The 57,671-nt window shown below is 46.2% G+C and carries 50 protein-coding genes and 3 pseudogenes (1 of these 53 running past the window's edge); 25 read left to right on the top strand and 28 right to left on the bottom strand.

All coding sequences use genetic code 11. The features are described from left to right. Window positions 1–405, top strand: a pseudogene (locus AB4623_RS12720) (sigma-54-dependent Fis family transcriptional regulator) (its annotated part extends 582 nt beyond the left edge of the window); the annotation flags it as partial. Between the two features lie 18 nt (window positions 406–423). On the opposite strand, the gene AB4623_RS12715 reads toward AB4623_RS12720, so the two are convergent. Next, on the bottom strand, window positions 424–1,275 hold the full coding sequence (locus tag AB4623_RS12715; RefSeq protein ID WP_372146551.1) for a LysR family transcriptional regulator: 852 nt from the start codon (window positions 1,273–1,275) through the stop codon (window positions 424–426). A gap of 98 nt (window positions 1,276–1,373) precedes the next feature. Between AB4623_RS12715 and AB4623_RS12710 the strand changes: the two genes are divergently transcribed. Together AB4623_RS12710 and AB4623_RS12705 are read left to right on the top strand one after the other, a co-directional pair. Then, entirely contained in the window at window positions 1,374–2,021 is a 648-nt protein-coding gene (locus AB4623_RS12710; protein WP_372073864.1) for a glutathione S-transferase family protein, read from the top strand. A 143-nt stretch (window positions 2,022–2,164) separates the two neighbouring features. Next, complete coding sequence (locus AB4623_RS12705) at window positions 2,165–3,607, top strand: N-acylglucosamine 2-epimerase (protein WP_372146549.1); 1,443 nt, start codon at window positions 2,165–2,167, stop codon at window positions 3,605–3,607. Between the two features lie 142 nt (window positions 3,608–3,749). Here the strand turns inward: AB4623_RS12705 and AB4623_RS12700 are convergent, their stop codons facing one another. The 3 genes from AB4623_RS12700 to AB4623_RS12690 all read right to left on the bottom strand — a co-directional run bounded on the left by AB4623_RS12700 (window position 3,750) and on the right by AB4623_RS12690 (window position 7,786). Beyond that, on the bottom strand, window positions 3,750–5,195 hold the full coding sequence (locus AB4623_RS12700) for a sucrose-6-phosphate hydrolase (protein WP_372146547.1): 1,446 nt from the start codon (window positions 5,193–5,195) through the stop codon (window positions 3,750–3,752). Further along, window positions 5,192–6,151, bottom strand: coding sequence for an aminoimidazole riboside kinase (locus AB4623_RS12695; protein ID WP_017061624.1), 960 nt, complete (start codon window positions 6,149–6,151; stop codon window positions 5,192–5,194). Before AB4623_RS12695 ends, AB4623_RS12700 begins: the two co-directional genes overlap by 4 nt. 195 nt (window positions 6,152–6,346) lie before the next feature. After that, entirely contained in the window at window positions 6,347–7,786 is a 1,440-nt protein-coding gene (locus AB4623_RS12690; RefSeq protein WP_017061623.1) for a sucrose-specific PTS transporter subunit IIBC, read from the bottom strand. A 234-nt stretch (window positions 7,787–8,020) separates the two neighbouring features. Between AB4623_RS12690 and AB4623_RS12685 the strand changes: the two genes are divergently transcribed. Beyond that, the gene (locus AB4623_RS12685) at window positions 8,021–9,007 is read left to right on the top strand and encodes a LacI family DNA-binding transcriptional regulator (RefSeq protein ID WP_372146545.1); all 987 of its coding nucleotides are present in this window, start codon (window positions 8,021–8,023) and stop codon (window positions 9,005–9,007) included. A 134-nt stretch (window positions 9,008–9,141) separates the two neighbouring features. Here AB4623_RS12685 and AB4623_RS12680 read toward each other — a convergent pair whose 3' ends face one another. From AB4623_RS12680 to AB4623_RS12655, 6 genes and pseudogenes are all read right to left on the bottom strand, one after another. Next, window positions 9,142–10,515, bottom strand: coding sequence for a carbohydrate porin (locus AB4623_RS12680; RefSeq protein WP_372146543.1), 1,374 nt, complete (start codon window positions 10,513–10,515; stop codon window positions 9,142–9,144). 551 nt (window positions 10,516–11,066) lie between these two features. Beyond that, entirely contained in the window at window positions 11,067–11,963 is an 897-nt protein-coding gene (locus AB4623_RS12675) for an alpha/beta hydrolase fold domain-containing protein (protein ID WP_372146541.1), read from the bottom strand. Between the two features lie 14 nt (window positions 11,964–11,977). After that, window positions 11,978–13,858 (bottom strand): annotated as a pseudogene (locus AB4623_RS12670) (TonB-dependent receptor domain-containing protein). A gap of 298 nt (window positions 13,859–14,156) precedes the next feature. Beyond that, window positions 14,157–15,095, bottom strand: coding sequence for a LysR family transcriptional regulator (locus AB4623_RS12665; protein WP_017071654.1), 939 nt, complete (start codon window positions 15,093–15,095; stop codon window positions 14,157–14,159). Between the two features lie 168 nt (window positions 15,096–15,263). Beyond that, window positions 15,264–15,671: a hypothetical protein gene (locus AB4623_RS12660; protein WP_017054885.1), complete on the bottom strand. Its 408-nt coding sequence runs from the start codon at window positions 15,669–15,671 to the stop codon at window positions 15,264–15,266. A gap of 139 nt (window positions 15,672–15,810) precedes the next feature. Next, window positions 15,811–17,142: a ferric reductase-like transmembrane domain-containing protein gene (locus tag AB4623_RS12655; protein ID WP_102428692.1), complete on the bottom strand. Its 1,332-nt coding sequence runs from the start codon at window positions 17,140–17,142 to the stop codon at window positions 15,811–15,813. A 233-nt stretch (window positions 17,143–17,375) separates the two neighbouring features. Here AB4623_RS12655 and AB4623_RS12650 point away from each other — a divergent pair, with 233 nt between their 5' ends. The 5 genes from AB4623_RS12650 (at window position 17,376) to AB4623_RS12630 (ending at window position 20,032) form a co-directional block, all read left to right on the top strand. Beyond that, entirely contained in the window at window positions 17,376–18,065 is a 690-nt protein-coding gene (locus AB4623_RS12650) for a flavin reductase family protein (RefSeq protein WP_136982336.1), read from the top strand. Between the two features lie 120 nt (window positions 18,066–18,185). Beyond that, entirely contained in the window at window positions 18,186–18,977 is a 792-nt protein-coding gene (locus AB4623_RS12645; protein WP_017061617.1) for a CLCA_X family protein, read from the top strand. Between the two features lie 186 nt (window positions 18,978–19,163). Continuing rightward, window positions 19,164–19,421: a type II toxin-antitoxin system Phd/YefM family antitoxin gene (locus AB4623_RS12640; RefSeq protein ID WP_017061616.1), complete on the top strand. Its 258-nt coding sequence runs from the start codon at window positions 19,164–19,166 to the stop codon at window positions 19,419–19,421. Beyond that, entirely contained in the window at window positions 19,411–19,677 is a 267-nt protein-coding gene (locus tag AB4623_RS12635; protein WP_017069754.1) for a Txe/YoeB family addiction module toxin, read from the top strand. Before AB4623_RS12640 ends, AB4623_RS12635 begins: the two co-directional genes overlap by 11 nt. Window positions 19,678–19,708: 31 nt before the next feature. Further along, the gene (locus AB4623_RS12630; protein ID WP_372146539.1) at window positions 19,709–20,032 is read left to right on the top strand and encodes a DUF4144 domain-containing protein; all 324 of its coding nucleotides are present in this window, start codon (window positions 19,709–19,711) and stop codon (window positions 20,030–20,032) included. Window positions 20,033–20,147: 115 nt separating this feature from the next. Here the strand turns inward: AB4623_RS12630 and AB4623_RS12625 are convergent, their stop codons facing one another. Continuing rightward, on the bottom strand, window positions 20,148–21,476 hold the full coding sequence (locus tag AB4623_RS12625; RefSeq protein WP_010432780.1) for an anaerobic C4-dicarboxylate transporter: 1,329 nt from the start codon (window positions 21,474–21,476) through the stop codon (window positions 20,148–20,150). Window positions 21,477–21,887: 411 nt separating this feature from the next. Here AB4623_RS12625 and AB4623_RS12620 point away from each other — a divergent pair, with 411 nt between their 5' ends. The 9 genes from AB4623_RS12620 to AB4623_RS12580 all read left to right on the top strand — a co-directional run bounded on the left by AB4623_RS12620 (window position 21,888) and on the right by AB4623_RS12580 (window position 32,885). Further along, complete coding sequence (locus tag AB4623_RS12620) at window positions 21,888–22,547, top strand: HAD family hydrolase (RefSeq protein ID WP_372146537.1); 660 nt, start codon at window positions 21,888–21,890, stop codon at window positions 22,545–22,547. Between the two features lie 186 nt (window positions 22,548–22,733). Continuing rightward, entirely contained in the window at window positions 22,734–23,360 is a 627-nt protein-coding gene (locus AB4623_RS12615) for an HD domain-containing protein (RefSeq protein ID WP_372146535.1), read from the top strand. Between the two features lie 62 nt (window positions 23,361–23,422). After that, on the top strand, window positions 23,423–24,109 hold the full coding sequence (locus AB4623_RS12610; protein ID WP_372146533.1) for a DNA-3-methyladenine glycosylase I: 687 nt from the start codon (window positions 23,423–23,425) through the stop codon (window positions 24,107–24,109). A 274-nt stretch (window positions 24,110–24,383) separates the two neighbouring features. After that, on the top strand, window positions 24,384–25,118 hold the full coding sequence (locus AB4623_RS12605) for a GntR family transcriptional regulator (RefSeq protein ID WP_372146531.1): 735 nt from the start codon (window positions 24,384–24,386) through the stop codon (window positions 25,116–25,118). 424 nt (window positions 25,119–25,542) lie between these two features. Next, complete coding sequence (gene xdhA / locus AB4623_RS12600; protein ID WP_372146529.1) at window positions 25,543–26,988, top strand: xanthine dehydrogenase small subunit; 1,446 nt, start codon at window positions 25,543–25,545, stop codon at window positions 26,986–26,988. Then, window positions 26,981–29,386 (top strand): xanthine dehydrogenase molybdopterin binding subunit, encoded by a 2,406-nt coding sequence (gene xdhB, locus AB4623_RS12595; RefSeq protein WP_372146527.1) that lies wholly within the window; start codon window positions 26,981–26,983, stop codon window positions 29,384–29,386. The genes xdhA and xdhB overlap by 8 nt, the downstream gene beginning before the upstream one ends. Window positions 29,387–29,440: 54 nt before the next feature. After that, a complete protein-coding gene (xdhC, locus tag AB4623_RS12590) occupies window positions 29,441–30,322 on the top strand; it encodes a xanthine dehydrogenase accessory protein XdhC (protein WP_372146525.1) in 882 nt (293 codons plus the stop codon). Window positions 30,323–30,381: 59 nt separating this feature from the next. Next, window positions 30,382–31,716, top strand: coding sequence for a guanine deaminase (gene guaD, locus AB4623_RS12585; protein WP_102320851.1), 1,335 nt, complete (start codon window positions 30,382–30,384; stop codon window positions 31,714–31,716). 287 nt (window positions 31,717–32,003) lie between these two features. Continuing rightward, the gene (locus AB4623_RS12580) at window positions 32,004–32,885 is read left to right on the top strand and encodes an AEC family transporter (protein ID WP_017071667.1); all 882 of its coding nucleotides are present in this window, start codon (window positions 32,004–32,006) and stop codon (window positions 32,883–32,885) included. Here the strand turns inward: AB4623_RS12580 and AB4623_RS12575 are convergent. The 10 genes and pseudogenes from AB4623_RS12575 to puuE all read right to left on the bottom strand — a co-directional run bounded on the left by AB4623_RS12575 (window position 32,882) and on the right by puuE (window position 39,785). Next, window positions 32,882–33,406: a hypothetical protein gene (locus AB4623_RS12575; RefSeq protein ID WP_017067015.1), complete on the bottom strand. Its 525-nt coding sequence runs from the start codon at window positions 33,404–33,406 to the stop codon at window positions 32,882–32,884. The two genes, AB4623_RS12580 and AB4623_RS12575, sit on opposite strands and share 4 nt — an antisense overlap. Window positions 33,407–33,743: 337 nt before the next feature. Beyond that, a complete protein-coding gene (locus AB4623_RS12570; protein WP_017067014.1) occupies window positions 33,744–34,145 on the bottom strand; it encodes a hypothetical protein in 402 nt (133 codons plus the stop codon). Window positions 34,146–34,166: 21 nt separating this feature from the next. Beyond that, entirely contained in the window at window positions 34,167–34,406 is a 240-nt protein-coding gene (locus AB4623_RS12565; protein ID WP_017067013.1) for a hypothetical protein, read from the bottom strand. A gap of 97 nt (window positions 34,407–34,503) precedes the next feature. Further along, window positions 34,504–34,593, bottom strand: a pseudogene (locus AB4623_RS12560) (AraC family transcriptional regulator); the annotation flags it as partial. A gap of 47 nt (window positions 34,594–34,640) precedes the next feature. Further along, window positions 34,641–34,913, bottom strand: a complete 273-nt coding sequence (locus tag AB4623_RS12555) for a DUF4282 domain-containing protein (protein WP_017064999.1) — start codon at window positions 34,911–34,913, stop codon at window positions 34,641–34,643. A 393-nt stretch (window positions 34,914–35,306) separates the two neighbouring features. After that, window positions 35,307–36,626 carry a urate hydroxylase PuuD gene (locus AB4623_RS12550; protein WP_372146523.1) on the bottom strand — a complete coding sequence of 440 codons (1,320 nt, stop codon included), beginning with the start codon at window positions 36,624–36,626 and terminating at the stop codon, window positions 35,307–35,309. 14 nt (window positions 36,627–36,640) lie between these two features. Next, complete coding sequence (locus AB4623_RS12545) at window positions 36,641–37,201, bottom strand: ureidoglycolate lyase (RefSeq protein ID WP_102428165.1); 561 nt, start codon at window positions 37,199–37,201, stop codon at window positions 36,641–36,643. A gap of 14 nt (window positions 37,202–37,215) precedes the next feature. Then, window positions 37,216–38,202, bottom strand: a complete 987-nt coding sequence (gene alc / locus AB4623_RS12540) for an allantoicase (protein WP_017069066.1) — start codon at window positions 38,200–38,202, stop codon at window positions 37,216–37,218. Window positions 38,203–38,325: 123 nt separating this feature from the next. Then, the gene (gene uraD / locus AB4623_RS12535; RefSeq protein WP_372146521.1) at window positions 38,326–38,841 is read right to left on the bottom strand and encodes a 2-oxo-4-hydroxy-4-carboxy-5-ureidoimidazoline decarboxylase; all 516 of its coding nucleotides are present in this window, start codon (window positions 38,839–38,841) and stop codon (window positions 38,326–38,328) included. Between the two features lie 23 nt (window positions 38,842–38,864). Further along, window positions 38,865–39,785 (bottom strand): allantoinase PuuE, encoded by a 921-nt coding sequence (gene puuE, locus AB4623_RS12530; protein ID WP_372146519.1) that lies wholly within the window; start codon window positions 39,783–39,785, stop codon window positions 38,865–38,867. 411 nt (window positions 39,786–40,196) lie between these two features. Here puuE and uraH point away from each other — a divergent pair, with 411 nt between their 5' ends. The 4 genes from uraH to AB4623_RS12510 all read left to right on the top strand — a co-directional run bounded on the left by uraH (window position 40,197) and on the right by AB4623_RS12510 (window position 45,594). Next, window positions 40,197–40,550, top strand: a complete 354-nt coding sequence (gene uraH / locus AB4623_RS12525) for a hydroxyisourate hydrolase (protein ID WP_004732855.1) — start codon at window positions 40,197–40,199, stop codon at window positions 40,548–40,550. 512 nt (window positions 40,551–41,062) lie between these two features. After that, window positions 41,063–42,406 (top strand): NCS2 family permease, encoded by a 1,344-nt coding sequence (locus tag AB4623_RS12520; protein WP_108116940.1) that lies wholly within the window; start codon window positions 41,063–41,065, stop codon window positions 42,404–42,406. Between the two features lie 217 nt (window positions 42,407–42,623). Next, on the top strand, window positions 42,624–44,075 hold the full coding sequence (locus AB4623_RS12515) for a nucleobase:cation symporter-2 family protein (protein WP_017095079.1): 1,452 nt from the start codon (window positions 42,624–42,626) through the stop codon (window positions 44,073–44,075). 157 nt (window positions 44,076–44,232) lie between these two features. Continuing rightward, entirely contained in the window at window positions 44,233–45,594 is a 1,362-nt protein-coding gene (locus AB4623_RS12510; protein ID WP_372146517.1) for an 8-oxoguanine deaminase, read from the top strand. A gap of 86 nt (window positions 45,595–45,680) precedes the next feature. Here the strand turns inward: AB4623_RS12510 and AB4623_RS12505 are convergent, their stop codons facing one another. The 6 genes from AB4623_RS12505 to gcl form a co-directional block, all read right to left on the bottom strand. After that, window positions 45,681–47,117 (bottom strand): amidohydrolase, encoded by a 1,437-nt coding sequence (locus AB4623_RS12505; RefSeq protein WP_136982323.1) that lies wholly within the window; start codon window positions 47,115–47,117, stop codon window positions 45,681–45,683. 239 nt (window positions 47,118–47,356) lie between these two features. Continuing rightward, window positions 47,357–47,965 carry a TetR/AcrR family transcriptional regulator gene (locus AB4623_RS12500; RefSeq protein ID WP_102332259.1) on the bottom strand — a complete coding sequence of 203 codons (609 nt, stop codon included), beginning with the start codon at window positions 47,963–47,965 and terminating at the stop codon, window positions 47,357–47,359. Between the two features lie 163 nt (window positions 47,966–48,128). Then, on the bottom strand, window positions 48,129–49,439 hold the full coding sequence (locus AB4623_RS12495; protein WP_372146515.1) for a glycerate kinase: 1,311 nt from the start codon (window positions 49,437–49,439) through the stop codon (window positions 48,129–48,131). 242 nt (window positions 49,440–49,681) lie between these two features. Next, window positions 49,682–50,578 (bottom strand): 2-hydroxy-3-oxopropionate reductase, encoded by an 897-nt coding sequence (locus tag AB4623_RS12490; RefSeq protein WP_372146513.1) that lies wholly within the window; start codon window positions 50,576–50,578, stop codon window positions 49,682–49,684. A gap of 37 nt (window positions 50,579–50,615) precedes the next feature. Further along, entirely contained in the window at window positions 50,616–51,392 is a 777-nt protein-coding gene (hyi, locus tag AB4623_RS12485) for a hydroxypyruvate isomerase (RefSeq protein ID WP_017075254.1), read from the bottom strand. Window positions 51,393–51,544: 152 nt separating this feature from the next. Beyond that, a complete protein-coding gene (gene gcl / locus AB4623_RS12480; RefSeq protein WP_372146511.1) occupies window positions 51,545–53,317 on the bottom strand; it encodes a glyoxylate carboligase in 1,773 nt (590 codons plus the stop codon). A gap of 314 nt (window positions 53,318–53,631) precedes the next feature. On the opposite strand from gcl, the gene aceB reads away from it, so the two are divergent. After that, on the top strand, window positions 53,632–55,257 hold the full coding sequence (aceB, locus tag AB4623_RS12475; protein ID WP_372146509.1) for a malate synthase A: 1,626 nt from the start codon (window positions 53,632–53,634) through the stop codon (window positions 55,255–55,257). Window positions 55,258–55,361: 104 nt separating this feature from the next. Next, window positions 55,362–55,802 carry a heme-binding protein gene (locus AB4623_RS12470; protein ID WP_008220964.1) on the top strand — a complete coding sequence of 147 codons (441 nt, stop codon included), beginning with the start codon at window positions 55,362–55,364 and terminating at the stop codon, window positions 55,800–55,802. Between the two features lie 99 nt (window positions 55,803–55,901). Here the strand turns inward: AB4623_RS12470 and AB4623_RS12465 are convergent, their stop codons facing one another. After that, entirely contained in the window at window positions 55,902–56,384 is a 483-nt protein-coding gene (locus AB4623_RS12465) for a MarR family winged helix-turn-helix transcriptional regulator (RefSeq protein WP_017061583.1), read from the bottom strand. Between the two features lie 123 nt (window positions 56,385–56,507). Here AB4623_RS12465 and AB4623_RS12460 point away from each other — a divergent pair, with 123 nt between their 5' ends. Then, window positions 56,508–57,401 carry a DMT family transporter gene (locus tag AB4623_RS12460; protein WP_372146507.1) on the top strand — a complete coding sequence of 298 codons (894 nt, stop codon included), beginning with the start codon at window positions 56,508–56,510 and terminating at the stop codon, window positions 57,399–57,401. Window positions 57,402–57,671 lie beyond the last annotated feature (270 nt).

Here is a 57,671-nt window from a genome sequence, read left to right as displayed (position 1 = left end):
TTAATCGAGCACATTCATCGTAAATACGCCGAAGACGAACAGACAATCTGCCCGCACTTGATGAGCTTACTGTGCGCCTATTCTTGGCCGGGTAATATCCGCGAATTAGACAACTTACTTAAGGTTGCTGCTCTATTAGCAAGTGATGAACCCCAACTCACACTCGAGCATGTGCCCAGCCACCTTGCTCAACATCTCACGTCATTAGCACACGATAATCAGCATCAGCTAATGACTTCTAATGCCATAAAAGGTACAGCGAGTAACGATTTAAGAAGCACCGTTGAAGAAACCTTGTTGCAAACTTATCAAGCCAACCAAGGCAACATAAGTAAGACTTCGAGAATACTCGGTATCAGCCGCAATACCATTTACCGAAAGCTAAAGAGCTTGGGGATTCTATAGTAGGAAAAGGAATCTAAGCTACTCAGAATCCAACTCCACAAGTTGATTGAGCACTTCTTTATCCAATACCGGGTGATGCTTGGTCGCTAGGGTCAGCACAATATCGACCGAAGGCAACGGTGGCATATCATCGAGGATTCTCAAATCTGAAGTCACGCTCAGCTTACCCATCGCGCCAATGGCTAATCCAGCTTTAACGATCGCTCGCTGCGCTGAAGCAGTATTGCTACACGCCAATAACTGATAAGGCGTGCCCTGCTTGGTTAAGCCATTCACTGCCGCGGCGTGGTACTTACAATCGGTCTGAAACAAGGCTAATGGCACTGGTTTAGACTCATCGAACACATAATCAGGGCTGCTTATCCATACTCCGATATCATGAGTGAGCCAGTAACCCTCTTCACTATCGGGCGCTCGGGTGACAATCGCCGCATCAAGCCTGCCGTCATCCAACCACTCTCTCAGCGTAATGCTGGGCAGGCTGAATATTTGGATTGAACAGGTGGGTTCTGCTTTCTGCAACAGGCGAATCACTTTCGGCAGAATGGTGTCATTGTAGTCTTCAGGGCAGCCGAGTCGCAGAGGTTGTTTGTCTTCGTAACGCTTTACTTGCTTAAGTGCGGTATTGTGAAGGGCGACCAACTGTTCGGCATGAGATCGCAGCGCTAAGCCAGCTTCAGTCAGTATTAAATTACGTCCTTCTTTCTGGAAAAGAGTGACGTTGAGTTCTTCTTCCAACTTACGCATCTGAGCACTGAATGCCGATTGGGTGCGATTTATCTGTTTCGCTGCACGAGTGAAACTACTGGTTTCCACAAACGCGAGAAAGCCTCGCAAAGCATCAATATCCATATTGAAATCACCACCCATCGTTTTTATTAATGTATTGCATCAAAATTATCCGTTAGTGCTCCGCAATACAATCCCCTAAGCTCAAAAGCATACTCACCAAACGCAAGGAAGCAACGATGCAGCTTTATATTGGAAACCAGAACTACTCAACTTGGTCACTGCGCGCATGGCTAATATTCGACAACTACAACCTGAGTACAGAAGTCATCAAGCTCAAGCTATTCACCTCTGATTTTTACGACACTCTGGCGAAAGTGACGCCAACGGCCAAGGTTCCAACCCTAGTTGATGGTAATGTTGCGGTGTGGGATTCATTGGCGATTCTCGAATACGTTAACGATGCCTATTTGGACGGTGCAGCGTGGCCTAGCTCAGTGAAAGAACGCGCCCATGCCCGAGCAATTTCCGCCGAGATGCACTCTGGGTTCTTTGCCGTCAGAAATGAAATGCCGATGAACTGCCGCGCACAACGAAAGCTCACACTGAGTGAAGACGCACTGAAAGACATCGCTCGTATTGATGCAATATGGTCTGCACAAATGGAACAATACCCAGAGGGATGGTTATTTGGTGAATGGTCGATTGCCGATGCGATGTTTGCACCCGTCGCATTGCGCGTAGAAACCTATGGAATACAACTTTCCGAAAAGGCATCGCAGTATCAACAACGTGTGCTTAACAGTCCATCGATACAAAAATGGCTGGCAGAGGCAAGCTTAGAAACCGATGTGGTTGAAGAAGATGAGGCGGGCAAGCCAGTATAAAATACAAGACACCCTTCCAAAGCTCACTAGTCTGTGAGCTTTTATCTAAACCTTATTAATTTGGTCGATTGTGATCACCGAATCACAATGTGCAGGTGTGATTGTTTATATTCAACGAAATTCAAATAGTTAAGATAAACATCATGTTACGAGCAACGTTCGCATTACTCAGTGTTACTAGCTTCGCCGTATCTGCCAACGCCCATCTTCCTTCTGGAGAAGAGTGGCTCAACCATGCGACTGAAGGGCTTGCACCTTATTGGTTAATGCCTAGCGCTCAAGGAGAACCGGTAGGAAACTTCCCTACTTTCCGCTGTGATGACGGTACCTTGCTCGATGTTTCTGATGTGTGCCATGAACTAAACAAAGGCTGGATCACGCCACACTTTGGCAAAGAGTTTACGCGGATGAAGTCACGTCAAACTTATGCCTATGGCGTGCTCTACCACCTTAGTGGCGATAAGCAGGCTTTAGCGCTTGCCAAGCAAGGAGCCTACTACATCATTGATCAGCTAGAAGATAAGCAAAACGGCGGCTTTATCGGCTACACAAAAGAGGGAAAAGTAGGCCAGAATTGGCAGCAGCGTACTTCTCAAGATCAAGCGTATGCATTAGTTGGCCTTGCCATGTACTACTACCTGACTCAAGACAAAAAGGTAGAAGAAGCACTCATCGCACAACAAGCTTTTATCTTTGATAAATATCGACTTAGCGACAACAGCGGTCTTGCTTGGGTACTTGCGGATGGTGAAGATGGCAAAGCCACACAGCGTGAACTGGTCGCGCAACTTGATCAGATTAACGGTTATATGCTGTTAGTCGCTCCCCTGCTAAAAGAGCCCACCAAGACAAGATGGCTTGATGATCTAAGTTGGCTGACACAAACCATGGTCGAGCACTACCACTCTGAAGATGAACAACGCTTCTACGGGGCCATTCACAGCAAAGCCGCCAAGATGCCGAATGCTAATCACAACGATTTTGGGCACACCATCAAAGCGTATTGGATGACTTACCTTACAGGCCAAACATTGAATAACTCTGAATGGAAAGAGTTTGGCATCAAAGGGATGAAACACACTCTCGTTCATGCGCAATATCAGAAAAATTTCGTGAGTGTATCCCAATATTATGGCGAGGAACTTCAGAAAGCGTGGAAAGGACAAGAGATAACTGGCTGGCAAAGCCGACCAAACACAAATTGGGCTTCATCATGGGAATGGGCGGAGCTTGATCAAGCAGCGATGACGGTTTCGCTGGTCGATGGTTCAATGAAAGACGTACTGCAATACACCCTACCCACCTTTCATGATGTATGGGTCGACCACAAATACGGCGGCGTGGGGCTTGATCCAAAACGCACCAAAGCTTTCCATTGGGGCAACGGTTATCACCAGTTTGAACATGCGCTGATTGGCTATTTGTTCGCTCAGCAAGTTGACGCCAAGCCAGCAGTATTGCATTACGCAAGGCCGACCAACAGCGAGATGCCAATGGAACCTTATTACTATCAAGGGGATGTGGTTAAGTTAGAGAACCTAGATGATGGGACACAAAAGGTCAGTTTCAATAACATTCGACCTTAGCGTTGGTTGTTTGTTCTAAATGGACTTGAGATTCAGGGCTACGGGGAATGGACAAGGTCAAAGAGTTAGCACAATAGTGATGTCGCAGACCAAACAAAAGCCGCTGTTGATCAGCGGCTTTCTTGATGGAGATAAGCGGAGGTTAGTTGTCCAACCCTTTAATTGGGTTCATCGAGTGATAAACGGTGTTCACGTCACCAGTCATCGACAATGAACTCAAGTCATCAATGAAGAAACGGCTGGTCATTGTGTGCTTACCGCCATTGATAAAGATTTCGATCACTGACTTATCAACATAAACCTCGATGGTTTGCTTGGTGCTCAACCTCGGTGCTTTTCTCACTGAGCCAAACTCTTCCGCGTAGAGCTGAGACATCTTACTGCGATCAAGCATGAACTCCTTTTCTGTAGCACTGAACACGATGTTATCACCCGCAACGTTAGCAAGTGTAAACTCAAACTCGTCAGTATCAGTTTCGAGCTCAACCATGAAGCTGGTTGTATCCAATTCAAGAGTATTTTCAACCACCACAGCTTCACCCTGTAGCGCTTTCAATTCAGGTAAAGCAGACTGAACAAGATAGCCATCTTGGATTTGAAGTTCGCGTGGTAACGACAACATGCCCGCCCACTGATACTCATTAGATGGTGTATCAATCTCAGGCAGACCAATCCAAGCAATCAGAATACGGCGGCCTGTATCATCTAAATAAGTCTGTGGTGCATAGAAATCGAAGCCATAATCTGGCTGCGCAATATCTTGGTGGTTTTCCAGTTCTACCGAATCGAGATTTAAGCGGTCACCGACGATATAAGCCACCGAGTAGATATTTTTGAAATCGTATGGATTTTCGCTAGACACACCTTGTGGAGAAAACAGCATCACCGACTGATTCTCTATTTCAAAGAAATCTGGGCATTCCCACATATAGCCAAGGTTGTTGTAACGAGTTTGAATTGGGCCTTTGTGCTGCCAATTCATCAGGTCTCGGCTGCAATATAGCGCCATAGAGCCAGTATTTTGAGGCGTTTGAGCACCCACAACCATCAGATAATCGCCGCCCTGTTTCCACACTTTTGGGTCGCGGAAATGTTCGGTGTAGTGATCGTTTTCGATAACCACGCCGTGCTTTTCTATTTTGCCGTCAGCAGACATCTTGGCAAAACATTGAGTTGGCACTCGCAACCAATTTCCATCGCGCTTGTTACCTGTAAAAAACAACAATGCATTGTCGTTTTCAACCAATGCACCACCAGAGTAAACACCGTGAGAGTCGTAATCTTGGTCTGGGTGCAAGCCAATGCCGTGGTCTTCGAAATGAACGAAGTCTTTGGTAGAAAGGTGGTACCAGTACTTCATACCATGGACGGGGCCAACTGGCGTCCATTGGTAAAATAGGTGGTGTTCACCATTAAAGAAACACAGACCATTCGGATCATTAAGCAGACCAAACTTAGGCGCAATATGGTAGCTTGGATAGCCAGAGTCTTGTTTGCGAAGCTCTACCATCGCATCAATACTCTCTAGAGAAATATCTTCTATACGGCGATATCTTTGCTCTACTGTCCAGTTCGAGTTCAAACTCATACACTCTCCTCTACGGCATTCGTATTTGAAGAGTCTTTTTGAATAAACTGAGTAAGAGCTTCTTGCGTTGGAAGTGCGGTCATTGCGCCTTTTTGCGTGGTCGCCAGTGCACCACACCCATTCGCCCACTGAATTGCAGAATCGACGACTTGTTGATTGTTCCACTCATCATCTTGAGAAAGCTTTGCAAGCAAACCGCCAACAAAAGCATCGCCTGCACCCGTGGTATCCACTGGCGTCACTGAGCGACCTGAAATCAACACACCTTGGTTTTCAAATACTCGCCAAACGCCTTTCGCGCCCTGCGTAACCAGAACAAGCGTGTTGTTAAGATCTGCAATGTTAGCCAAACCTTGTTCCATCGAAGTTGAATCGGTTAAGAAATCCAGTTCTTCTTCTGAGAATTTAACCACATCAGCCAATTCAACCGCTTTCATGACCACAGACTTAATTTCAGATGGGTTTTGCCACACTTCATCACGAAGGTTTGGATCGAAGCTGATGTAACCGCCCGCGGCTTTCATACGTCGGATCGCTTCGAAGGTACTGCTTCGGCTTGGTTCATTAGCCAAAGAGATCGAGCAGACGTGTAGCCACTCGTTTTTCTTAAATTCGGGAATGTCTTCAACAGACATAAACTGGTCGGCACTTGGCTTAACCATAAACGTAAAGCTACGCTCGCCTTGGTCATCAAGATCGACCACCACGGTTGACGTGCGTTGTTCAGGGTCCTTCACCAAACGCTCGGTATTCACACCTTCCTTTTGCAGAGTCACTTCCATAAAAGTGCCAAACGGATCGTTACCCACTCGGCCAAAAAATGCGCTTTTGCCTAAAAGGCGAGAAATCGCTACCGCGACATTAGCAGGCGCACCGCCCGGACATTTCAATAATGTCGCGTCAGTCTCCGGAATGAGGTCGACGACGGCGTCTCCAGTTACCCAAACTTGATTCATCTTTCTTACCTTAAAACTGAAAATCATGACAACCGAAAGCGATGGCAATCGAAAGCAGTAGCAACCAAAAGCAAGGTGACACTTCACGCTGTCATGTAAAAATATAAAAAGGCTAGCTAAGCCAAATCACCTAGCTAGCACCCCAAAGCTTAGGAAATGAAGTGAAAAGGGGGGCTTCACTTCTAGGGAGAAACGTTAAGCTGTTGCTTTAATGTTTTGCTTGCTGCGCTCGCGCAGACCTAAAACAACGGTCAGAGCAAAGGCAGTCACGAACGCGATAATCATACCTACCACGTAGTAGCCAATCTTTTCTGGTGATATTGAGATGATGCCAGGAATACCCGCCGCACCCAGTGCTTGTGCTTTCACATTGAACATCGTGATAAACGCGCTTGAAATCGCAGCGGCACAAACCGCAGCAATGAATGGATAGCGAAGCTTCAAGTTCACACCGAACATTGCAGGTTCAGTAATACCAAGCAAGCCAGTCACACCAGAAGGAATCGCGATACCTTTCATTTTCTTATCTTTACTCATGAAACCAACCGCTAGTGCCGCTGCACCTTGTGACACGTTAGACATCGCCGCGATAGGGAAGATGAACGTACCGCCAGTCGTTGCGATATCCGCAAGCAGCTGAGTTTCAATAGCAATAAAGCTATGGTGCATACCAGTAATAACAAACGGCGCATAAATCAAACCAAACACCGCACCGCCAATGAAGCCAGCACTGTTGTATAACCAATTTAGGCCGTCACCAAGCAGGAAGCCGATATCACGAGTAAATGGACCAACAATCGTGAATGTTAACAAACCAGTTATGAAAATCGCCAATAGCGGCGTTAGCAAGTTATCCAGAACCGAAGGAATAACTTTACGCAGCCCAAGCTCAACTTTCGCTAGAATAAACGCAGAAACAAGAACGGGTAGTACTGAACCTTGATAGCCTACTTTCTCGATTTCGAAACCTAAAATGTTCCAAACCGGAATGCTGCCCGACACTGATGCGCCACCGAAGCCCCAGCCGTTAAGCAAGTCTGGGTGAACCATCAACATACCTAAAGCCGCGCCAAGGTATGGGTTACCACCAAACTTCTTACTCGCTGAAAATGCTAATAAAATAGGTAAGAACACAAAAGGAGCATTAGCAAATGTATTGATCATGTTTGCTAAGTCGGTCAAACCCGGATTAGCGTCGATTAAAGATTTGCCATCAATGAATAAGCCTTGAGCCGTCAATAGGTTGTAGATACCCATCAACAAACCACCAGCAACAATCGCCGGAATGATTGGTACAAAAATATCAGACAGGCCTTTCACCGCGCGTTGCAGGATATTTTGGTTGTCAGCACCTGCAGACGCCACATCGTTGGTCGACATTTCCGTCATTTCAGTCAGCTTAGCCAACTCAGCATAAACTTGGTTTACGATGCCTGAGCCAAAGATGATCTGATATTGACCGGCTACTTTAAACTGGCCCTTAACCCCTTCTAGGTTATCAATCGCCTGTTCATCAATTTTATCTTGGTCTGCAACCGCAAGACGCAGACGAGTCGCGCAGTGTGCGAGTGCGGTGATATTACTTTTACCACCTAATAGAGAAAGCAGCTCTTTTGCTATTTTTGGATAATTCATTACATACCCCATTGGATTATCATTTGAGCTTTTGAATTTTCGGGAACGTTTGCAAAACAAATTTTTGCCTAGAAATAACAAATGATCAAAGATAACTGCTCAATAGTGTGAGAATGATCTTCAAATTATCTCCCTAGGATAAGAAGACAGGGTTAAAATCCCCTAATAACAGGTAAATTTGATGCTCTGTTTGCAAACAATCCCAAAACTAAAATTACAATTGGATAATGAATAATGGCTAGTCTTCATGATGTCGCTCGTCTCGCTGGAGTTTCCAAGTCGACGGTTTCAAGAGTAATCAATGATGAGTATGGCGTAAAAGACGCGACCAAGGTGAAGGTGCGTAAAGCGGTTGAAGAGTGTGGCTATCTCCCAAACCAAGTCGCTAAAGACTTAAAGTCCCAAAAAACCAACCTGGTTGGCGTGATTGTTCCTAGGGTTTCTTCCCATGCCACCTCTCAGGGTGTCGATGGTTTAACCGCCGTCTTAGAGCAAGCGGGCAAGCATGTATTATTAGCGAGCACACACCAAATACACCATAAAGAACTTGAATATATTCAGATATTTAACCAGAAGCGTGTTGAAGGCATCATCCTGTACGCGACCCACCTCGACAACCAATTAGTCAAAGCGATTCAAAGCTCTGCCGTACCCGTGGTATTGGTTGGTCAAGACGGGTCAATGTTTAACATCCCAAGCATTGTGCACGACGACACTCGCGTAGGGTTTGAAGCGGGTAATCGCCTCATAGCGAAAGCTTGTAAGCATATGGGATTCATCGGTGTGCAAGGTGATGATATTGCGGTTGATAAGATGAGATCGGAAGGCTTCGCTCAATCGCTTCAATTTAACGACCTCACACTGCAATTTCACGCCCGTGGCGACTTCACCATAGAATCAGGTTACCAACTGGCGAAGCAGTATCTCAAGGAGCACACCAAGCTCGATGGCCTATTCTGCGCCACTGACCGTATCGCAATCGGTGCGATCAGAGCAATTCAAGAAGCGGGCCTCGTTCCAGGAAAGGATGTCTTGGTACTCGGCGTGGGTGATGATGAACTTGCTTCAGTATGCACACCAACGCTGTCTACGTTTAACTATGCGTTTGATAAAGCGGGAGAAAATGGAGCCAAGCTGCTACTCGACCGTATTGAGAAAAAAGGCTTTGAAATGAGCAAGATGGTGTTGACCTTCACCACTATTGACCGAGAGTCTTGCTAGCGATTTATTTCAGAGATCAGGTTATCCCAAGATAAAAAATGCCAACCTTCGAGTTGAAACGATAAGGTTGGCATTTGGTGATGCGACTATCACATCATGAGTAACACTCTCTATCTAAACGATATATCAAGCAATTAGAACCAAGTTTCCATCTGCAGTGCAAACAGAACCTCGCCGCCCTCTCCCATCGTTGCAGCATCTGCTTCAGTGCTAATCGAGTAACCATTCAGGTCTTCACTCCAATCCACATAGCTCACAGCGAAACGCAGTTCAGGCCTATCAAAGAAACCAGTGCTAGTTGAAAGCTTGAGTGTTGGTGCAACTGTCGCTTTGTAGAAACCGCCGCTCGCTTGCTCTGTCGAGTTGTCTAAATCCATGTATTGCAATGAACCTTCGTAAACCATCTCAAAGTTCTCTGTGAACTCTTGAGCTAATCGAACGTTTAAAGAAGCCCATGTGAACTCGTCATTCTTCTTCAAACGATCTTGGCTATGCTCTGCCATTAATGCAGGTGCTAAGCGCCAGTTGTCGCCAATGCGAGTGACACCGTAGCTAAACAGGCGAACGGCTTTCGCGTCATCCAGTAGATCACCATTTGAACCGATGCCTTTTAGCTCTGCACCTAGGCCACTACCCACTAACATACCCGTTTTAGAGAAGCCTTCGCTCAGACCAAAGAAGTTGTCTCCATGGTACGCAAACATTGCGTGTACACCGCTTTCAGCTGCGCCATTTAGGCGGCTATCGTTGTCTGCTGAGGTCATACCGCTCAACATCACTTGCCATTGGCCAATACGGTTATTCATGGTTGCAATGTAGTTTTCTACATCTGTTGACGAGCTATCAATCTCACCAAAATCTCGGCCATAAATAGAGAAATTCGCTTTCCAGTTGTCGCTCATCTGAACGTCATAAACGCCCGCACCAGTACCTGATAAGAAGACAATATCCGAATCGAAAAAGTGAATATCAAAGTTGTCGCGATCGAATCGTTTACCCGCCCAAAACGTTGCTTCAGAAAACGCTTCAGATTCAGAGAACATGCTCAGACGGTTCAGTTCTGAATACACTTGTCGCACATTCAACTGGCTTTCGCTGGCAGTCCACTCGTTATTTGTCTCAGTACTGTCGGCCAACATGATGCGAAACAAAGCACTAGAGCCATCGTCTGCAAATCGCTTATGAATCAAGTTCGCTTCAACGTAATGATCATCTTCAACACCAAGACGTCCAATTGGAGCTCCAATGGCACCCGCCGCTGTCATGTAAGGACCAGTACCTGTCGCGCCGTTTAGGTCGTCGTTGATCAATAACCCAGAGCGAGCATAGCCGTGAAACTCAAACGAAGAAGCCTTTTCATTGGCCTCGGTAGAGACCTGCTCTGTTTGTACAACCCTTTGTTCTAATTCATTAATACGTTGCTCTAATGCTGCAACGTCTTCACTTGCTAATACCGATGTAGTCATTAGCCCCATTGTTACAGCAACCGCTAAAATGTGTCGTTTCATTCTGATGTTCTCACGTTAATTGTTTTGGATTATCTGCAAACGTTCCCAAAATAATTCGTAAGCACATTTCGGCTTATACTTTTGATGTATAAGCTCTATATCGAAGAAGAAATAGAAATCAGTCGTGTTGATTACTTCACTTTTGTATCTGAGTGGATGATAGATCGATAATTTCGGGAACGTTACCGAAAATGCATAATTCTGATAACTTTGTCACAAGTGAAATTGATTAATGGGCGAAAAATAGTGTATCGCGCACATTGAAGCCTTTATCAAGGTCGTCGATAAGCTAGAGTCAGTTACGAACAAAGCGTGATGAAACACACAATAACCACCAGCTTTAACTGATGAATAACTCGATTATCGAAGGTGAACACGGTTTTGTTCGATCTAATAAATGACGATCGAATCATAAAAGGGAAGTTAGAAATGAATCCAGATACTTATGAAAGCTTCCAATAAAAAAGCCAAGTTGAACCTTAGTGATCAACTTGGCTTTAAATGGCTCAATGAATGCTTTCTAGCGCGTTGTAACGTCACAAAAGTAGAGATTATTTAATTGGATAATGTCGCTTTAAAAACGCAATCACATGCGGTACATACTTATCGGTATCAAAAATTGGAGCACTATGACCAACACCCTCCTCGATAAACAGCTGATTCTCAATGCCGTACTTGTCCAAAGCATGTTTGAGGATCTGGCTTTGCGCTAAAGGCACTCGCTTATCCAGTGTTCCATGGAACTGAATGTAAGGCGGAGCATCACTGTTTATATAACTGGTCGTTGAAGCTTGTGCCGCTAGCTCTGGTACTTCACTCGGGATATCACCTAAAAAGCGTGACACCGACGACTTTTTACTGGTTGGTCTGTTCCCTTTATTACCTAGTTCCAGCAGGTCCGTCGGGCCAAAAAAGCTTACAACTCCAGCCACTCGATACTTAGGTTCTGAGTAAAAGCTAATGTCACCGTGCGTATTACTTGCGCCGACCAATCCCGCTAAATGACCACCAGCTGAACGCCCCATCATAACCACGTTATCGGCGGCAAGATTGTACTTGTTAGCATGGTCATGAAGATAGTTAATAGCATCATTAATATCCGCGACTGGTTTTGGGAAAGTTGCTTCGCCACTTAAACGATAATCGACCGCAGCCAACGCATAACCTTCATCCAAAACAGAATTAAGCAACAACGGGTTTTTAGTCGGAATATCGTCTTTAGTGCCACGCTTCCACGCACCGCCATGTACCCAAACGAGCAACGGATATTTTCCATCAACCTTTGCTTCTGTTTTGGGAAGGTAGAGATCAAGCTTGATCTCTCGTGCTTCTACCGTCTTAAACAAGATGTCCTTTTCTACTGTGTATACCGCATTAGCATTAGCATTAGCATTAGCAGCCGATAATCCAACAAATGAAAGCATCAGTAATTTTGTTATCTTTTTCATTATGAACCTCTTATCTAGAATGACGCTTCTGCTGCTAACCAGTAACGACGACCATCTTCAACGTAGCCAAACTCTTCGTAATCGGTTTGTTCATCAAATAGGTTGTAGATACCAGCCATCACCTTAAGGTTCTTTTGCACATACCAGTTGGCACCTAAGTCAACATAAGTAATTGATGGCGCTTCGTATTGTGTTCTTGAACTACTCGTTGTCGGTTCTGACTCTTTGCCACGGTATGTCACTCGCATCCAAGATTGGACATCATCACGTACTTGCCAATCTGCATTTACGGTAACTAAATGCTCAGGAACTTGTGTTAGTGGCTTACCCTCATCTTCACCAGACTGCTTCTCAGTATGTGTATAGGTATACGTCGAACCGACAGAAATCGCCTCAGTAATGCCTTTGTTTATCGTGTATTCAGCACCGTAAGTAATCGCGTCTTCAATGTTCACGTAGGTAGAATCACAACCACGTCGGCCACAGTTAGTGCTCAGCTCTTTCTTGTCGATCTTGTCTTTAAAGTCACTGTAGAATACGGTGATGTTCGAGCTTAAATCGGCATCGCCAACAAAGTACACGCCCATTTCACTGTTCACTGACGTCTCGGCTTTTAGATCAGGATTACCGTAAACCGAGCAGTCGCCACCACAACTTTCTTGCGCCCAACCCGCTTCCATCTCAGTTAAGCCTGGTGCTCGATAACCCGTTGAAACACCGCCTTTCACTGTCCAATATGAGTCGACACTCCACACACCATAAACGCGAGGGCTCAGATGAGACTCGAACACGTCATTTTGATCAAATCTGAGGCCAGTTGTTAGAGCAAAAGAATTGGTGATGTACCATTCATCTTCCGCAAACAGTGACCATTGGTTATTTTTGAAGACATGATCTTCTGCAGAATCTGTCAGCTCCTGACGTGTCTAGTTGAAGCCGATAGTTAGGTAGTGCGCCTCAAGCACAGGCATAGACCATTGTGAGTTCAGAGTCAGGTTTTCCACTTCCATTTCTCCGCCTTCATTCTCAACCGTTTCATTGTTGATGTATGAAGTGCCCGAGCCCCAGTCGTAGTTGCCTGAGTGAGATAGGCCCAATGATTGACGATTGTTCACACGCTCAGAATCTGTGGTTTTCGATTTTCCATCCGTCGTCACTCGTTCTTGATCGTGATAGGTGTAATCAAACGAGAAAGTATCGTCATCCGTAGGCGTCAAGTGTAGTGCGCCACGGTAACTCTCTAATGTTTTGCCTCCGTATCCGTAAAGAATCTCATCTTCCTTACGCTCTTGATATAAACCAGAGAAAGAAGCACTCAACAAGCCATCAATAAGAGGGCCCGCTAGATGCACTTGGCTTTGATATGAATTGCCCGAGTCTGAGTTCTCTTGCAGTGTTGTTTCACCACGTACGCTGCCATACCACTCTTGATAATCTTTACGAGTGATAATGTTGATCACACCGCCAATCGCGTCTGAACCGTAAAGCGTCGACATTGGGCCACGCACGACTTCAACTCGCTCAATCGCGTTTAGAGGTGGTAGCCAATCTTGCTCAAAGCCACCACTGCTGTTTTGTTGTGTTTCACGGCCAGACTGCTTGCGTCCATCGACCAAAATCGCCGTGTATTCTGCAGGCATACCACGTATTGAAATGTCTTGGCTCGAACCACCACCTGTCACTATCACACCAGGTACATCACGCAGCGCGTCTGTCAGATCTTTATACGATCGGTTTTCCAGCTGCTCACGAGTAATCACGCTGATCGACGCTGGCGCTTCAGTGACAACCTGCTCATAACCAGCTGCTGTCACAACCATGGTTTCCATAGTCGTCGCTTCAATGGTCAAAGCTTCGGTATCAACTTGATTTACTTGTTCGTTAGCAAAGCCCATCACAGGGAATACAAAACACGCAGCAGCTATAGACTTAGAAAGGGGGGAACGAGTAAACGTTTGAATAGTGTTCATCTTGGCTCTACTTAAATTGAGATTGTATTTAATAATCATTCTCAATTAGAGCGGCGTAAATCATTCGCTTCAAGCATAATGCTATCGCCAAAATAGAATATCGCTATCCGCCAGACGGATAGTTACCTTCATCTTATGCTTGATATGAAACTGATGATGTTGCGAATAACGGCTCTCAAATCACTCAGACTTCGGTGCTTACTTAACTAGAAGTCACTCTCTTTTAAGAGTACGTATCTTTGCCTACATAGAGGTCTTTGAATATTTCACGTACCCATTCACACATCGGGTCATCATGAAATCGCTTGTGCCAGTACAAATAAACTTCTTGAAAGCTCAAGTGGAGTTCTTCTGGGACTTCTCTGGTGATCAGGCGGGGATCATGACACGCTGCTTCTGCAAAAGGTGTTGGAAGGTGAAAGATGATGTCGGTTTCAGCAGCAATACTTGGCGCCGAGCTGAAGTTACTCAACTGCACAGGTGCAGACAGGCGCTGCTTTTTATTGGCTAAACCGAGTTCTTGGTATTTGTGTTCGAAAGAGAGCCTTTTCTCACCTTGTAGAGAGACTTGGCCAAAATCATATTCCGCCAGCTTTTGTGGGGTCAGAGTTTCATTCGCCAATGGGTGCTCTCGGCTCATCAACAAACGGAACGTGCGCTTCGCCACTGTCATACGATAGATATTTTGCTCAGCAGAAGGCGGCTGATGCGAAGATAAGGCAAAGTGCACATCACCTGCGACCAAGGATTCGAAATGACGCTTGGGCGCAGAATCTAAACTCACGATCATGTTCGGCGCTTCTTTGCGGATCTTAGCGATCACCTTGGGCATTAAGGTATTAATTTGAGGCAGTAAGCCATAAAATTTCACAGTACTATCAACCTTGCTTGGGTCAAACGACTGCTTATGAACCAACTTTTCCAGGTTAGTAATAACGGTGTTGATATCGTTTTTAATCGACTCTGCTTTTGGGGTCAGCTCATAGCCATACTTCTTACGTACCAGCAGCTCATCATCAAAGAAGGTACGCATTTTTTGTAGCGTACGACTTACCGAAGACTGGCTCATGTTCAGAGACATTGCGGTATTAGAGACGTGTTTTTCTTCGAGTAAATGCTTAAGAACGAAAAGAAGATTCAGGTCAATCTGGGAGAGGTTCATGAGTGCGTCACCAAAATAATGAGGGCATCGTTGAGACAATACGCCGCGCTCAAACCACGGCAATGCATATCAATGATTGGGGTTCAAGATATCGAGTTAACGGCTCTGCGAGCATGATTTAAAGTTCAATAGAAAAACGACTAAATCAAAAAATAGAAATAGAGATCGCTACTTTCTCTTCCCCTGCTCCACCAACTTTTCATTCCATGCCGTATTGCCGTCACGCTTAGAGACATCGTACTCCGCACAGAACTGAGATATGGTCATATTGTTATCGCCAGTGGCAAGCTTGAGAGCCAACTGAACTTGTTGAAGCTTGCTTTGCAGTCGCAAGATTTGACCAGCATTTGGGCTTTTCTCTTTGGCGTATTTTAAAGCCGCATGCTTACGTTCTGCCGCGCCCGCTCGGCGATCTGCTTCTGATAACAGATACTTGAGTTGAGCAACACTCTTGCCTTTCTTGAAGGCAGGATCAAGCAACTCAACGCATTCATCAAACGATGGATCGATAACGTATGGGTCAACTTTATGAGCTTGTTGGCGCATCCATTCGAGTGCGAGTTTTTCATCTGACATAATTACATCTTTACCAAAGAAACAGCCCTATATGGTATCGCTCAATAGCAAACCGCTGCAATAACAAATTGAGTGACTTTACGCCTTTTTACACTGTGCCGATTGACTAATTTAACAATCACAGCTCCAATAGTTGGCTTTAACGCATCACAAACAGCTCTTCGTGGTAGTGCTTTTCAATATCAAATTGATAGGTGTCTAATTCTTTTTTCAGTGATGTAGAGAACAACTCCGGCCCGCAGAAATACATCTCGTACTCGTTGAGGTCGCCACATTGATTGACAATTCTTCCGGCGTTTAGCCGCGGTGAGTGCAAGGTATCTATCACGGTCAACTTCACACCAACCGCGTGTGCTAGGTGCCACAACTCATCGATTAATTGCTTATCAACACCGCGAGTACAATAAAACAGTTGAATACGAGGATGATCTCGTTCTGTTTTGAGCGCTTCAAGTGTTGCAAAAAACGACGCTATCCCGACACCACCAGCAATCCAAATTTGTGGCTTGCTTAGGTCAAAATAAAGTCGACCATAGGGTCCTTCAACCGTAACCGCATCGCCCGCTTTCACTCGTTCATATAGGCCATTAGTAAAATCACCCAGCTCTTTGATCAAAAAGCGCAGCTCTGGATCATCACTGCCAGAAACAATGGTAAACGGATGCGGGTCTTCATTACCGAAACGCAAGTACGCAAACTGCCCAGCTTTGTGACCTTGCCAAGATGCCTCCGGTTTTAACACCAGCTCCATCACTTCAGCTTGTGGAAAATAGCGAGTCGAGATAATCGTCGCTGAGTGACGATTACGACGCCCAACCAAGCCCAACAAACTGTAAATCGCTGCGATAGACCCAGCCAAAGCAAATGCCACAGTTAGATAATAAATAGGTTCTCCCCAATACGCTCGTTTAAGCAGGATTACTGAGTGGAAAGCGATAAACAGGTACGCAACCGACATCAGACGGTGCGACAATTTAAACGGTTTGTACTTCACTGCCGCCCATAGTGACACCACCAGTAAAATGAGCAACAAGTAGAAGCCCCACTCGCCAATACTCTGAGCAATACCGCGTAATTCATTGACCCATAACTCCCATCCAGTCAAAACAGCTTGCGGCCCTGAACCATCGTGTCGAACAGGCTTATCTAACACACCAGACACCACCAATGACTTAGGTATTTGGTACCACAACCAGTGTTTCACACCCAGTGCAACACCACCGATACCGAGCCATTTATGGACTCGATATGCTTTATCCATACCTTTCAGCCAATTCTCAACCATAGGCAAACGCATCGCCAAGATCATTGTGATGGACATTAACACCAGAGACAAAATACCTGAGTACTGAATCATGGCTGAGCGCCATTCAAAGACATCGCTTGAAGCGAATAATTGCGGTTCCATCGCAAACCAAAAGGCTGACATTGTGGCAATCATTGCCCAAATGATATTGCGGACTGTTTTCATTTGTTAACACTCATAAAGACGACATCATTACTTTAGCTCCTGTGATGTAAAGGGACGTCAACGTACGTAAATCTATGCAAAGGATCTCGTTCATTGTGCTGTAGCAGAGATAAAAGAGACAAACTGCCCACGGCCAATAAGCGCTCTTTGATCGATAAAAGCGGATTCTTCGTACATATAAGTCCGTTAGTGAGCATGCTCGAAGATAACAATAAATGAGAAGAAGAGAAGATATGAAGGACATGACCCTTTCTAAACAAGAGATCCAAACAATGGACCCGCGCCACCGCATTCGTTTGGTTAACTCCCTATCTGGATTTAAAAGCGCCAACCTAATTGGTACTTGTGATAAACAGGGGCTTGAAAACCTTGCGATAGTGAGCTCTGTCATTCACCTAGGGTCTGATCCCGCGCTGCTTGGTTTTATTGTTCGCCCAGATAAAAGCCGACGTCATACGCTAGAAAACATCCTAGAAACTAAGTACTTCACCGTTAACAGCATTGGTGCTGACTTTGTTAAAAAGGCCCATCAAACCTCGGCTCGCTACCCTAAACCAGTCTCAGAATTCAACGCGGTCGGCTTAACGGCCTATTATGACGACACATTCCCCGCTCCCTTCGTCTTGGAGAGCAGTTTAAAGATAGGGTTAGCGTTCAAAGAACAGATAACAATCGAAAGCAATCAAACGCAAATGTTGATCGGTGAAGTTATAACGATTCACGCACCCAAACGCGCCGTGATGCCGGATGGCTACCTTGATTTAGAAGCGTTGGATTTGGTCACGGTATCAGGGCTTGATAGCTACCACGTAACTCAAAGACTGCACCGATTAAGCTATGCAAAACCACAACAGCCACTCTTTCCACTCACTCGTGAAGGTAACCCAACTTCATGGGAAGCTTTCGAACTCAATCTAAACTAATTTTGTTCGGCAATTTGCTATCAAAAGTGCTAACGTCCTTTAATTCCAAGAGATGCATCTCACACAGGCGCATCTCACTAAGCACACTATTCGTTCTTACGTCTGTTTCCAAGGACCCTTTTGAAGTTAACTCACTTTAAATACAAAACGCGCGAAGGCCCAGACTACCGACATGGCGATCAGGTGTCATTCATGGACATCAAACAAACCTTCGGTATGGGCAGCATTCGTGTGGGTGCTTGGGTGACGAAAGAAGAAAAAGAGTTGGCCGCAAATCTGATATTCGATTCGCTAGCCGACTTGGCTTACATCTTGGCTTTGCCACCAGAAGCGATTGGCCTTCGCGGCACATTAGGCTTAGCGTTCGGCAGTGGCGGCAGAAAAGGCGTACAAGCACACTATGCCCCGAACCAACGAGAATTAGCCCTCGCGAAGAATGCCGGAGCTGGCGCGCTCGCTCACGAGTTTTGGCATGCATTTGACCACTATATCGCTGAGAAAGCGTTTGAAATCGGCGATACCTCTGGCCCTCGCAAGCAGATCCTGTTCGCCAGCGACTGTTGGTTGCACGATAGAACGGTGCGACCTCATCCATTAAACGAAAGTTTGATGTCTCTGTTTGATGCCACACTGCTTAGCGACAATAACTTGGACAAACACGATTATGTGGCTCGCAGTGTGATTGCCGACAAAGCGATGTCTGCCCGTTACTTCTCACTACCCACAGAGATGATGGCGCGCGCTTTTGAATCCGTGATTGAATCGTGTTCCGATATCAAGAACGCTTATCTAGTGGATGGCACAACCAAGCCTGATATGTACCCCGTGTATCCTGATATGGCGCACCGAGAACAGATATACCAAGCCCTGCAAGGTTACTTCGCACCATTAGGCCGATCTTTGAGTAAATAGCATTTTGAGTCAGTAACTCTCTGCATATTTACAATGAATGACATGTACCATAAGTTGATCATGTGTAACCTCTGATATAACATGTACAACAAGCGGAACATGTAGAATAGTTAATTCATGAATGATTAACTATTCTGTGTATATAGAAAGATTAAACATATCCAAAAACAACAGGGTAAATAAGTGATGAATATTGTTTCTTTTACTGAGGCCAGAAATAGCCTTAAGTCTGTGCTCGATAGAGTGGTAGACGATTCTGATGTTACGGTAATAACCAGACGAGATTCAGAAGATGCAGTGGTCATGTCTCTTGATCATTTTAATTCAATGCAAGAAACCTTGTACCTAATGAGCTCGCCTAAAAACGCTGAAAGATTGGCTGAATCTATTGCTCAACTCGAAGCCGGAAATACAACCGTTCGAGAATTGAATAATGACGAATGATCGAAAGATTGTATTTACAGATAATGCTTGGGAAGATTACCTATACTGGCAAACCCAAGACAAGAAAACGCTCAAGAAACTAAATAAGTTGATTGAAGCCGCTAAAAGAACGCCCTTTGAAGGGATTGGAAAGCCGGAGCCACTAGTCGGCAACCTGTCTGGCTTTTGGTCAAGACGAATCGATGACAAGAATCGATTAGTGTATAAAGCAGATGACGATAACTTTTATATAATTGCTTGTCGTCACCACTATTAAAAGCAGTAAGCAGCACATAGAAAGGGCAGTAATGATCAGTTGGCCATCTTTGGTAAAACTCGACGGTGATGATGAGCTTATTTACGTCGCATCCGAACACGAATTTCAAGCAGAATGCTCAGACATGATCCTGGGTGAAGATGATTACCTCATTGATTCAGAGGGTAACAGCTACGCACTTCAATCGATATCAAATCAACTGTCTCTAGCGAAACGGCCTGAGCAATATTCAGTAGAAAGCGTGACCAAGCTGATTCGAAACCACGAGTTTCAAAAAGCTGAAGTGTGCCTGATGAAGATCCACTTCCTAACGATTGAAGAAGCAATTCAGTCGCTGGCTTTTGAGGCTCGCTAATACTGCTTAAGAGCTCGTATCAAAGCGAATCCCCAAGACAGATTAAACAAAAACAGCGCCAATTCAGGCGCTGTTTTTGTTTGTTGTCTTAGCTATCTCAAAGAAAGCTAATACATTAAGCGATAAAAATCTGTGCCAGTGCGTAGCCTAAGCAACATGCGCCTACTACACCGATTAAACCCACCGACATGAATGAGTGGTTGAAGTACCACTTACCAATCTTGGTGGTGCCAGAAACATCGAAGTTTACTGTTGCGATATCTGATGGGTAGTTCGGGATGAAGAAGTAGCCGTAAACCGCTGGCATCAAGCCGATAAGCAGGGCTGGGTCTAGTCCTAATCCAAGCCCAACAGGCAGCATCATACGTGCAGTAGCGGCTTGCGAGTTCACCACAACCGATACAATGAATAGCGCTAGTGCAAACGTCCATGGGTAGTTGGTCACCATTTCCACGATGCCAGACTTGAACTGAGGCATTGCGTATTGGAAGTAGGTATCCGACATCCAAGCGATACCGAAGATAGCAATCGCCGCCACCATACCCGATTTGAATACCACGCCGTTTGGCACATCACGTGGGTCAGTTTTGGTCGCCAGCAAGATGATACCGCCGAAACAGAGCATCATCATTTGGATGATCACCGACATCTTAATTGGCTTATCGCCGTCTACGATGGTTCTGATCTCAGGCACCATCGCCACGATAACAATCACGACAATCGACAATAAGAAAATCAATACCGCATTACGCGCCGAAGTTGGCAGCACTTCATCCAAAGACGTCGCAGTGGTGCTTTCGATGCGCTTTTTCCACTCAGGATCTTTTAGACGCGCTTGGTATTCAGGATCGTCGTTCAGTTCTTTGCCGCGTTTCAGGCTGTACAAAGAAAGCAAAAACGTACCAAACAGCGTTGCAGGCACCGTCACCATCAAAATGGAAAGCAGTGTAATAGAGTGTTGAATATCAGAAAGCTGCGCGAGGTAGTACACCACAGCGGCTGAAATTGGTGATGCGGTAATAGCTAGTTGAGACGCGACAGACGCAGCTGCCATTGGACGCTCAGGACGAATCCCGTTCTTCAATGCCACATCACCGATGATAGGCATAATTGAATACACCGCGTGACCAGTGCCCAATAGGAAAGTCATCGAGTAAGTCACGAACGGAGCTATCAGGGTGACGCGTTTCGGGTTCTTTCTTAGTACCCTTTCCGCCACTTGGAGCATGTATTTTAAGCCACCGGCCGCTTCGAGGATCGAAGCACAGGTTACCACCGCGAGGATGATCAGCATTACGGTGACAGGTGGAGAGGTTGGTGGCATCTTGAAGACAAACACCTCGATAACCAAACCAATACCAGAAACAACACCTAAGCCAATACCACCATACCGAGACCCGATATAAAGTACGACTAATAAAAATAGAAACTCAAAATACAACATAAGCAACCCTGCTAAAAATATGGACTAATGATATTTTGTCTCTAAGCTCAGCCATTTACTTATTGCTTGGTCACACTATCATTAAAGGCTACCGCAAATTGTTTTTTATAAGATTATGGTCACGCTAACAAGCCTGTAAGTTTATGAAATGTAATAGTAAAACAAACACCCGACCTCGATTTGTTATGTATAACAGTCATAATTGTATCTGTTAGATCTCGATGACCTATAAAAGATTAGGCTCATAACTGAACGATATTATTTCAGCTTGAATTAATGAGATTTCAAGTCATTCAGAAGCATATTGCACACCCAATACTTCCGATTCTAACTCAACGCTGACTCGCCTATCCTTAGACACTATGTCAAAATACTCATTCTCACGACGACAATAGATAAAGAACCACGGATATGAATTTTCAAGCTGCTATTTTTGATATGGATGGACTACTGCTCGACACCGAGCGACTTTGTATGCAGGTTTTTGAAGAAGCATGTCACGCGCAAGGTGTTCCGTTTTTGCAAGATGTCTACCTAGGCATTATTGGCTGTAACGCAAAAACCATCGAACAGATCTTTAGAAATGGTTACGGTGAAGGCTTAGATTATCCTGCGTTAAACAACGAATGGCGAACTCGTTACAGTGCGATTGTTAAGAACCAAGCAATCCCTGTAAAAGACGGCGTGATTGAGCTGCTTGAATGGCTAAAATCGAATGACATTCCAATCGCGGTGGCGACCTCCACTCAGCTTGATATCGCAAAGAAAAAGCTTGAGCTAGCTGGCCTAGATTCGTACTTCACTTCATTAAGCACAGGCTGCGAAGTGACTCACGGCAAACCTCACCCAGAAATCTACTTACTCGCGGCAGAACGCTTAGGTGTTGCACCTGAAACCTGCCTAGCGTTTGAAGACTCAAACAACGGTATTCGTGCATCAATGGCAGCGAACATGATCAGCTTCCAAATTCCAGATTTGGTTGAGCCTTGCGAAGAAGTTAAAGCGCTTGGTCACACGATCAGCCCGTCACTGCATCATGTGTTAGCGCAGCTTCAACAAGCCACTGAATAAGCTCTGATTACCGTTAATAGCGCTTTAATCAACACAGAATAACCTTTCTATTAAGCCGACTCACTGAGTCGGTTTTTTTTGTGGGTATTCCTTTTATAAAAGATAAAAAATCGCGCTAGAAACTGTTACAGTCGATGTGAAACGATGGAAATCGAGAAGCAATATTGATAATGGAGAAAGGGACGCGTGATAGAAAAATTTGAAAGCCAACTGCTTGATTTTGCACAGCAAGAGATGACACAAGATGCAGCGCACGATATCAGCCATATTAAGCGCGTAGTCAAAACCGCCAAGGCTTTGTGTGCTCAAGAACAAGCTAAGCTTGAAGTCGTGCTGCCCGCCGCTTACCTTCATGATTGTTTCACCTTTCCCAAGAATCACCCAGACAGAGCCCAAAGCTCACAAATGGCAGCAGACAAGGCGATCTCTTTCCTCAAATCTATCGAGTATCCCGCGTCTTATCTCGACGAGATCCATCATGCGATTGTCACTCACAGTTACAGCGCCAACATCACTCCAGAAACCTTGGAAGCTCAAATCGTCCAAGATGCTGATCGCCTAGACTCTCTCGGTGCGATTGGCATTGCACGCTGTCTGTACGTGGGGCAGAGCTTTAACGCAGAACTCTATAACCACGAAGACCCGTTCGCCAAGCAACGTGACTTGGATGATAAGCATTACAGCGTCGACCACTTCTACGTGAAGCTGTTTAAGCTCGCTGAAACCATGAATACAGAATCCGCTAAGTTAGAAGCCAACAAGCGCACCGACTACATGCGTGGTTTTCTCGCTCAATTGGCGACAGAAGCTTAAGCTCCTTTTCATATAGAAATTAGTCCCATATCATAAAGAATCGCTTTAGTTTGGAACCTTCAATGACCCAAGAAAAATTCGACACCATTTATCAACGTGCGGCTCACCGTAAAGGTGGCGCAGCAGAACTCGAAAAGATTGTCCGTGCGCCCCTTTCACAAGCCGAGTTATCACAAATCACTGATGACCGTTGGCTGGCCGCTTTTACCGAAAAGGTCTTCCAGTGTGGTATTTCGTGGAATGTGGTGAGAAAGAAGTGGCCACAATTTGAAGAAGTATTCTTTGAGTTCGATATTGAAAAGATGCTGATGCTGCCGAATGAGATGTGGGAACAGAAAGCGCAAGACCCGCGCATTATTCGCCACCTCACCAAGGTAATGACCATCCCTGCCAACGCCATGATGATCCACAATGCCAAGCGTGAAGCGGATTCCTTCTCGCAAATGGTTGCCGACTGGCCATCAGAACGTATCACCGAGCTGTGGGATTACCTGAAAAAACACGGCAAGCGATTAGGTGGTAATACTGGAGCCTACACTCTGCGCCAAATGGGTAAAGATACCTTCATCTTGTCATCAGATGTTGAAGCACACCTATGCAGCACAGACGTGGTTGATAGCGGTCGTAACACCAAGCGAGCACAACTGGCAGCGAGTAAAGCCTTCAACGAATGGCAGCAACAGTCAGGTCGTAGCCTGAGCGAAATCAGTCAGATCGTGGCATACAGTTGCGGCGATAATCGAGTATAGCTTTAAACAGAACGCGCATTTAGCTTTAATTACATACACACTTAGCTTCGACCAGATGCGCACTAAGCTTCAAACCAAAACTCACTTTTTAAAAAGTACATAGTTCAATATTGCACCGATTTGTACGAAGCTGAATGTTACAAGTCGTTAACAAATAAGCGTACATCGCACTTTCAGCCAGTGGCATTGTATAGATAAGTGTATACAATGTAAGGTAACACTCACGAATCATGCTCAACCCACCCTACTCGACTAAACAAGGGCCCTTATCTCTATGACAGCTCTCAAAAACTCTGTCTCCAAAGGTGTAAAAACGAAAGTAACAGGCCAGACTCAAGACGATGTTGTTTACTGCCATATCTTCGACGCGATACTAGAACAAAGGCTGCCACCAGCCACCAAATTAAGCGAAGAAGCACTAGCAGAAATCTTTGGCGTTAGCCGTACTATTATCCGCCGTGCCTTGCTGCGCCTCTCCTTAGAACAAGTTGTGGTGATCCGTCCTAACCGAGGAGCCGTGATTGCTGCGCCAACGGTTGACGAAGCCAAACAAATCTTTAAAGCACGTGAAGTGATGGAAATTGCTATCACTGAGCTGGCGGTGAAAAACGCAACCAAAGCTCAAATAGAAGAATGCAGAAAATTAGTCGCGAAAGAGAACTGTGCTTTCGACCAAGGCGATTACGGCTCTGGCCTACGTTTGTCTGGTGAGTTCCACATCAAATTGGCTGAAATGGCCGAAAACGCTCCACTGCTGGCTTTCCAACGCAGTTTAGTATCGCAAACCTCACTGCTGATCGCTCAATACGAAACGGGCAACCACTCAAACTGTTCTTTAGACGAACACTCCGGCTTACTGGATGCAATAGAGTCAGGCAACGAACAACAAGCCGTCGAGTTGATGCAAGAACATCTAAGCCATATTCGTTCTAAACTCAACCTAGACAGCAGCACAGCTTCTAGTGATCTACATGTGGTATTCTCCGATCTGCTTAAGAAGAAATCATAGTCCTTTAAACAACAATTTTTATAAATCGACAGAAGTGAACCAATTGTGTTCACTTCTCTTCTTTATACCTGAATCCCTCTTTTTACCTTATAAAATCAACGCAGCTTTGCCCGGAAATTTTGCTCTCTATTACCTCAACACTTCAGAAAAGTTGAATAGTAACGATACTTCACATCACAAAAACTCCTCTTAATTTGTATACATAGTCAAAAGTCAACCTTCACCAAAAAACTTCTAAATAACCAGTCAAGTCCATATAAAACAAGTCACTACAATAGAAAATAAATTGTACACAATCTACCAAAGCGCCATATTGTTGCGTTTTTGTAAATAAATAGTTGACCCTTAGGTCAGGATGGATAATTATTGACCTAGAAGTCAAAAAGAATACACATGGAAATATGTCGATTTACAAGGAGGTCTCTTGATTACTTTTTTGCTCAATCAGGAAATAAGACGTGAAGATAATCTGTCGCCAAATATGACAGTGCTCAACTACCTTCGTACCAAAGTTAATAAAACGGGTACAAAAGAAGGTTGTGGGTCGGGTGACTGTGGTGCATGTACGGTAGTTCTGGGTGAAGTGGTTAATGGACAGCTGCAATACCGCTCGGTGAACTCTTGCCTAACTTTCGTTTCAGCGCTGCATGGCAAGCAACTGATCACAGTAGAAGATCTACAAAACCGAGATCGCTCATTGCACCCAGTGCAAAAAGCGGTGGTTGATTTTCACGGTTCACAGTGTGGTTACTGCACGCCGGGCTTCATCATGTCGATGTTTGCGCTAGGCAAAAACAAACCCGATGCGAGCAAAGAAGACGTCATGGAATCACTGGCGGGTAACCTATGTCGTTGTACAGGCTACCGACCAATTGTTGATGCTGCGATGTCACTTTCAACAGACCAACCTTTGATCGACCAATTTGCTGAACTTGAACGCAACACCATCAAGAAGCTAGAAAGCATTCAAGACACTGAGGCCAACTTACGCCTTGGTCACCTCACCGCTTTTTCCCCAAAAAGCACCGATGAGTTGGCCAAGCTTTTTCAAGCCCACCCGAACGCTAAGCTGGTTGCTGGCGGTACGGATTTAGCGCTGGAAGTGACGCAATTCCATCGTGAGATTGAAACACTGATCAGCGTGAACCTTGTTGAAGACATGAAGGTATGTGAAGAGACCGACACCGATCTAATCATTGGTGCCAACCTGCCTATCAGTGATTCTTACTCACTATTGAAAAAACACTACCCAGATTTTGGTGAACTGCTGCATCGCTTTGCTTCACTGCAAGTGCGTAACCAAGGCACCATCGGCGGTAATGTAGCGAATGCTTCGCCTATCGGTGACACCCCTCCTCTGCTGATTGCCCTTAACGCAAAGATCAAACTTCGTTGCGGTGACGAGTCACGCACCATGCCGATTGAAGATTACTTCATCAGCTACAAAGTGACGGCGCAAAAAGAGAGTGAGTTCATTGAACAGATCATCATTCCTAAGCCAACTAACGACAGCTTCCGAGCTTACAAACTGTCTAAACGTTTAGACGACGACATCTCTGCGGTGTGTGGTGCGTTTGATATTCAAATCGAAGACGGCAAGGTTTCTTACGCTCGTATCGCTTTCGGCGGTATGGCTGCAACACCTAAGCGCGCGGCGCGTTGTGAAAATACGTTATTAGGCAAACCATGGACAGACGCTAATATTAAGTTAGCGATGCAGGAACTGTATAACGACTTTGAGCCGCTATCTGATTTCCGTGCCAGCCAAGAATACCGTTCATTGTCGGCAGCCAATATGTTGCGTCGTTACTTCATTGAACAGCAGAACAAAAACAACCAAATCGAAACAAGGGTAACGTCTTATGTCTAAATCAAATTCCTCTGTTCACAAGAGCAATACGATGACCCACGAAGAGATGGTTACCATTGCAAAACAAGACCTAAAAACTGGCGTAGGTAAAAGCGTAAAACACGACAGTGCAGCCAAGCAAGTCACGGGCGAAGCGGTATACATTGACGACCGCCTAGAGTTCCCAAATCAGCTGCACGTCTACGCACGCCTGAGCACTCAAGCACACGCGAACATTACCAATATAGATTTATCACCGTGTTACGAATTTGAAGGCGTGGCGATTGCCATTCAAGCCAAAGACGTACCAGGTGAATTGGACATTGGTGCAATCCTACCGGGCGACCCACTGCTTGCCGATGGCAAAGTAGAATACTACGGCCAACCTGTGATTGCTGTGGCAGCTAACGATCTAGAAACCGCACGCAAAGCCGCGCACGCAGCCGTTATTGAATACGAAGAGCTACCAGCCATTCTTGATGTGAAAGAAGCGCTGGCAAAAGAGCACTTCGTAACAGAAAGCCACACTCAACAGCGTGGTGACTCAAAAGCAGCACTGAAAAAAGCGAAACACGTGATCTCTGGTGACCTAGAGATCGGTGGCCAAGAGCACTTCTATCTAGAAACTCAAATCAGTAGTGTAATGCCAACCGAAGACGGCGGCATGATCGTCTACACCTCTACACAGAACCCGACCGAAGTTCAAAAGCTGGTTGCGGAAGTGATTGGCGTGCCGATGCACAAAGTCGTGATTGATATGCGTCGTATGGGTGGTGGTTTCGGTGGTAAAGAGACTCAAGCAGCCTCTCCAGCCTGTATGGCTGCGGTGATTGCCCACCTTACAGGCCGACCGACCAAAATGCGTCTGCTGCGTAATGAAGACATGCAGCAAACCGGTAAACGCCACCCGTTCTACAATCAATATACAGTCGGTTTTGACGACAACGGTGTGATTCAAGGTGCCGACATTACCGTTGCAGGTAACTGTGGTTACTCACCAGACTTATCAAGTTCTATTGTCGACCGCGCGATGTTCCACTCAGACAACGCTTATTATCTAGGCGATGCAACTGTGGTCGGTCATCGATGCAAAACCAATACCGCATCGAACACCGCTTACCGTGGCTTTGGTGGCCCGCAAGGCATGATGACGATTGAACACATCATGGACGAGATTGCGCGTTACCTGAAAAAAGATCCTTTGGAAGTACGTAAAGCGAACTACTACGGCGAAGAAGGCCGTAATGTGACCCATTACTACCAAACCGTTGAAGACAACTTTTTACCTGAGATAACCGAACAGCTTGAACGCAGCAGTGACTATCACGCACGTCGTAAAGAAATCGCTGAGTTCAACAGGCAGAGCCCTATCTTGAAGAAAGGCCTTGCTATCACACCAGTGAAATTCGGCATCTCGTTTACTGCGACTTTCTTGAACCAAGCAGGTGCGCTCATCCATATCTACACCGATGGCAGTATTCATTTGAATCACGGTGGTACGGAAATGGGGCAAGGCTTGAACATCAAAGTGGCACAAATCGTTGCACAGGAGTTCCAAGTCGATGTCGAACGTATCCAGATCACCGCTACAAACACAGACAAAGTTCCGAACACATCACCAACCGCAGCCTCATCGGGCGCCGACCTCAACGGTAAGGCCGCGCAAAACGCCGCAATAACCATTAAGCAGCGCCTGATCGACTTCGCTTCTTCGCACTTCAAAGTGTGGCCTGAAGAAGTGGTGTTTAAAAACGGCATGGTGCAGATCCGCGATGAGATCATGACCTTCAACTCATTTGTTGAACTGGCTTGGTTCAACCAAATCTCGCTATCGAGCACTGGTTTCTACCGCACCCCGAAGATCTATTATGATCATGAGAAAGCACGCGGTCGCCCGTTCTACTACTACGCGTATGGTGCCTCTTGTTCAGAGGTTATCATCGATACCCTAACCGGCGAGAACAAGATTCTGCGTGTCGATATTCTGCATGACGTGGGCGCTTCCTTGAACCCTGCGATTGATATCGGTCAAGTCGAAGGTGGCTTTGTGCAAGGTGTCGGTTGGTTAACCACGGAAGAGTTGGTTTGGAACCAGCAAGGCCGCTTGATGACCAATGGTCCTGCGAGTTACAAGATCCCGGCGATTACTGATATGCCAATTGATTTCAGAACGCACCTTTTAGAAAACCGTAACAACCCAGAAGACACCGTCTTCAACTCGAAAGCCGTGGGTGAACCCCCTTTCATGTTGGGTATGTCGGTATGGAGCGCACTGAAAGATGCGATTAGCTATGTCGCCGTCGATGGCGCGATTCCTAAGCTCAACACACCTGCAACGCCAGAACGTATTCTGATGGCAATACAGGAAGTCACTGAAACCGCTCCGACCTCGGTCGATGCTCAATCAGAAACGGCTTAAGGCTCATATCGATCGTTTAGCTTGGGAAGCATAAAAAGGGATTTAGGAGGACATATGTTTAAGGATAATTGGATTCACGAACTGGCAAAGCTGGAAGAGAGCTACGAACCATGTGTCATGGTGACAGTGCTTGAAGACAGAGGCTCAGTGCCACGTGATGCGGGCACCAAGATGCTTGTCACTCGTGACCGAATCATCGCTACGATTGGTGGTGGTCACCTTGAACATGTGGCCACTAAAATGGCTCGAGAGATGCTGATTGCCAGTGAAAAGTCGCTCAAAGTGGAACGTTTTAACCTAGGCGCTCGTTTGGGCCAGTGTTGTGGCGGAATGGCAACGTTAAGCTTTGAGCCGATTGGCACTCAGCAGAACCATCTTGTGCTGTTTGGCGCAGGTCATGTTGCCAAAGCGCTGCTGCACATTGTCGCGACTCTGCCCTTCCGTGTGACCTGGATTGATGAACGTGAAGAAGTGTTCCCTGAAACGCTACCACACGGTGTGAAAAAGCTTGTCTCAGACGATCCAGTCGGTGAAGTGAAACACATGCCACCGAACAGCTACTACCTAGTGATGACGCACAACCACCAGCTCGATTTCGATTTAACCAAAGCGATTATCGACCGTGAAGACAGCCGTTACTTCGGCATGATTGGCTCGCTTACTAAGCGCAAGAAGTTCGACTTCCGCTTAGAGCAACGCGGCTATAGCCAAGAACAAATTGAAACTATGCTTTGCCCGATTGGCATTAGTGCGGTGAATGGCAAACATCCTGCCGAAATTGCAGTATCGGTTGCAGGTGAACTGATCGCACACTATCAAGGCCAAGCACTTGAACAAAAGCGCCCAACCAAACAATATCGAAATCAGGATTTGACCGATCAACACAGTCAACCAAGCGACGTAGGCGAACCACCATTGGAAGAGAAGATCGCCTAATAAAAGTCGCAAAGCTTCAGTGGCCATAACGTCGCTGAAGTCATTAAAAGGAAGTAAACATGACAACGCAACGCAAAGCTTATCGCGCCAGCATTTTACACAGCGTCGCCGACCCAAAAGACGTCGGTATCGATGAGTCTTACGACTATTTTGAAGACGGTGTTTTAGTGGTTGAGAACGGCCATGTCGTCGACTTAGGCCATGCCGATGAGGTATTGGCTCGCCAACCTAAAACACTCGAAGTAAAAGAATACAAAGACAAGCTGATCACCTCTGGCTTTATTGATACGCACATCCACTACCCTCAAACAGGGATGATCGCGTCTTACGGTGAGCAGCTTCTTGATTGGTTAGAAAACTACACCTTCCCAGAAGAAAAACGCTTCAAAAACCCAGTTTATGCACACAAAGTGGCAAAGCTATTCTTAGACGAACTGGCGAGCAACGGCACCACCACAGCACTCGTGTTTGGCACGGTCCACAAAGAGTCGGTTAACGTATTCTTTGAAGAAGCCGAGAAGCGTAACCTACGCATGATTGCAGGTAAGGTATTGATGGATCGCAACGCGCCTGATTACCTCACCGACACACCAGAATCTGGCTATGCTGACTCCAAGGAACTGATTGAGAAATGGCACAACCGCAGCCGACTACTTTATGCCGTGACACCTCGTTTCGCGCCAACCAGTACACCAGAACAATTGGCTACCGTTGGTAAATTGCTAGAAGAGTACCCAGATGTGTATATGCACACGCACCTTTCTGAAAACGAGAAAGAGATTGAATGGGTAAAAGAACTGTTCCCAGAGCGCGACAGCTATTTGGATGTGTATGACCACTATGGCCTACTGCACAAACGTTCGGTTTTCGCCCATGGCATTCACTTGTCTGATTGCGAATGTAAGCGCCTTGCTGATACGGAATCTGCCATTGCTTTCTGCCCGACCTCTAACCTGTTCTTAGGCTCAGGTTTATTCCGATTACCAGAAATGGAAGAGCACGGCATTCGTGTTGGTATGGGGACTGATGTCGGCGCAGGCACTAGCTTCTCAATCCTACAAACCATGAGTGAAGCCTATAAGATCATGCAGCTTCAACATAAGAAATTGCACCCAGCTAAGTCGCTATTCTTAGCCACATTAGGTGGTGCACGTTCACTGCATTTAGAAGACAAGATTGGCAACTTGGAAGTAGGAAAAGAAGCCGATTTCGTGGTGTTGGACTTACACGCCACACAATTGATGCGCTTTAGAATGGAACAAGCGACCAAGCTTGAAGAGAAGCTATTTGTATTGATGAGCCTGGGTGACGACAGAACCGTCAGCGAGACTTACATCTACGGCGAGAAAGCCTACGATGTGAATTTCAAAGATTATCAAAAGCTCGTTAGCTAGACTGAAAACCGAGTAACAATCGCTAGACAGCGACAGCCGTCGTTAATTAAAAATCCGTCCAGATTTATCTAGCCTTGAAAGACCAGTTGCTGATGCCACTGGTCTTTTTTGTGCTTCATTCAAAGAAATATAAATTAACCGTTCACAAACAACGATCTTCGGTGACGCCAAGTCATTATATTGATAGGTTAATGTTTATACATATCGACTTCATACTTCACTTTAGCGTCTCTCTAAAACATTCGTTTCTCAGCTAAATGGAAGCAATCAATCTAGAAAGGAATTCTATGTTCGAACAGGTCGTCAGCATTCTGTTTCCCGTTTTTGCTTTAGCCAGTGCTGGCTTTGCGGTGGGTCGTTGGCTCAAGCCCGATTTCAAACCGATCAATCGCATCAACATGGATGTGTGTATTCCTGCGCTAGTGTTTGCCTCGCTGACCACCATGCCTCTCGACACCGAACAACTGCCACTGATCTCTGCCTCTTTGGTGGCAGTGCTAGTGCCAGCACTGTTGATGATTCCGATCTGTAAACTGTTTAAGCTCAACTTCAAAGCTTGGGCGCCGCCACATATGTTCCGCAACAGTGGCAACCTGGCCATTCCCCTGTTCACCTATACCTTTGGTGAGAGTGCATTAGCCCCTGCGGTATTGCTGTTTGTGGTATCGGCATGCGTGCACATTAGTGTTGGCTTGGCGCTGTTGAGTGAAGGTAATCCGATCAAACAGATCCTCAAGATGCCGATATTCTTAGCCGCAGCATTAGCGATGACGCTCAACCTGTCTGGAATTGCAGTATGGAATCCAATCTACGAAGCCACCTCACTACTCGGCCAAGCAGCCGTGCCTATCATGCTGTTGTCGTTGGGTTCGCAAATGGTGAACTTGAAGCTAAGTGGATTAAAAGTTGGCTTGCTGTGTACGGCTCAATCGCTGTTTACTGGTGCCATCGCCTTTGCCATCATCTACTTCTTTATTCCGCTGCCTACGTTGCACCTACAGATGATGGTGCTGTTCACCATGCTGCCACCCGCCGTGATGAACTACCTGTTCGCAGAAAGGTTCAATGTCGAGCCTCCCAAGGTCGCGTCTATGGTGTTGTTCGGTAACTTCCTGAGTGTGGTGACTTTACCTATCTTGCTGTCATTCGCGCTGTCTATGTCGAGTTAATTGTTTACGCACTTATCCAGTTTAAGCTCTGCCGTCACTTTAGTAAGGCGCAGAGCAATAGCGAAACAGACTAAGTAAGGACTCACATACCAGAAGAGGCTTTCTAATGGCTGCTTCACCTGCGCTTCTCTGGTTTTTATGTATTGGTTTTTCTGCTTCTCATACTGACTCAGCATACCATCCACCCACACGGCATCGCTTTCAACCAGCGACACGCTCGGCGCAGGAACCGTAAAATCCGATGCGTTGGGTAACAAGGTGAAATCGACATCTTTGAACGTGATCGCCGTGTTCAAATACCATAAACACGCTTCATGGTGCTGAGCGTGATTATCCAAAGATGGTTGACCTGTGCAGGTATCACTTCGCAGCTTATCCAAAGAAAACTGCTGAACCGATTCTAAAATCGCCACCGCTCTAGTTTGTTCGGTTTCAACCCAATCACCCGCTACTTTCGCACGAATCTCAGACACTGCACCCAGCATCCCGATACCCGCCAAGAACGGCCATAAATAATCCATAAGCTTCCATTTGCGTCGGCTCAAGTTGAACCCACACCAAATCGGAAGATGAAAAAGGAGCGTTAGCCCAAGCGATAGCAAAACGAAATTCAAAGAGCTAGAGAGCATGAGTTCGCTATCAAAGAAGTGCTTCATAATGAGAGACTTGCCTGTATAACAAAGAGAAATTTGATACTAGGTTCGATATTTGAAAAGAGTGTAAGAGGAAAGTAAAAACAGCATTAAGAATTGGCGTTAGTGCTGTTTATTTGAGCGTATAGCTACTGATGGCAAGGCTCAACCACTCATTACTCAGCGAATGCTCAGTTGTTCACGATAGACAAGATGCTAAAGGTTCTCACGCGCCAGACTTGAGATAGATACCGACTTCTCTTAGCTGTGCTTTAATGTCTAGCATTTGGACGTGAGACAATATTAATTGGATCAAATTAAATACTGCCACCGCAAACATCAAACCCGCGACGTAGCCAGACCATGCTTGGTGAGTAACTTGATACAGAGTATTGAACGAAAGAACGAAGAAGATGAGACTGGAAAAACCAATAGCATATTCATTACAGTTGTAGACGTATGAATTCGTCGCGTAGTCGTATTTAATTTTTACCTTTCCACCAGCTCTGCCTAGCTTAAGGTTAAGAACATTTCCGCTCACTTCATATTCCAACCCGTTAATCGAAGCAATATTCTGAACTTTCTCAAGCATGTCTTTTTTGTCCGTATTATTTTGAATACTATCCATGGCCACACTCTATTCCGTCGCCTAAAAACTATTGAACACACCAATTGCTAACAGAAACAATACGATGCTAATCGCCCCGACATAAGAAATTCTGGTTCGCTCTTTTTCAATTGGAATCAATGGGGGAAAGCGCCCTAATGTGAATACTTTACAGACTATCCAGCCAGCTCCGTAACCAATGAACTCAATCAATATCGACTGAAACAGATACCTAAAAAATGAGCTCAATGCCCTAAAATACGCGACAATCAAGTCTTCCATTTTTTTGTCCTAACTAAAGCCAATTTGGACTAAAAATGCCATGGGTAGAGATTCATATCAAGAACCTTATACAGGACTGCGCACGCAATGAATCAGTTTAAACGTAAGTACTCACTACCGACATGCAATGACTCACGGAATCTTCTTTCTCGCCGACAGGTGCAACATAGTGAATTGCAGCTTCGGCATGTTAGACAGCTAACATCGAAGTGTTAGCTGTCACGCATCTGAATACTAGGCTTCAGTCTCGCCTTTTAAGTCCTTTAGAGACTGCAGGTTTTCATTAATTTTGAAGATAACTATCATCAATTCACACCAAATTCTCGCACCTATAGCGCCGCCTAATATCGTAAACGCACCAAGAATAAACTTCTCAAATGTTACGCCTCCATATCCTCCAAACATGGTTGCTAGTCCTGAAACTACAGCGATTAGCAACAACAACCAATATAGGCCAGTAACTAACTTAGGAGTTAACATTGAGTCGAACGAAAAAACTGATTTCATTACTATATTTCCTTATTTTTTATGAAATTTATACTTGGGTATCTAACTAGTTCTTTGTGAATATTCGCAATCAAAAGCTTTGAATTTCAACAAGCTTTCCTTTCAGAACATACACATACCAAACATACAGCCTAAATTTCATGACCAACAACAATTTATATGCAACTAAATATGTCATGTAACGCAAATATCGAACTCACGTCGGTGGGTTCATAAAACTATTAAGGATGCATACTAATAAAGTTTCTAATATGCCTTTGTCCAAAAACAACAAAAAGCCCCGGTTATAGGAACCGGGGAAACAGGGTGGGATGAGTTTGGCGCGTGCCCGTAAACCAAACTCTCCCCAAGCCTCACCTAAGACTCATGCTCTTAGGTAAAGGATTCACATCATTATTGAAGCGTAGCGCCTTGCTCTACCCAAGTGCCGATGAGTGCGCGTTCTGCATCGGTCATTTGAGTCATGTTGCCGAGCGGCATCACCTTGGTTGTTACGGTTTGAGCAACAATCCTTGGGACGTTGGCTTTAATCTCTTCTGGGGTATCAAACATCACACCGGCTGGCGCAGCAGCAAAAGCAGCGTGGCTCGGGGTTGATGAGTGACACACCGAACAGCGCTCTTGAATGACTTTGTTGATGGTTTCAAAGCTTACACCTGCGCTAGCCGTTTGCATTGCGTGGTCTGCAGGAACAGCTTGAGAACTGGCCGTCGTTGAAGCGGTGGCGTTCGAAGCAGCCTCTTCTGTCGCTGATTCAGTCGCGCTTACTTGCACTTCTTGAACCACTGGAGCTTGTACAACTGGAGTCATCTGTTTTTTCGCGTAAGGTGAAGTAACAAACGCAAGCGTGATCATACCCAATGCCGCGACTGGCACTGTCCATGCAAACTTCTGACTACCGTGACGGGTATTGAAGTAGTGGCGCACCAAGATACTGAAAATCGCTAGCCCAGCAAGGATCAGCCAGTTGTATTCCGAGCCATAAGTGCTTGGGAAGTGGTTACTGATCATGATGAACAGCACTGGCAGGGTCATGTAGTTGTTGTGACGAGAACGCAGTAGACCTTTCGCTGGCAATGCCGGATCCGGTTCGCGCTTCTCTTCAATCGCTTTCACCAAGTTACGTTGTGCAGGCATGATAACGCGGAATACGTTACCCACCATGATGGTACCAATGATTGCACCCACATGAATGTAAGCACCACGGCCACTGAACACTTGAGTTAGGCCGTACGTCGCAGCGACGAGCAGCAAAAACAGCACAACGCCAAGCAACACGGGGGTTTTACCTAATGGCGAGTCACACAGTAAGTCGTAGATAAACCAACCGGCAACGAATGAACCAATACCAATCGCGATTGCCGTTGTTGAATCAAGGCCAGAGCCTGGTGCAATCAGGTAGATTTCAGCGTTAAGGTAGTAAACCACACCCAGTAAACACACACCGGTGATCCACGTGAAATAAGCTTCCCATTTGAACCAGTGCAGGTGCTCTGGCATCTCTGGTGGCGCAAGTTTGTACTTCTCTAGGTGATAAATACCACCACCGTGAATCGCCCATAAGTCGCCTGAAAGGCCCGTTTTTGGGTTTACTCGGTTAAGGTTGTTCTCTAACCAAACAAAGTAAAATGATGCGCCTATCCACGCAACACCAACAATCATGTGAGCCCAGCGTATTGCTAAATTCAACCATTCTGTAATATGCGGATCCATAATAAACTCCTGTATCACAACGCTTTAGCTAAGCGTTGCTCTTCCTTATTGTCGTCCGTTGGCAAGTCGTCCAAATGCAATGCCACTCGGTCGCTGTCGAAATAAACTTCATCACAGTTGTGCCCTTCGCCGCCTCTATCGACGATCAAGAACTGGTCTTGATCAGTAAGCGCGAGAACTGGGTGATGCCACACCCCTTTGTGATAGTTCACTCCTTGACGGCCGTTGCTCAAGAAAGCTCGGCTCTTGGCTAATGTTGGATCATCGCCTTTTGGCGCAACAACAATTAAATAGGGTTGACCAAGTAATGGAATGAATGCCTGAGAGCCAAGTGGATGACGCTCTAACATTTTGATGGTCAGTGGGTAGCTCAACGGTGTGGCTTGGAAGATGCTAATGATCGCTTCTCCGTCTTGGTCTTGCACATCCGTTGTCGCTAGCTTGTGGTAGCGACGTGTTGATCCACTATTGATCATGAAGAAATCACTATTATCGGACTCGATAACATCGCCAAACTCTGCAAAAGCCTGCTTGGTTAACGGTTCGATGGATAAACGACGTATTCCATTACTCATACTCATTTCCTTACCTATTTCGCTTTCGTACCAAACAGACGCAAACGGCTGATACCACCATCTGGGAATATGTTTGCACGTACGTGGGTAATCGCACCAAGGTCGTTTACCTCAGAAATGAATTCGTGAATCTCATGCGCTTGCAGCTTTTGTGCAGGCAACAGTTCACGCCAGAATAGGCTTTGTGTTTCTACTTGGTCGTCGGTACCGCCCTTCACGTAAGCCGCTTGAATTGAACAACTGTCTGGGTAATTACCTTTGAAGTGGGCTGTATCAACAACGATGCGTTCGATGTTACCTGGGTGGCCTAGTGCCACGATAACCCAGTCGTTACCCGGTGTACGACGACGTGCTGTTTCCCAGCCATCACCCATGTTTTCACCGCGGCCTGGGCCTAAGATGTTGGCTTTGTTGCCGTAGTGCTCGTCGCTACATGCGAGTGCTCGGCCACCGTGTTCAACGGCTGCTAGGTCAACTTGTTGCTGAGAATCAATTGCGTCCCAATCCACACTTGGTCGGCCATAAACACGTAAACGCGCGACACCGCCGTCTGGGTAGATGTTCAAACGTAGGTGCGTAAATACTTGGTCACTTTCGATGTCTTCAAGATGATGATGATCACCCTGTAGTGCCATTGAAGGCAGAATTTCTTGCCACTCTGTTGAATCTGTTGGCTCACCTTGTGGTGAATAACACGCGTCGATTGATGCCGAAGGTGGGAAGTTACCTGTGAAGAATGAGGTATCAATATCAACGCCAGCAATGGTGCCAGCTAGGCCAAGGCGAACGACACAGTAGTCGTAACCTTCGCCGCGTTTGCGTCTGCTTTCCCAGCCGTCCATCCACTTGCCGTTGTCGTCATATAAGTCGTCTTTCCACTCTGGCGCTGCGTGGCTGAGTAGACGGCTTTTATCTGCGAAAAAATCGTCGGTTGCGAAGATAGCTTCTGCGCCGAGTTTTTCGTCTGCAAGGTTTATGTACTGTTCAAATTTATGGGTCATGTCCGTGTAATCCTATGAAATTAATCAAGTAATAATAAAATGAGAACTTAGTGGCTTATGTTTTTACAAATCAAACCTTTAACGCACTAAGACTGGGCTGAGATAGCTGTTAACTCCGTTAACTTACATATCCCAGAGACGAAACATCGCGATCTTGTTGATCTCTTGAATCGCCGTAGCAAACTCAGTTTCACTATCATTTCCTAATCGCATCTCGAACGACTCAAGAATTTGGTAACGATTGGCTCCCTTCACCGCCATGATAAAAGGGAAATTGAAGCGACTTTTGTAGCTGTTGTTGTAAGAAGTGAATTTTTCAAATTCTTCGGCGCTGCACTGGTCGATGCCCGCCCCCGCTTGTTCTTTGGTCGACGACTCGGTGAGTTCGCCGTTTACTGCTGCTCTGCCCGCTAAATCTGGGTGAGCATTGATCAAAGCCAACTGTTTGCCTTGGTCGGCATTTAACAAGGTTGATGCCATTTTTAGATGAAGATTCTCGATATGATCATCTTCGGCATTCAAACCTTGGTCATAAACCGCTTCAGCAACCCATGGGCTGTGTTCGTACACATCAGCAAAGTGCGCGATAAAGGTATCGCGGTTCATGGTTGTTGGTTGGCAAGATCGAAATTCAGTCACGTTAAGCCTCCTTGCTGTTCGTTCTAATTTTGTTGTTCGTTGTATGGGTGATGTTGGTGCCAGTGGTTGGCGATATCGATTCGACGACATAGCCACACGCTGTCATGCTGTTTTACGTAATCTAAGAAACGTCTTAATGCAGCAATACGACCGGGACGACCAATAAGACGACAATGCAGTCCTACCGACATCATTTTCGGTGCGGTTTCGCCTTCCATATAAAGGGTGTCAAACGTGTCTTTCAGATATTGGAAGAACTGCTCACCAGAGTTAAAGCCTTGCGCCGTTGAAAAACGCATGTCGTTCACATCAAGTGTATAAGGGATCACCAATTGCGGATGACCAGTCTCGGTGTGCCAATAAGGCAGGTCATCATCATAGGCATCTGAGTCATAAAGAAAACCGCCCTCTTCTGCAACCAAGCGACGCGTATTTGGCCCAGTTCGACCTGTGTACCAACCTTTTGGGCGTTGACCCGTCACTTGTTGGATGATCTCGATCGCTTTGGTCATGTGGTCGCGCTCTTCAGACTCATCAATGTATTGATAGTCTATCCAGCGATAACCGTGGCTACAGATTTCGTGCCCCGCTTCGACCATGGCTTTAGCAACGTCAGGATGACGCTCAATCGCCATTGCAACCGCAAAGACGGTCAGTGGGATTTCATATTCATCGAACAAGCGAAGAACACGCCATACACCCGCACGGCTACCATATTCATAGATGGACTCCATGCTCATGTGACGTTCGCCTTTGATCGGCTGTGCTGACGGGATCTCTGAAAGAAAAGCTTCAGACTCGTCGTCTCCATGTAACAAACAACGCTCACCGCCCTCTTCATAGTTCAATACAAAAGAAACCGCGACGCGCGCATTACCTGGCCATTGAGGGTTTGGAGGGTTAACTCCGTAACCGATCAAATTTCTTGAATAATCCTTATTCATCCAAGTACTCCTAACATAAGTGGTTGGCTTAGCCGCTCTTTAAGTAAGTCACCAAATGATTCAACCAAATGGATTCTCGATAAACAGAGCAACCTTATCCCTGTACATTTATTGTATACAATTATTTATCTCAATGTAAAGATTTTGTTATTCAAGTTAAATTTGCGCACTATTGCCAATTAAAAACAACAACTTAATAAAACCAAAACTCACCAAAAAACGATAATCAAGATCTATAAAGTCAGAAAAAACGACACAGTGGTTAACATTTTTCCAACAATTCGCTTTACTAATTGTGTACAGTTCGTACATAGTTAGTGATAACAAAGTGACCAGTTGCATTCTTTGCAAGGTCGAAACAGACAGATAAACCACGGAACAGAGGAGCGCCAAAAGCGCTATTAAAGGACTATGGGAAGATTAACAACACACGTATTAGACACGACTCACGGCTTACCGGGTGCAGAGATCAAGGTAGAGCTTTATAAGGTCAATGAAGACTCAACAGAAAAGTTGGCGACGGTAATCACTAACTCCGATGGCCGAACCGATGCGCCGATTCTGGCAGGGAATGATTTCCGACCGGGGAAATATCAATTGGTGTTTTACGTTGCGGATTACTACAAAAGCAAAGGTGTGGAATTGGATGGTGTGCCTTTCCTAGACGATGTGGTTATTCGTTTCGGCTTAGATGATCCAGAAGCGCATTATCACGTTCCTCTTCTCGTCTCCCCTTACAGTTTCTCAACCTACCGGGGCAGTTAGTCTCATGACCTAGAACTTCTAACTAGGCTCACCGACAAATATTAAGCAGATTAGTGTGTGCATCTAAAATGATGCGCGCTCAGTAGGGTCTGTTGACCTTTCGAGCTGATTTTTGCAGCGCTTTGTGGAAAATTTCTACAAGGCAGAGGCTTTGATGTGTAGCTAGCCTACATGAGAAGCCGATAACGCAGTAGAAATGAACCACAAAGGCTGCCCGAAGGGTTCGGCTAGAATCGTTTTATGCTTTGTTAAGAAGTATTTACTTAGAGTGGCTAGGCTACATACTCCTTGCCGCGCCTAAAACGATTCTATCTCGAACAAAATTTAACCGCGAAAGGTCAACAGACCCTCAACACGCTCATATAAAAATACTAATAACGTTATTAGTTAGAGAGTTGATGACTAATCAACTGATAGCTAAAGAAATAGCGGCTAGGAAAAAACCTTAAAACTTAATATTGAAATCTCGCTGTATTCAATAAATGGATCACAACATAAAAGGACTTGCTGACATGAGTGAGAGTAAAACAGAAATACTCAACCAAGATGCGAATAACGGAATTTTAGAGAAACTCTTTAAAATTAAGGCACACGGAAGCAGTGTGAAAAATGAGTTGGTCGGCGGTGTCACCACCTTCGCAACCATGGCTTACATTATCTTCGTTAACCCACAAATTATGGCCGCATCGGGTATGGATGCAGGAGCGGTATTCGTCGCAACCTGTATTGGTGCAGCTATCGGTTGTTTGTTAATGGGGTTATTTGCGAACTGGCCTGTCGGCCTTGCACCGGGCATGGGCTTGAATGCCTTCTTCTCGTTCACTGTAGTAAGCGAAATGGGCTACAGCTGGGAAGTGGCACTGGGTGCGGTGTTTATCTCAGGTATCTTGTTTGTCGGGATGAGTTTCTACAAAGTCCGCCAATGGATCATTGAAAGTATCCCTGTGAGTTTACGTTACTCCATGACTGCGGGCGTTGGTTTGTTCTTAGGTCTAATTGGTCTTAAAACAGCAGGCATCGTCGTCGAAAACCCAGCAACACTGGTATCACTAGGTGACTTCACTAAACCTGAAGCGCTACTGGCCGCTATCGCTTTCCTTATCATCGCTGTTCTTAGTGAGCGTAAAGTATTTGGTGCGGTGTTAATCGGTATTTTGAGTGTGACTCTGGTAGGCATGATGCTTGGCTTAGTGCATTACAACGGCTTCTTCGCGGCTCCACCAAGCTTAGCGCCTACGTTCCTAAAAATGGACATTATGGGCGCTCTCGATGTTTCAATGATCAGCGTTATCTTGGCTTTCCTTTTTGTAAACATGTTCGATACCGCGGGTACTTTGATGGGCGTGGCTGAGCGTGCAAACCTAACTAACCCTGAAACGGGAAAAATTGAAGGCCTGAGCAGAGCGCTGAAAGCCGACAGTATCTCAAGTGTGGCAGGTGCGTGTGTGGGTTGTCCGCCAGTAACCAGTTACGTAGAAAGTGCAGCGGGCGTTGCAGCAGGCGCACGAACTGGCCTATCTGCGATTGTGGTTGGGGTGTTGTTCTTAGCTGCGATTTTCCTATCTCCACTTGCTGGCATGATCCCAGCTTACGCAACCTCTGGCGCTCTGATTTATGTGGCGTTCGTGATGATGAGCAGCATGCAGCACGTGGATTGGAAAGACTTCACCAACGGTGCTCCCGCAGCCATTACAGCGTTAATGATGCCTCTGACCTTCTCTATCGCGAATGGTATCGCACTGGGTTTCATTACCTACACAGTGCTGAAACTGGCGACAGGTAAAACAAAAGACGTCTCGATTTCGATGTACTTCTTAGCGGCTATTTTTGTCGCGAAGCTCGTGTTCATCGGTTAATCACCCAACGTAACTATCGCTTGGCTTGTTCGCAGGCCGAGCTATCAAGACACATGCTAGAACAACATTTTTAAGAAAAAGCTAATTGTGCTAATCAGCGGAACACACCAATATCCGCTCGGTTAGTGCACCTTTTTTATGACCCTACGCAGTTTGTAGAAGTCATTATTTGACCGCCAATCGCCTGTAAACGGAAACACAGGCAGAGGAATATCAAATGAAACTTCTGTACACCCTAAATGAAAGACCGCCTCACGGCTTAACCTTCCTACTCGCATTACAGCACATGCTCGCCTCGATTGGTGGCATCGTCGCTGTTCCCCTTATTGTCGGCGCGTCAATTGGCTTGCCTAACACCGAGATCGTTTCATTGATCAATGCTGCGCTGCTGGCGTCAGGTATTGTAACCGTCGCTCAATGTCTCGGTTTTGGCCCTGTTGGCATTCGACTGCCCGTGGTGATGGGTTCGAGCTTTGCCTTTTTGGGCGTCGCCATTTCAATCGGTAACGAAGGTGGCGTCGCCGCGATCATGGGCTCAGCGCTTATCGGCTCGTTCGTGGTGATTGGTGCCAGCTTCTATATGGACAAGGTTCGGAAACTGTTCCCAACCGTGGTAAGTGGTGTAGTGGTTACCTTAATCGGCTTAACCATTTTACCGGTTGCCATGAACTGGGTCGGAGACTCTCCTGCCAACACAGAACAATTCGCCACACTACCTAAACTGTTTCTAGCCCTTGTATCGCTAGGCATCGTGGTCGGCGTATCGGTTTACTGTAAAGGCGCGGTTGCCGCTTCGGCCATCGTGATTGGTTTAGCGGGCGGCTACATTGTGGCGCTATCGCTCGGCATGGTCGACCTTGAGCAAATCAGCTCTGCCGCTTGGGTTGGCGGACCTGAGCCCTTCAAATATGGCTTTACCTTTTCTGCGAGTGCCATCATCAGCATGAGCTTGGTGTACATCGTGGTTATCGCCGAAGCAACAGGTGACTTCATGGCACTAGGCAACAACTGCCAAACCCAAGTCAGCGGTAAAGACTTAAAACGTGGTCTATTAGGCGATGGACTTGGTAGTACCTTATCCTCGATTTTAACGGCAATGCCACTGGCATCGTTCAGTCAAAACGTCGGCATTGTAGGTATCACAGGTGTAGCAAGTCGCTATGTAGTGGCTGCAACCGGTGGTTTACTAATTTTAGGCGGTTTATTCCCGAAATTAGCCGCTATTGCCGTCACAATTCCGAAACCTGTTCTAGGTGGTGTGGGTTTTGTGATGTTCGGAATGATTGCCTACGCGGGTATCCGCATGTTGATCAAGGCCGCAGACACCAAGCGAAATGCCTTGGTAATCTGTGTTGGTTTAGCGTCTGGCTTAGCCGTCACTTTCGAACCAAGATTGCTGCAACACTTGCCGCATGATCTAGCGAACTTTCTTCACTCAGGCATCACTACCGGTACTATCATGACGGTGCTATTGAACCTTGTTTTACCAAAGTCTTCACGAGCAGAAGAGCAAGAAGCACTGGCCGAAAGCCAAGCGCAAGTTGAGCTAGAAATGAAAGAGCAAGCTGAAGAAGAACGACACTCAGACGAGCAATTAGAGATTCAGCAAGCAAGTACAGAAGCAGACGTTCAAGCAGCATCAGATGACCCTGAGCCAAAAACGAACTAGCTGGTTCACTGACTAACGTAAAACCGATTTCCGTAGGATCAGGGCTGATTAGAGCATTGAACGTTTTAACGCCCTGATTCGAATTTATCTTTCAACAGCAAATACCAATAAAGACCCTCTTCCCTGAAAAGGCTGAGATGGCTAAGGACTACTATGAATGGAAACAATCTGGATTAAGAATCCTCTCGCAATCTACACTGGCTCACTGGCTGATGCAGAAGGCGGTATTGTCATTAAAGGTAATACAATCATTGAGCTGGTTGGCAAACACAAAGAGCCAATCTTACCCGTAGATTACAGCGTCGACGCCTCTCGTCATGTTGTGACTCCTGGGCTTATCAATGCGCACCACCACTTCTATCAAACCCTAACGCGTGCCTACCCCGGCGCACTGAATAAAGAACTCTTCCATTGGCTACAAAGCCTCTATCCAGTTTGGGCCAACCTCGATTCGGAGATGATGAGCCTTGCCACAGAGTTAGCTCTGGTTGAGTTGATGATGTCGGGCTGTACCACAGCGTCAGACCATCATTACTTGCTGCCAAACGGGCTAGAGCACGCCATCGATTTACAAGTTGAGGCCGCAGAGAAACTAGGTGTAAGAGCGATATTTACGCGCGGCTCCATGAGCCTAGGGGAAGATGAAGGTGGGCTACCTCCACGACACACCATTCAAACCGAACAAACCATTATCGATGACAGCCAACGCTTGATCCGCGATTACCACCAGCGTGATGAAGGGGCGATGATTCAAATCGCACTCGCACCTTGTTCGCCGTTCTCAGTCACCACCGATCTAATGAAAGAGACCGCCAAGATCAGCGAACGTGAAAACGTCATGATGCACACGCACTTATGTGAAACACTCGATGAAGAGGACTTCTGTATCGAGAAGTTTGGCCTGCGCCCTGTTGATTACCTAGAAGATGTCGGCTGGCTGAACGAACGCACTTGGCTTGCACACGGCATTCACTTCAATCCAGAAGAGATCAAGCGCTTGGGTAAAGCAGGCATTGGCATCAGCCACTGCCCGACGTCCAACATGATGTTGGCTTCTGGTATTTGTAAGAACAACGACCTCGAAGCCGCTGGCGTGAAAGTCGGCCTAGGTGTCGATGGTTCCGCCTCGAATGACGGCTCCAATATGATTGCAGAAGTGCGCATGGCGATGTATCTACAACGCCTGCAATATGGCTCTGCCAATGTTTCACACTTCGACGCACTGCGCTGGGCAACGTCAGGATCGGCACGCGCAATGGGTAGAACGGATATCGGTACACTAGAGGTCGGTAAACAAGCCGACATCGCGATGTTCAAGCTCGATGACATTCGTTTCTCTGGCAGCCACGATCCGCTGGCAGCACTACTACTCTGCGGCGCTCAACAAGCGGATAAAGTGATGGTAGCCGGAAAATGGCGAGTTAATGATGGCGCCGTTATTGGCGTAGACATGGAGCGACTGATGCACCGCCACCATGCAGCTGCAATGAAGCTAGGTAAACTGGCGATGAATAATTAAATACTCTCTAACTAGAAAAGCGAAAAAAGGCCGACGTGATGTCGGCCTTGTTCATTCAGTTCGATTTTTAGAAACCGATTTACATCTTAATCCATCAAGCTCTTCGACTTAATCGCCTTCTTAGAAAGCTCTTTGGCAAAGGCTTTGATATCTGTTTCAAACTCATCGACGCTTTGGCGGATTTCATCCAGTTGAACGGTTTGCATTACACGGTTTTCCATTACGATTTGGCCGTTCACAATCGTCGTGTCGATGTTGCTTGGGTTCGCTTGGTAAACCAAGGTCGCGTAAGGGTCGTAATTTGGCATCATGTTCGCTGATGTTGTCTCTACAATCACGATGTCTGCCTTCTTACCCGCTTCAAGAGAACCGATTTGATCTTCCATGTGTAGGGCTTTCGCGCCACCTAATGTCGCCATCTCGATAACTTGCTCAGGAATCATGATAGTGCGGTCAGAATGCTTTAAACGTTGCATGTTCGCTGCGTAGCTTAATGTGCGCATGATATCGACTTGGTTAGAGCTCATTGGGCCATCTGTTCCTAAGCCTACTCGCATGTCAGCACGGTACATATCCCATGCTGGTGCGATGCCAGTTGCACCTTTAGCGTTCGCCATTGGGTTGTATGAGATCCCTGCGTCAGCTTGCTTTAGAAGCTTTTGATCGTTCTCCGAAAGATGGATACCGTGAGCAATGACTACGCGCTCGTCCAGCACACCAATTTCATCCATGTATTCGACTGGCGATGTTGCCTTAGTTTCATCTTTGATGCGTTTCTCTTCATTTGGGAATTCAGCAACGTGAATCAGCACCGGCACATCGTATTGAGCAGACAGCTTGTTGATTTCTTGCAGCTTATCTTTGCTCACGGTGTACACCGCATGTGGCGCATAAGCAGGCGTGATTAGCTCATCGTTTTTGTATTGTTCGATAAAGCCTTTGGCGTATTCAATGCCGCCGTAAGGTTCTTTGGCATCGACCACTGGGAACTTAATCACGGTTTCGCCGAGCACAGCGCGTAAGCCGACTTCTTTGGTCGCCTTGGCCATTTCATCCATGTGGTAATACATATCGGCATAAGTGGTTACACCGCTTTGTGCTAGTTCGATAGAGCCAAGCTTGGTTGCGTTGTAAATCAGTTCACGGCTTAGCTTTTCGGCTTCTAGAGGGAAGAAGTAAGCGAACAGACGATTCGAAATACCCTCTTCCCCTAAGCCACGAAACGCGATCATCGGTAAATGGTTGTGCGCGTTCACCATACCCGGCATGACGATTCCATCTTGAGCATCAATCACTTTTTCTGCGCGATATTGAGTCATTAAATCCTCGGTACCGACTGCGATGATCTGGTCGTTTTTCACTACAACAACACCATCTTCAATCACATCCATTTCTGAATTAATGGTGAGAACCTGTCCGTTGGTGATGATCAGATCAGCGTTGTATGTTTGCGTCGCGACCGTTGAACCGCAACCTGCAAGCAGAACTGCGCTGATGGTGCATGCCAAGCTTTTAAGCGTCATTGCTAAACCTTAATGTTGTGCGTGTAATATTGTTAGCGGCTTCATCTATAAGTTTCCAGCTTTTCGCTTTTCAGAAGAGTAAGTGCCGCCAATTTTCGCGATACTATAACCTGTCATTTAAATAAAATGGCATACCTAATCGAACCGAATTCAAGATAAATGAGTTATTGCACAACAGGTCACAAAAGAGGTTCTGTGCTTATAGTCACTCACACACCTAGATAAACGTTCAAACAACATTAGCTTTTCACACCACAGCCTTTAATCACTAACTGTGTGATGAACTGAGCGGCATCGGCATAGTCTTTATCATCGAGTTGGTCCTTCTGCATCACGCTGCAAATCTGCCAGCCAAAATCGGCGTAGGTTTGAGTTGCCGCCCAGATGGTAAACATCAGGTGATGAGCGGGAACATCGTCCATTAGGCCCTGCGCCGACCATGTCGAGAACTTATCAAGAATCATCTGGGATTGCTTATACAGCTCGTCACCAATCTCTTTCGGCAATACTTTAGCGCCAGACATCACTTCATTGGCAAATACCTTAGAGGCATGTGGATGATCGCGAGAAATGATCAGCTTGGTTTGAATATATTGAGACAAGGCTTCAACAGGATCGCTGAGCTCTTCAATCGGACGAGACGCTTCTAGTAAAGGCTGAGTGACGGTTTCAAGCACAGCGTTGTAGAGCTTATCTTTTGAGCTGAAATAATAGAATACGTTAGGCTTGGGAATGTCGGCCGCTTTCGCGATATCGGCCATTTTTGTTGCAGCATAACCATGAGTGGCGAATTGTTCACACGCGACTTCGATGATTAAATCTTGATTCTTTTGTCTGATCCTAGACATATTGCATCCTTTACAGCTCGTTACTAAAATCATAGTAATCAACGTGCTTCATTAGTCCAGAAGATAATCTCAGAACTCAAGGTCACCGCATTGATAACAATAAAATGGCCGCTCTATTTGTTAAGAAGCGACCATTCCATACCGTGTTTTTGAACTGTTCAAGTTAAAGAATCAATATTGCGCGGAAGTCATTCACATTTGTCAGCGTCGGCCCCGTGGTAAGAAGCACATCGACTTGCTTGAAGAAATCGTAGCTGTTGTTGGCATCGAGGTAGTCTTGCGCTTTAAGCGACAGGCTCGAACCTTGTTGCCATGTTTGAGGCGTGATCCATGCGCCCGCATTGTCTTCAACACCATCAATCCCGTCGGTATCAGCAGCCAATGCAAATATGTTGTCTTGGCCTTTAAGCTCGTTATACAAGCTCAACAAGAACTCACAGTTACGCCCACCGCGACCATTCCCTTTAACGGTTACCGTGGTTTCCCCGCCGGAAAGTATCACGCAAGGCGTCTCAAATGGGTGCTTGTTATTAGCCACTTGTTTGGCTAGCGCAGCATGCACCTTCGCGACATCTCGCGCTTCTCCCTCTATGCAATCACTCAACACATAAGCGGGAATACCCAAGCCTTCAGCTTCTGCAGCAGCGGATTCCAATGCCGACATCGGCGTGGCAATAATATGGTGCTCTGCGTTTTTCCAACAGACGTCATCTGGCTTAACGGTTTCTGACTCTGGATTATTTAACCATTCAAATGCCGAGCGTGGTGTTTCTATTTGGTAACGCTCTAAAATTGCCATCGCATCAAAACGCGTAGTGGTGTCGGGTACGGTTGGGCCAGAGGCAATCACACTAATGTCATCACCCGGCACATCAGAAATCGCCAGTGACACAACCCTTGCAGGATACGCCGCTTTAGCAAGTCGACCGCCTTTTATCGAAGATAGATGTTTACGCACACAGTTCATCTCATCAATGGCTGCGCCCGACTTGAGCAGCGCCTTATTGATTTGTTGCTTCTCAGCCAAGCTAATGTCGCCACCGGGCAGGCTTAGCAAAGCAGAACCGCCGCCAGACAGTAGACAAATAACGGTGTCGTCAGCACTCAGGCCACTCACTAATTCCAGCATACGTTGGCTCACTTCTAAGCCCATCGCATCCGGGACGGGGTGTGCCGCTTCGATCACCTCAATGTGTTCGCAAGGTGCGGTGTGTTCGTAGCGGGTCACGACGAGACCTTCAAGGTCACGCAGTGCGAGATCTTGCTGTTGCTTTGCTTGCCAAACCGCTTCAAGCTCAGCGGCCATCGACGCGGCTGCTTTTCCTGCGCCAATTACCACAGTTCGCCCAGCTTGGTTAGCTGAGCGGTAAAAAATGTCTTGAGGAAGAAAAGGTTCGATGTGATTTTTAGGTAGCGCCTGATTAACAGCACTTGAGAAAAGGGTTTGCAGAAACTGCTTAGCATCAATGTCCATCAGCCACTCCTTAGTTGACGGAGAAAAAAAGAACCCCGATACAAGGCCAAAGGGTGCCTGCTAAGATCAAGTTGGAAAGGAACAACTTCAACCTTTGCCTCGTATCAGGAACGCGTATAAAAGGAGACGAAACTACGCGATTTATAAACAAACTCTTGGGCTACGAATCGATAGCAGCCCTAATTAATTAACGGATAATCGGTTGATTGATTAACCACTAAACGGACAAACCGTTAACTAGATTAACGAATCGAGTGGTCAGAGCGTTTCTCTATCGCTTGGATAAGCGCAGAGTGATCCCAACCTTCACCACCCATTTCGGCACACTCACCAAACAACTCTTGAGCGTTGGCCGTATTCGGTAGCGCGACACCCAACTCTTGCGCACCCGTTAGCGCTAAGTTGAGGTCTTTTTGGTGAAGTGAGATTCTAAAGCCAGGGTCGAATGTGCCTTCAACCATACGCTCACCGTGCACTTCCAATATCTTAGAGTTAGCAAAGCCACCTAATAGCGCCTGACGTACGCGTGCTGGATCAGCGCCTGCTTTCGAAGCAAAGACTAACGCTTCAGACACGGCTTCGATATTCAGCGCCACAATGATTTGGTTTGCGACCTTACAGGTTTGACCCGCACCGTTGTCGCCTACTAGCGTGATGTTCTTACCCATAATTTCGAACAGAGGTCGTGCTTTATCAAAGGCGTCTTGCTCACCGCCCACCATGATAGTCAGAGCCGCGTTAATCGCGCCCACTTCACCACCTGAAACTGGCGCATCGAGGTATGAAGCACCACCTTCGTTAATGCGCGCTGCAATGGCTTTGGTCGCGATTGGCGAGATTGAACTCATATCGATAACCAGCTTACCCGTTGCACCACCTGCTGTGAGACCTTGCTCGACGCCGTTGTCACCAAACAGGACATCTTCAACTTGAGGGGTATTGGGCACCATTAAGATAATGATATCCGCTGCTTCAGCCGCTTCTGCTGGTGAGTGGCAAACCGTTGCTCCTGCTGCCACAAGATCAGCAGGCGCTGCATTAAAGTGGTCCGACAGAATCAAATCGTAACCTGCTTTTTGAAGGTTACTCGCCATAGGTTTCCCCATGATGCCAGTTCCGATAAATGCAATTTTAGACATGTTGTTCTCCTTAACGTTTGAGGGTTACCAGACGCAATTAACGGTACTGGTGCAGCCAACCAAGGCCTTCTGTCGTTGTCGTTTTTGGTTTGTATTCGCAACCCACCCAGCCTTGATAGCCAAGCTCATCAAGATAGTTGAGCACGAACGGGTAATTGATTTCTCCAGTACCCGGTTCGTGTCGGCCTGGGTTATCCGCCAGTTGCACGTGTGCGATTTGACCAATGTTCTGTTGCATGGTCGGCGTAAGATCGCCTTCCATAATTTGCATGTGATAAATATCGTATTGGATAGAAAGGTTATCGCTCCCTACCTCTTTGATGATCGCTTTAGCTTGCTCTGTGGTGTTTAAGAAGAAGCCCGGAATATCACGGGTATTGATCGCTTCTATCACTAAGCTGATGCCTTCTGCTGCTAGCGCGTTTGCCGCGTAATGCAGGTTAATCACAAACGCCGATTGCGCATCTTGCTGGGTCACACCTTGCGGAACAATCCCGGCTAAGCAATTCACTTGAGTACAGCCGAGCGCTTTTGCGTAAGCGATGGCTTTAGGTACACCCGCTTGAAACTCTTCAACTCGTGCTGGGTCTACCGCGATACCACGATCACCAGCATCCCAATCACCCGCAGGCAAGTTAAATAGCACTTGCTCTAGGTTATTAGCGTCGAGCTTTGCTTTGATTGCCTGAGCATCAAAAGCGTAAGGGAAAAGATATTCTACGCCCTGAAAGCCCGCTTCTGCGGCAGCTTCAAAGCGGTCCATAAAATCAACTTCCGTGAATAACATTGACAAGTTTGCTGCAAATTTTGCCATGACTCTGTCCTTATTCTTTATTTGGTGAAACTATGACTGTTTAGTGAAGCAACGGTTATTTGGTGGAGCTACGGTTGCTTAGTAAGCCTCGCTCTATTGGAGACTTTCCGTAGAGCTAAACCTCAGCTCTACGGATACACATTACTTAATGATTACTTGTACGCTAACGCTGTTGGAGCATCGCCGCGGCTTTCGGCAAGTGGCTCAAATTCGTTGATGGCGTTGATCTCTACGCCCATCGCAATGTTGGTTACTCGTTCAAGAATCAGCTCAACGACCACTGGCACCTTGTGCTTGTTCATCAGCTCTTTGGCTTGCTCAAACGCCGCCGCAATTTGGTCTGGCTCACGAACTCGAATTGCCTTACAGCCTAGGCCTTCAACAACTGCGACATGGTCAACACCGTAGCCCTCAAGCTCTGGCGCATTCTGGTTATCAAAAGCCAGTTGTACACAATAGTCGATATCAAATTGGCGCTGCGCTTGGCGAATCAATCCTAGGTATGAGTTGTTCACCAACACATGAATGTATGGCAGATTGAATTGCGCACCGACGGCCAGTTCTTCAATCATGAATTGGAAATCATAGTCACCAGAGATAGCGACAATGTCGCGATTTGGATCGGCCGCTCGTACACCCAATGCGGCTGGTGTTGTCCAACCCAATGGGCCAGCTTGACCACAGTTGATCCAGTTACGCGGCTTATAAACATGCAGGAACTGAGCGGCAGCAATTTGCGACAAACCAATGGTGCTCACATAACAAGTGTCACGACCAAATGCCTTGTTCATCTCTTCATAAACACGCATCGGTTTCATTGGCGCTTCATCGAAATTGGTTTTACGCAGCATGGTCGACTTGCGTTCCTGACACTCACTTGCCCAAGCATTTCGGTTCGGCAGCTTGCCAGCATCACGCCACTCTTGCGCCACTTCAACCATTAGCTCTAGTGCTGCTTTCGCATCAGAGACAATGCCTAAATCAGGACAGAACACACGGCCTATTTGGGTTGGTTCAATGTCTACATGTACGAACTTTCGGCCTTCGGTGTAAACATCCACAGAACCGGTATGACGGTTAGCCCAGCGGTTACCAACACCAAACACAAAATCAGAATTAAGCATGGTTTCATTGCCATAACGGTGAGAAGTTTGTAGCCCTACCATACCCGCCATTAACTCATGATCATCCGGAATCGAGCCCCAACCCATTAAGGTTGGAATCACAGGAACACCAGTGATCTCGGCAAACTGCTGCAACAATTCAGACGCGCCAGCGTTAATCACGCCACCACCAGATACAATCAGCGGTTTTTCAGATTGAGACATCATGGTTAATGCTTTCTCAACCTGCGCGCGTGTCGCTTTTGGTTTGTATGGTTCAAGCGGCTCATAGGTATCAATATCGAACTCAATCTCAGCCAACTGCACGTCTAAAGGCAAGTCGATCAAAACAGGGCCAGGGCGTCCAGAACGCATCAAATGAAAGGCTTTTTGAAATGCGCGTGGTACTTGAGCAGGTTCCAGCACCGTGGTTGCCCACTTAGTGACTGGTTTAGCGATAGATTCAATATCAACCGCTTGGAAGTCTTCTTTGTGAAGGCGAGCACGCGGAGCCTGACCTGTAATACATAGGATTGGGATTGAATCTGCAGACGCCGAATAAAGCCCCGTGATCATGTCCGTTCCCGCAGGGCCAGAGGTACCAATACACACACCGATATTGTCTTGATTGGTACGCGTGTACCCTTCGGCCATATGCGATGCACCCTCTACATGTCGAGCTAAGACGTGGTCGATTCCTCCAAGCTTTTTCATAGCCGCATACATAGGGTTAATTGCTGCGCCGGGAACACCAAATGCGATGTCTACACCTTCACGTTTAAGCACTTCTACCGCTGCTTCAATCGCTTTCATAATTGCCATTCGAACCTCCAATTCAGATTGTATACAATTAAACCAACTTTTGTGTACTATGAATCATCCTCAGCATTTATCAACCCCAAAATGAAACATTTTCATTACATCAGCCCATCACATTAAGTCCTCACTTACCCTGAAAAGCTTACAATTCATTGCTTTACATAAAATATCTTTACGTAAAAATAAATTACAAAAAGATCAAATGATAAATAAATGTTAAATATCGTTTGCTTGTTTACAACTTCTACCATATAAATATCCTTAAAAAGAGCATTTTGTATACAAAATGACATCGTATTGTGTAAAGGAGACAAGCAATGATGAATGACGTGAAAGAGAGAGAAGAAGTACAATGTATGCAGGTACTTGGGAAGATGGACAACTCCGAGTACAAAGAGATCTTGTCTAAAGATGCATTAAAATTCTTAGAAGCTCTCGTCAATAAGTTTGGAGATCGCCGTCATGCCCTGCTAAGTGACCGCGACGTAAAACAAGCTCAATATGACGAGGGTGAGTTACCCAATTTCAGAAAAGACACCATTTCCATTCGCCAGAATAAAGAGTGGAAAGTGGCAACGCCGCCGCCAGAATTGCTGGATCGCAGAGTAGAGATCACCGGTCCTATCGAGAGAAAGATGGTGATCAACGCGCTAAACTCAGGCGCGAAAGTCTTCATGTGCTGCTTTGAGGATGCGTCTTCCCCAACTTGGGCCAATATGGTCGAAGGGCAAATCAACCTAAGAGACGCCAACCTTGGCACCATTAGTTACTTCGATGAGAAGAAGCAGAAGCGTTACCAATTAAACGACGATCCTGCACTGCTGATCGCACGCCCACGAGGCATTCACTTGCCAGAGCAATCCATCCAATTCAACAATCAGCCTATCGGCGGTTGCTTGATGGACTTCGCCTTGTACTTTTTCCATAACTATCAATCACGAGCACAACAAGGTTTAGGGGTTTACTACTACATTCCCAAGCTTGAGAGCATGGAAGAAGCACAGTGGTGGGACGATGTTTTCAGCTTCACCGAAAACTATTTCCACGTACCCAAAGGCACCATTCGTGCGACGGTTTTGATTGAGACGCTTCCAGCCGTATTCCAAATGGAAGAGATCTTGTACGCAATGCGTGATCATATCGTGGCAATGAACTGTGGCCGTTGGGATTACATCTTCAGCTACATCAAAACGCTGAAAAACCATAAAGACCGCATCCTGCCTGACCGCCACGGGATCGGCATGGATCAAGAGTTTCTAAATGCCTATAGCCAACTGTTGGTGCGTACTTGTCATGCTCGCGGCGCACTGGCGATGGGTGGTATGTCAGCCTTTATTCCAGCGAAAGACCCGCAAGAGATGGCGCGTGTCACCGCCAAAGTCATTGAAGACAAACAGAGAGAATCCCAGAACGGACATGATGGCACATGGGTCGCGCACCCTGCACTGGTTGATTTGGCAATGTCGATCTTTGATAAGCACTTAGATGGCAAAGTAAACCAAATGGATTTTCAAAGCCCGGAGCATGTGATCAATGCAGACTCGTTGCTAAAACCTTGTGAAGGCAGCCGCGACGAAGCCGGCGTGCGCAAGAATATCCGTATTGCGCTGTATTACATCGAAGCTTGGATTCAAGGCTACGGCTGTGTACCTATCTACGGCCTTATGGAAGATGCCGCCACCGCAGAGATCTCAAGAGCCAATATCTGGCAATGGATCCACCACGGCGTCACGCTTGATGACGGCCAAACCTTTACCAAGCAACTATTCCACTCTTGGCTTTACCAGGAGTTAGACACGATAAAACATGAAGTCGGAGACTCGCGCTATTCAGCTGGTCGATTTGAAGAGACAGCTGATCTTTTCTATCAACTTTCTACAGCCGAAGAGTTCGCCGCCTTCCTAACTTTACCCAGCTATGGGCTATTACAAGAGTCCAGTTAGGACTCTTGTACCGAGCTGAACCAGTCAATGATTATTCACAAACTAGAGTAATGATTGGCTGGCTGAGCTTGGTACGTATGCCCCTTGAAAAACTAGGAGATAACATGGGAAGTTTGACTCTACAACAAGCGTTAACCATCATCGATGGAACCTTAAAAGCAGGAAACAAAATCCACACAGAACCTTTGACGGTCGCCGTCTTAGACAGCGGTGGCAAGCTGATTTCTCTGCAACGTCAAGACGGCTCTAGCATGATGCGACCAGACATCGCGATTGCTAAAGCGTGGGGAGCACTCGCACTGGGTTGTTCCTCTAGAAAACTCGCCCAAGATGCTGATAATCGACCAGCATTTATCTCCGCCGTAAACGTACTCGCACACGGAAACATGGTGCCAGTGCCAGGGGGCCTACTGATTCGAGATAAGGATAAAACGGTACTTGGTGCGATTGGGGTCAGCGGTGACATCTCAGACATCGACGAAAGTTGCGCCATTAACGGCATTGGTTGTGCAGAACTGTTCAGTGACGAGATGCTGCAAGCTTAACTCGCCAATTCGCTGTACTTGAAGTTCTTAAACAAGCACAAAAAAACCGAAGCGATTAAGCTTCGGTTTTTTATTGAATCTAAAGGAAGATCAGAAAAACTACTCGTACGCGCTCAACCATGTTTTCAGAAGTTGGTTGGTGTTCTTCTTCTGACTCGCAGACAATGATTTAACCAGTTTTTTCTGCATTTCGACATGTTCAGTCATCATTTGGTCAATCAGAATAAGACCATCTTTTGTTAACTGAACACTCACGCTGCGTCTGTCTTCTTTGCTGTGTTCACGACTGATCAGCCCTTTGGCTTCTAGCTTATCAAGGCGATTGGTCATCGCGCCAGATGTCAGCATCATGGATCCAATCAGTTCAGATGGCGTCAGTCGGTAAGGCTTCCCAGAACGTCGCAACGTCGCCAGCACATCAAACTCACCCAGCTTCATGTCGTATTTTTTATGAAGCTCGGCAACTTGCGTCTCCATATACTTGGCAATACGCATAATCCGACCCATCATTGCCATAGGCTCAGTATCTAGTTCGGGCTTTTCCTTTGCCCATTGCTCTACTACGCGGTCGATAGCATCCATTTGCAATCTCGCTCCGTTGTTAGTCTGATTACTTCAAACTAGTTTAACATAAAGATACTTTACAACCACTAGTTCTCAGTATACAGTTCACACAATAGTTATCTTAACGTAAAGATATTTTAAATGAACATATTATTAGCAATGATCCCCGCGTTCTTTTGGGGAACAACCTATGCAGTGACGCAATTTACGCTACAGGAGTGGCCACCATTATTATTGGGTGCTTTGCGTGCGTTACCTGCTGGTTTGTTATTGCTAGCAGTAAAACCAACACTGCCTAAAAAAGGCGAGTGGCAAATCATTTTCACACTGGGCCTTATCAATATCGCGACCTTCTTTGGCTTGATCTTCGTGATGGCGCTAACGCTGCCTTCGGCAATCTCTGGCGTGGGCATGATCTCCGTGCCGGTGTTCGCGATGATCTTCCACTGGGTAGTGAAAAAACAGCGCCCGCATCTGATTCAAGCCCTTTCGGGTATTGGCTTGATCACCTTAGCGTGGATACTGTTTAACCCAAGCCAAATTGCTCTGAACCCAATCGGTTTAGGCGCAATGTTTGCCGCAATAATGTGTATTGTCATCGGCAGCAGCATTACCAAGTCACTGGGTAACCGCATGCACTGGTGGAAGGTATTAACGTGGCAACTGATTTTGGGTGGTACGATTTTGTCTATCGCTTCTGGCGTTCATGCCTTCATCGACCCACAGCCTTATATTAATGCTGTCACTCATTTCGATACTCGCAACGCTATGGGACTCGTGTGGGTGATTGGCCTAAACACAGCGCTGGGTTACGGTATGTATGTGTGGTTACTGCAACGTATGTCAGTGGTTGATTTCACCTTCGGTGGTATCGCCAACCCAGTAGCTGGCATCGTGACCGGTATGGTGTTAATGGGTGAATCATTTACTCCAGTCCAATATTCACTAATGACCGGCATGATAGTGATGTCGCTGCTACCGCAACTTATTCTGGCAGTAAGACAGTCCAAACAAGTTAAGCCTGTTACGCAGTAGATATCGCCTCTTAAACGTATTGATCAAAAACGCGCCTAATTGTAGGCGCGTTTTTGTTGCTACGCAGAAAGCAAGAACCTAACAGCTATACTCACCGAGTTGATCATTTCTTGAACCAAATTAAACCTCACAAAGAATAATGACTTTACTTAAACTATCTAAAGTGAATTTATTTTCTATAAAATAATTATATTAGAGATTTAATTTCCACATAAAACGTAAATTAGAGATAAAAAGACAAAACTTTTCTCCGACTACCTTTTTATACTG

The sequence above is a fragment of the Vibrio sp. 10N.222.52.C12 genome, from assembly GCF_041474215.1.
GTDB classification, from domain to species: domain Bacteria; phylum Pseudomonadota; class Gammaproteobacteria; order Enterobacterales; family Vibrionaceae; genus Vibrio; species Vibrio crassostreae_C.
The sequence above is the reverse complement of the archived record's forward strand: the minus strand, read 5'-3'. Positions and strand labels throughout refer to the sequence as shown.

Excerpts from the sequence above, each read along its gene's own strand:
- AB4623_RS12715 (WP_372146551.1), bottom strand. The coding sequence starts at position 1,275 with ATGGGTGGTGATTTCAATATGGATATTGATGCTTTGCGAGGCTTTCTC.
- AB4623_RS12710 (WP_372073864.1), top strand. The coding sequence starts at position 1,374 with ATGCAGCTTTATATTGGAAACCAGAACTACTCAACTTGGTCACTGCGC.
- AB4623_RS12705 (WP_372146549.1), top strand. The coding sequence starts at position 2,165 with ATGTTACGAGCAACGTTCGCATTACTCAGTGTTACTAGCTTCGCCGTA.
- AB4623_RS12700 (WP_372146547.1), bottom strand. The coding sequence starts at position 5,195 with ATGAGTTTGAACTCGAACTGGACAGTAGAGCAAAGATATCGCCGTATA.
- AB4623_RS12695 (WP_017061624.1), bottom strand. The coding sequence starts at position 6,151 with ATGAATCAAGTTTGGGTAACTGGAGACGCCGTCGTCGACCTCATTCCG.
- AB4623_RS12690 (WP_017061623.1), bottom strand. The coding sequence starts at position 7,786 with ATGAATTATCCAAAAATAGCAAAAGAGCTGCTTTCTCTATTAGGTGGT.
- AB4623_RS12685 (WP_372146545.1), top strand. The coding sequence starts at position 8,021 with ATGGCTAGTCTTCATGATGTCGCTCGTCTCGCTGGAGTTTCCAAGTCG.
- AB4623_RS12680 (WP_372146543.1), bottom strand. The coding sequence starts at position 10,515 with ATGAAACGACACATTTTAGCGGTTGCTGTAACAATGGGGCTAATGACT.
- AB4623_RS12675 (WP_372146541.1), bottom strand. The coding sequence starts at position 11,963 with ATGAAAAAGATAACAAAATTACTGATGCTTTCATTTGTTGGATTATCG.
- AB4623_RS12665 (WP_017071654.1), bottom strand. The coding sequence starts at position 15,095 with ATGAACCTCTCCCAGATTGACCTGAATCTTCTTTTCGTTCTTAAGCAT.
- AB4623_RS12660 (WP_017054885.1), bottom strand. The coding sequence starts at position 15,671 with ATGTCAGATGAAAAACTCGCACTCGAATGGATGCGCCAACAAGCTCAT.
- AB4623_RS12655 (WP_102428692.1), bottom strand. The coding sequence starts at position 17,142 with ATGAAAACAGTCCGCAATATCATTTGGGCAATGATTGCCACAATGTCA.
- AB4623_RS12650 (WP_136982336.1), top strand. The coding sequence starts at position 17,376 with ATGAAGGACATGACCCTTTCTAAACAAGAGATCCAAACAATGGACCCG.
- AB4623_RS12640 (WP_017061616.1), top strand. The coding sequence starts at position 19,164 with ATGAATATTGTTTCTTTTACTGAGGCCAGAAATAGCCTTAAGTCTGTG.
- AB4623_RS12635 (WP_017069754.1), top strand. The coding sequence starts at position 19,411 with ATGACGAATGATCGAAAGATTGTATTTACAGATAATGCTTGGGAAGAT.
- AB4623_RS12630 (WP_372146539.1), top strand. The coding sequence starts at position 19,709 with ATGATCAGTTGGCCATCTTTGGTAAAACTCGACGGTGATGATGAGCTT.
- AB4623_RS12625 (WP_010432780.1), bottom strand. The coding sequence starts at position 21,476 with ATGTTGTATTTTGAGTTTCTATTTTTATTAGTCGTACTTTATATCGGG.
- AB4623_RS12620 (WP_372146537.1), top strand. The coding sequence starts at position 21,888 with ATGAATTTTCAAGCTGCTATTTTTGATATGGATGGACTACTGCTCGAC.
- AB4623_RS12610 (WP_372146533.1), top strand. The coding sequence starts at position 23,423 with ATGACCCAAGAAAAATTCGACACCATTTATCAACGTGCGGCTCACCGT.
- AB4623_RS12605 (WP_372146531.1), top strand. The coding sequence starts at position 24,384 with ATGACAGCTCTCAAAAACTCTGTCTCCAAAGGTGTAAAAACGAAAGTA.
- xdhB (WP_372146527.1), top strand. The coding sequence starts at position 26,981 with ATGTCTAAATCAAATTCCTCTGTTCACAAGAGCAATACGATGACCCAC.
- xdhC (WP_372146525.1), top strand. The coding sequence starts at position 29,441 with ATGTTTAAGGATAATTGGATTCACGAACTGGCAAAGCTGGAAGAGAGC.
- guaD (WP_102320851.1), top strand. The coding sequence starts at position 30,382 with ATGACAACGCAACGCAAAGCTTATCGCGCCAGCATTTTACACAGCGTC.
- AB4623_RS12580 (WP_017071667.1), top strand. The coding sequence starts at position 32,004 with ATGTTCGAACAGGTCGTCAGCATTCTGTTTCCCGTTTTTGCTTTAGCC.
- AB4623_RS12575 (WP_017067015.1), bottom strand. The coding sequence starts at position 33,406 with ATGGATTATTTATGGCCGTTCTTGGCGGGTATCGGGATGCTGGGTGCA.
- AB4623_RS12570 (WP_017067014.1), bottom strand. The coding sequence starts at position 34,145 with ATGGATAGTATTCAAAATAATACGGACAAAAAAGACATGCTTGAGAAA.
- AB4623_RS12565 (WP_017067013.1), bottom strand. The coding sequence starts at position 34,406 with ATGGAAGACTTGATTGTCGCGTATTTTAGGGCATTGAGCTCATTTTTT.
- AB4623_RS12555 (WP_017064999.1), bottom strand. The coding sequence starts at position 34,913 with ATGAAATCAGTTTTTTCGTTCGACTCAATGTTAACTCCTAAGTTAGTT.
- AB4623_RS12550 (WP_372146523.1), bottom strand. The coding sequence starts at position 36,626 with ATGGATCCGCATATTACAGAATGGTTGAATTTAGCAATACGCTGGGCT.
- AB4623_RS12545 (WP_102428165.1), bottom strand. The coding sequence starts at position 37,201 with ATGAGTAATGGAATACGTCGTTTATCCATCGAACCGTTAACCAAGCAG.
- alc (WP_017069066.1), bottom strand. The coding sequence starts at position 38,202 with ATGACCCATAAATTTGAACAGTACATAAACCTTGCAGACGAAAAACTC.
- puuE (WP_372146519.1), bottom strand. The coding sequence starts at position 39,785 with ATGAATAAGGATTATTCAAGAAATTTGATCGGTTACGGAGTTAACCCT.
- uraH (WP_004732855.1), top strand. The coding sequence starts at position 40,197 with ATGGGAAGATTAACAACACACGTATTAGACACGACTCACGGCTTACCG.
- AB4623_RS12520 (WP_108116940.1), top strand. The coding sequence starts at position 41,063 with ATGAGTGAGAGTAAAACAGAAATACTCAACCAAGATGCGAATAACGGA.
- AB4623_RS12515 (WP_017095079.1), top strand. The coding sequence starts at position 42,624 with ATGAAACTTCTGTACACCCTAAATGAAAGACCGCCTCACGGCTTAACC.
- AB4623_RS12510 (WP_372146517.1), top strand. The coding sequence starts at position 44,233 with ATGGAAACAATCTGGATTAAGAATCCTCTCGCAATCTACACTGGCTCA.
- AB4623_RS12505 (WP_136982323.1), bottom strand. The coding sequence starts at position 47,117 with ATGACGCTTAAAAGCTTGGCATGCACCATCAGCGCAGTTCTGCTTGCA.
- AB4623_RS12500 (WP_102332259.1), bottom strand. The coding sequence starts at position 47,965 with ATGTCTAGGATCAGACAAAAGAATCAAGATTTAATCATCGAAGTCGCG.
- AB4623_RS12495 (WP_372146515.1), bottom strand. The coding sequence starts at position 49,439 with ATGGACATTGATGCTAAGCAGTTTCTGCAAACCCTTTTCTCAAGTGCT.
- AB4623_RS12490 (WP_372146513.1), bottom strand. The coding sequence starts at position 50,578 with ATGTCTAAAATTGCATTTATCGGAACTGGCATCATGGGGAAACCTATG.
- hyi (WP_017075254.1), bottom strand. The coding sequence starts at position 51,392 with ATGGCAAAATTTGCAGCAAACTTGTCAATGTTATTCACGGAAGTTGAT.
- gcl (WP_372146511.1), bottom strand. The coding sequence starts at position 53,317 with ATGGCAATTATGAAAGCGATTGAAGCAGCGGTAGAAGTGCTTAAACGT.
- aceB (WP_372146509.1), top strand. The coding sequence starts at position 53,632 with ATGATGAATGACGTGAAAGAGAGAGAAGAAGTACAATGTATGCAGGTA.
- AB4623_RS12470 (WP_008220964.1), top strand. The coding sequence starts at position 55,362 with ATGGGAAGTTTGACTCTACAACAAGCGTTAACCATCATCGATGGAACC.
- AB4623_RS12465 (WP_017061583.1), bottom strand. The coding sequence starts at position 56,384 with ATGGATGCTATCGACCGCGTAGTAGAGCAATGGGCAAAGGAAAAGCCC.
- AB4623_RS12460 (WP_372146507.1), top strand. The coding sequence starts at position 56,508 with ATGAACATATTATTAGCAATGATCCCCGCGTTCTTTTGGGGAACAACC.